37 protein-coding genes, 1 pseudogene and 1 riboswitch (1 of these 39 only partly in view) are annotated in these 57,671 nt (G+C 51.0%); of the genes and pseudogenes, 8 read left to right on the plus strand and 30 right to left on the minus strand.

All coding sequences use genetic code 11. The features are described from left to right. On the minus strand, positions 1 to 739 hold the 5' portion of the coding sequence (erm, locus tag M2277_RS15470) for a 23S ribosomal RNA methyltransferase Erm (protein ID WP_006208602.1). The gene continues 125 nt to the left of window position 1, outside the view; only the first 739 of its 864 coding nucleotides appear in the window; its start codon is at positions 737 to 739; its stop codon lies off the left edge, out of view. Between the two features lie 346 nt (positions 740 to 1,085). Here erm and M2277_RS15475 point away from each other — a divergent pair, with 346 nt between their 5' ends. Next, positions 1,086 to 1,514, plus strand: a complete 429-nt coding sequence (locus tag M2277_RS15475; RefSeq protein WP_063478781.1) for a GNAT family N-acetyltransferase — start codon at positions 1,086 to 1,088, stop codon at positions 1,512 to 1,514. A gap of 65 nt (positions 1,515 to 1,579) precedes the next feature. Here M2277_RS15475 and M2277_RS15480 read toward each other — a convergent pair. From M2277_RS15480 to rlmD, 5 genes and pseudogenes are all read right to left on the minus strand, one after another. Next, a pseudogene (locus M2277_RS15480) lies at positions 1,580 to 1,849 on the minus strand (iron chaperone); the annotation flags it as partial. Positions 1,850 to 1,862: 13 nt separating this feature from the next. Next, on the minus strand, positions 1,863 to 2,570 hold the full coding sequence (locus M2277_RS15485; RefSeq protein WP_280755109.1) for a DNA alkylation repair protein: 708 nt from the start codon (positions 2,568 to 2,570) through the stop codon (positions 1,863 to 1,865). A 193-nt stretch (positions 2,571 to 2,763) separates the two neighbouring features. Next, positions 2,764 to 3,339, minus strand: coding sequence for a 50S ribosomal protein L25 (locus tag M2277_RS15490; RefSeq protein WP_280755110.1), 576 nt, complete (start codon positions 3,337 to 3,339; stop codon positions 2,764 to 2,766). 267 nt (positions 3,340 to 3,606) lie between these two features. Beyond that, the gene (locus M2277_RS15495; protein ID WP_280755111.1) at positions 3,607 to 4,527 is read right to left on the minus strand and encodes an AAA family ATPase; all 921 of its coding nucleotides are present in this window, start codon (positions 4,525 to 4,527) and stop codon (positions 3,607 to 3,609) included. A gap of 59 nt (positions 4,528 to 4,586) precedes the next feature. Beyond that, a complete protein-coding gene (rlmD, locus tag M2277_RS15500) occupies positions 4,587 to 6,182 on the minus strand; it encodes a 23S rRNA (uracil(1939)-C(5))-methyltransferase RlmD (RefSeq protein ID WP_280755112.1) in 1,596 nt (531 codons plus the stop codon). A 232-nt stretch (positions 6,183 to 6,414) separates the two neighbouring features. Between rlmD and M2277_RS15505 the strand changes: the two genes are divergently transcribed. After that, positions 6,415 to 7,188, plus strand: a complete 774-nt coding sequence (locus M2277_RS15505) for a sporulation protein (RefSeq protein ID WP_036641162.1) — start codon at positions 6,415 to 6,417, stop codon at positions 7,186 to 7,188. Between the two features lie 82 nt (positions 7,189 to 7,270). Here M2277_RS15505 and M2277_RS15510 read toward each other — a convergent pair whose 3' ends face one another. From M2277_RS15510 to M2277_RS15575, 14 genes are all read right to left on the minus strand, one after another. Beyond that, positions 7,271 to 9,352, minus strand: a complete 2,082-nt coding sequence (locus M2277_RS15510) for an alpha-glucuronidase family glycosyl hydrolase (protein WP_280755113.1) — start codon at positions 9,350 to 9,352, stop codon at positions 7,271 to 7,273. Positions 9,353 to 9,445: 93 nt separating this feature from the next. Continuing rightward, on the minus strand, positions 9,446 to 10,120 hold the full coding sequence (locus tag M2277_RS15515) for a GntR family transcriptional regulator (RefSeq protein ID WP_006208577.1): 675 nt from the start codon (positions 10,118 to 10,120) through the stop codon (positions 9,446 to 9,448). Between the two features lie 124 nt (positions 10,121 to 10,244). Beyond that, a complete protein-coding gene (locus M2277_RS15520) occupies positions 10,245 to 11,045 on the minus strand; it encodes a Nif3-like dinuclear metal center hexameric protein (protein WP_280755114.1) in 801 nt (266 codons plus the stop codon). Between the two features lie 88 nt (positions 11,046 to 11,133). After that, entirely contained in the window at positions 11,134 to 12,759 is a 1,626-nt protein-coding gene (locus tag M2277_RS15525; protein WP_148248051.1) for an ABC transporter substrate-binding protein, read from the minus strand. A 44-nt stretch (positions 12,760 to 12,803) separates the two neighbouring features. Next, a complete protein-coding gene (locus M2277_RS15530) occupies positions 12,804 to 13,676 on the minus strand; it encodes a carbohydrate ABC transporter permease (RefSeq protein ID WP_006208574.1) in 873 nt (290 codons plus the stop codon). A 13-nt stretch (positions 13,677 to 13,689) separates the two neighbouring features. Next, the gene (locus M2277_RS15535; RefSeq protein ID WP_280755115.1) at positions 13,690 to 14,652 is read right to left on the minus strand and encodes an ABC transporter permease; all 963 of its coding nucleotides are present in this window, start codon (positions 14,650 to 14,652) and stop codon (positions 13,690 to 13,692) included. A 538-nt stretch (positions 14,653 to 15,190) separates the two neighbouring features. Continuing rightward, positions 15,191 to 16,240, minus strand: a complete 1,050-nt coding sequence (locus M2277_RS15540) for a hypothetical protein (RefSeq protein WP_280755116.1) — start codon at positions 16,238 to 16,240, stop codon at positions 15,191 to 15,193. 23 nt (positions 16,241 to 16,263) lie between these two features. After that, complete coding sequence (locus M2277_RS15545) at positions 16,264 to 16,797, minus strand: RNA polymerase sigma factor (RefSeq protein WP_280755117.1); 534 nt, start codon at positions 16,795 to 16,797, stop codon at positions 16,264 to 16,266. Between the two features lie 213 nt (positions 16,798 to 17,010). Further along, on the minus strand, positions 17,011 to 17,991 hold the full coding sequence (locus M2277_RS15550; RefSeq protein ID WP_063478774.1) for a DMT family transporter: 981 nt from the start codon (positions 17,989 to 17,991) through the stop codon (positions 17,011 to 17,013). A gap of 142 nt (positions 17,992 to 18,133) precedes the next feature. Continuing rightward, a riboswitch (FMN riboswitch) is annotated at positions 18,134 to 18,302 on the minus strand. 200 nt (positions 18,303 to 18,502) lie between these two features. After that, a complete protein-coding gene (locus tag M2277_RS15555) occupies positions 18,503 to 18,889 on the minus strand; it encodes a hypothetical protein (RefSeq protein ID WP_280755118.1) in 387 nt (128 codons plus the stop codon). 244 nt (positions 18,890 to 19,133) lie between these two features. Continuing rightward, positions 19,134 to 24,248: a choice-of-anchor I family protein gene (locus M2277_RS15560; protein WP_280755119.1), complete on the minus strand. Its 5,115-nt coding sequence runs from the start codon at positions 24,246 to 24,248 to the stop codon at positions 19,134 to 19,136. A 356-nt stretch (positions 24,249 to 24,604) separates the two neighbouring features. After that, positions 24,605 to 26,224, minus strand: coding sequence for an extracellular solute-binding protein (locus M2277_RS15565; protein WP_280755120.1), 1,620 nt, complete (start codon positions 26,222 to 26,224; stop codon positions 24,605 to 24,607). Positions 26,225 to 26,257: 33 nt separating this feature from the next. After that, positions 26,258 to 27,139, minus strand: a complete 882-nt coding sequence (locus M2277_RS15570) for a carbohydrate ABC transporter permease (protein ID WP_006208565.1) — start codon at positions 27,137 to 27,139, stop codon at positions 26,258 to 26,260. Between the two features lie 16 nt (positions 27,140 to 27,155). Further along, the gene (locus tag M2277_RS15575; protein WP_006208564.1) at positions 27,156 to 28,046 is read right to left on the minus strand and encodes an ABC transporter permease; all 891 of its coding nucleotides are present in this window, start codon (positions 28,044 to 28,046) and stop codon (positions 27,156 to 27,158) included. A gap of 365 nt (positions 28,047 to 28,411) precedes the next feature. Here M2277_RS15575 and M2277_RS15580 point away from each other — a divergent pair, with 365 nt between their 5' ends. From M2277_RS15580 to M2277_RS15595, 4 genes are all read left to right on the plus strand, one after another. After that, positions 28,412 to 30,676 (plus strand): helix-turn-helix domain-containing protein, encoded by a 2,265-nt coding sequence (locus M2277_RS15580; protein ID WP_280755121.1) that lies wholly within the window; start codon positions 28,412 to 28,414, stop codon positions 30,674 to 30,676. Between the two features lie 260 nt (positions 30,677 to 30,936). Next, the gene (locus tag M2277_RS15585) at positions 30,937 to 33,213 is read left to right on the plus strand and encodes a preprotein translocase subunit SecA (protein ID WP_280755122.1); all 2,277 of its coding nucleotides are present in this window, start codon (positions 30,937 to 30,939) and stop codon (positions 33,211 to 33,213) included. Between the two features lie 179 nt (positions 33,214 to 33,392). After that, positions 33,393 to 33,620: a YheC/YheD family protein gene (locus tag M2277_RS15590; protein ID WP_348537785.1), complete on the plus strand. Its 228-nt coding sequence runs from the start codon at positions 33,393 to 33,395 to the stop codon at positions 33,618 to 33,620. A 159-nt stretch (positions 33,621 to 33,779) separates the two neighbouring features. Continuing rightward, the gene (locus M2277_RS15595) at positions 33,780 to 34,250 is read left to right on the plus strand and encodes a GNAT family N-acetyltransferase (protein WP_006208560.1); all 471 of its coding nucleotides are present in this window, start codon (positions 33,780 to 33,782) and stop codon (positions 34,248 to 34,250) included. A 140-nt stretch (positions 34,251 to 34,390) separates the two neighbouring features. Here the strand turns inward: M2277_RS15595 and M2277_RS15600 are convergent, their stop codons facing one another. From M2277_RS15600 to M2277_RS15610, 3 genes are all read right to left on the minus strand, one after another. Continuing rightward, a complete protein-coding gene (locus M2277_RS15600; protein ID WP_280755124.1) occupies positions 34,391 to 35,065 on the minus strand; it encodes a pectate lyase in 675 nt (224 codons plus the stop codon). A gap of 347 nt (positions 35,066 to 35,412) precedes the next feature. After that, complete coding sequence (locus M2277_RS15605) at positions 35,413 to 35,922, minus strand: GyrI-like domain-containing protein (protein WP_280755125.1); 510 nt, start codon at positions 35,920 to 35,922, stop codon at positions 35,413 to 35,415. 55 nt (positions 35,923 to 35,977) lie between these two features. Continuing rightward, positions 35,978 to 36,934: a helix-turn-helix transcriptional regulator gene (locus tag M2277_RS15610; RefSeq protein WP_036641137.1), complete on the minus strand. Its 957-nt coding sequence runs from the start codon at positions 36,932 to 36,934 to the stop codon at positions 35,978 to 35,980. A 334-nt stretch (positions 36,935 to 37,268) separates the two neighbouring features. Between M2277_RS15610 and M2277_RS15615 the strand changes: the two genes are divergently transcribed. Both M2277_RS15615 and M2277_RS15620 read left to right on the plus strand, forming a co-directional pair. Continuing rightward, the gene (locus tag M2277_RS15615; protein ID WP_006208555.1) at positions 37,269 to 37,751 is read left to right on the plus strand and encodes a PH domain-containing protein; all 483 of its coding nucleotides are present in this window, start codon (positions 37,269 to 37,271) and stop codon (positions 37,749 to 37,751) included. Continuing rightward, positions 37,744 to 39,414 (plus strand): PH domain-containing protein, encoded by a 1,671-nt coding sequence (locus tag M2277_RS15620; protein WP_280755126.1) that lies wholly within the window; start codon positions 37,744 to 37,746, stop codon positions 39,412 to 39,414. Before M2277_RS15615 ends, M2277_RS15620 begins: the two co-directional genes overlap by 8 nt. Here M2277_RS15620 and M2277_RS15625 read toward each other — a convergent pair. From M2277_RS15625 to M2277_RS15655, 7 genes are all read right to left on the minus strand, one after another. Beyond that, complete coding sequence (locus tag M2277_RS15625) at positions 39,409 to 40,047, minus strand: TVP38/TMEM64 family protein (protein ID WP_280755127.1); 639 nt, start codon at positions 40,045 to 40,047, stop codon at positions 39,409 to 39,411. The two genes, M2277_RS15620 and M2277_RS15625, sit on opposite strands and share 6 nt — an antisense overlap. Before the next feature lie 121 nt (positions 40,048 to 40,168). Next, positions 40,169 to 43,732, minus strand: a complete 3,564-nt coding sequence (locus M2277_RS15630) for a family 10 glycosylhydrolase (protein WP_280755128.1) — start codon at positions 43,730 to 43,732, stop codon at positions 40,169 to 40,171. A gap of 296 nt (positions 43,733 to 44,028) precedes the next feature. Further along, entirely contained in the window at positions 44,029 to 48,087 is a 4,059-nt protein-coding gene (locus M2277_RS15635) for an S-layer homology domain-containing protein (RefSeq protein ID WP_152826867.1), read from the minus strand. 225 nt (positions 48,088 to 48,312) lie between these two features. Next, entirely contained in the window at positions 48,313 to 49,308 is a 996-nt protein-coding gene (locus M2277_RS15640) for a Gfo/Idh/MocA family protein (RefSeq protein WP_152826986.1), read from the minus strand. Between the two features lie 34 nt (positions 49,309 to 49,342). Then, the gene (locus M2277_RS15645; RefSeq protein ID WP_152826865.1) at positions 49,343 to 49,669 is read right to left on the minus strand and encodes an antibiotic biosynthesis monooxygenase family protein; all 327 of its coding nucleotides are present in this window, start codon (positions 49,667 to 49,669) and stop codon (positions 49,343 to 49,345) included. 167 nt (positions 49,670 to 49,836) lie between these two features. Continuing rightward, entirely contained in the window at positions 49,837 to 55,911 is a 6,075-nt protein-coding gene (locus tag M2277_RS15650) for a phosphodiester glycosidase family protein (RefSeq protein WP_280755129.1), read from the minus strand. A 478-nt stretch (positions 55,912 to 56,389) separates the two neighbouring features. Continuing rightward, entirely contained in the window at positions 56,390 to 57,487 is a 1,098-nt protein-coding gene (locus tag M2277_RS15655) for a CapA family protein (RefSeq protein WP_148248062.1), read from the minus strand. Positions 57,488 to 57,671: the final 184 nt, after the last annotated feature.

A 57,671-nucleotide genomic window follows, 5' to 3' on the forward strand; every position in this document is an offset into this window, starting at 1 on the left:
GAAGCTCACGATCCACTCTCAGCAACTTGACCAGCCTGGCTATCTGGGGAGGGGTGAATATCTCCGATAGCGCTGCGTATAACGGCAGCTTCGGGTCCCGTAGTCCATAGGTTGCCAGCGCCGAGAACATCTGGTGATGCTGCGGGGAAACAAGCGGCTGTTCCCTCCGGCGGATGGAGAGGATGGCTGAATCCACCTTGGGCGGCGGTGCAAAATGATCGGGCGATACCGTCCGAACGAGCCGGATCTCATACTGCATCCTCCAGTTTAAAATTCGCGGATTCCGAATGGAGTGCGATGTGAATCCTTTTGCCGCTCCCTTTTCCACCAAGATTACGGCTCTCTGCATCGGAACTGCCGGATGGAGCAGCTTCCCGAAGATCGGCGTTGTGATCGAATAAGGGATATTGGCGACTACAACAAAGGGTTTCGAGGGCAACGATGTTTCAAGGAAATCGCACTGCTTGACCTCAATATTGCCCCTTTCCCCCATTTTGTCCAACAATTTATGGATAAGTACTGAATCGATCTCAATAGCAAGCACCTTGGCCGCTTTCTCTGCCAGCGGAAAAGTCAGCGCCCCGGCACCTGCTCCGATATCAAGAACGGTTTCATGAGGATGAATCCGAGCCAAATCGATCATATCATGAATCAAACGTTTGCTGATGATCATATTTTGCGACGGGAAATTTGAAGATGTCTTCAACGGATCCCGATGATTTTTATTTTTTTTAAACACAAAAAAGCACCTCATTCATTTGTATAGTAATGAAAAAGGTACAGCACAAATAATCCTTCACATTTTCACGAGAAAATGCCTGGAATTAGCTGGTCTGTACCGTCATTAGCGAATACGCATGAATGAAATGCCACACATGTAAATGGAATCCTCCTTGCTGCTGCCAGATAAAATGTAACAACCACAGTGTAGCACAGGCAGTCATTGAGCTCACGGGGACGTTCTATTAAAAAGATTCTTTACCACCCAAGGCAGGTCATAAATATGGTAAGTTGAAGAAGACGTAATCTGAATACCGATATCGACACAGATTGGTGTTCTGGCAGAACTTGAAGGGGAGACGGATATGGGACTCTATTTCACGAACGAAACCATCGAAGCGGATAGCGGGGACAACAACTATGTAAGAAACCAAATGATTGAATTTAATCTGAACCATTTTCCGGACGACTTAAAAGGCAGGTACCAGGAAATAAACTTGTTGTTAAGGAATGCGGACGGTGAGATCTTGGGCGGGATTGTTGGGGAAATATGCTGGAACTGGCTGGAGATCCACTATCTGTTTGTGGATGAGCGATTCCGTAAATCGGGGTACGGCGCCAAACTGTTAAGCGAGGTGGAAAACATGGCGAGAGAGAAACAATGCGAATTCGTGAAATTGGACACGCTGAGCTTTCAAGCCTTGGATTTTTACATCAAGCAGGGTTATGAAATATACGGCAAGATCGAGAATGCCGGCCGGCATACGCATTACTATATGAAAAAGGATCTTTAAAAATAAAAAGAAGAAAACAGCTAAGCGCTGCCTTCCCTCTCAGCTCTCAGCCGATTTCTTCTTTTTCGATTTGCTTGCTGCCTTTTTAACTCGTCTTGAAATGCTTCAATCCCGCTGAGCGCGGGGTAAAAGCCGATATGTTTCTTAAACGCCGCAAAATGCACCAGATTCCCGTGAAAGTCGAAGGTAGGCATCTGATCGCTGATTTTTTCTCTGGCTTCTGGAGCCGACTCCCTGATTACATTCCTTAATGTCTGAAGGATGCTTTGCACCTCCGGCGTACAGCTCGTGATGTACTCGTCGGGGATGCTTTCACAATATCCGGGACTTTTCAATTACAAACAGGGGTTAACACCTTACATACTTGCGTTTGAATCCAAGCTTCCCTCTCTCAACTTCTTTTCTAATATTCTCGGAAGCATGGAGGAATTTGCTCTTCCCCTTGTCCCGATTGATTTCGACTCGGCCTATTGCCTCTGCGATCTTCACCGCCTTATCATGGAGCGGCAAATAAGATATGGCCACGGTGTAAATGAAAGTATTCATTGCAGACTTCGTTCGGTCAGGTGAATCGTGAATGGTTTTTTGCACCAGTTCGAGCATGTCCGAGATTTTGCCTTCCGGGAACTCGCGATCCGGTCTGCTGCCGAGCAGCCAGCAGTAACAGCTCCATCCTGCTGACATTCTCAGCTCTTCGCCGCTTGCGATCCATTGATCCGCGACTTCTTGAGCAATATTTGTCTCTGCCAACGTAACGGCAACCACATAATCGGACAGCATATAAAAATAAGCTGCATCCATCCAACGATCAAAATCCGCTGCCGTCATCGCTTGAGGGTCTGCAATGATGCCGGCAAAGTACATGGCGTCGTAGTTACCGGTGGCGTAGAGCTGCTCAGCCAAAGGCTGATTGATTTTGATTGTCTTGGCCATCGGCTTCATGGCGCCTGTCGCCACGCCAAAGAGCGGTTCATGCGCCCCATTGGACAGGTACATTTTCTTGAGTCGTTCCTTGCCGAGTCCTTCAAGCTCCAGCATAACGGATTCTACATTCATGGTTCGACACTCACTTCCTTCATTGGCTTAATATACGGCTGCCGGATAAGCGACCCAGCATTTCACATGTCTTGAGTGTACATGAACAATGACGGGTAAGCCTAGTCCCCCCTTGGTGGAAAATAGTTCTGGATTAAAAAACGGCAATCGCTCCCCGATTGGAATATCGGAAAACGATCGCCGGCTGTAGAAGTTATATAGCCTCCGGTTGCTCCGTTTGAACTTTCGGTGTCACCACCGACACAAGAAGTTCGTTGGCCGAAGAGATCGGCACCACGCCTCCTGGCAGCTTGAGATCCCCGACATGTAAAGAATCCCCGATCTCCAGTTCACTGATATCAATTGGAATGGCGGCGGGAATATGGTTCGGGAAGGATTCAATCTCGATGAAGGTGCTTTGGATTTGGACAACTCCTCCAGCCTTGGCTCCCTTCGCGGTGCCAATGTAATCGAGATTAACTCTCGTGCGCACAACTTCGTTTATATGGATACGTAAAATGTCGACATGAATGTATTCACGAGTTACGGGATCACGCTGAACGGACTCCAGCAATACGGGAATTGGCTCCTGATTGTCCAAACAAAGCTCAAGGATCCCTCCCTTGCCGTTCCTTGCCCATTTGCCGAACTCACTGGCTGATAGCTGAATCATCATATTATCTTCCCCTGCGCCAAATACAATCGCCGGGATTAGTCCCGATAGGCGAAGCTGCTTCAGTCCGGTTTTGTTCATAACAGCGCGCGTTTCTGCTCGTAAATTTACTCTCATCTCAACAACACTCCTCAGATTATTATGATTTGGGCCCACTCATCCATCAATCGTCCATCATGAACTACGGATTTCTCCCCCCGTAGCAGGGAAAGCGGGAGCACCATTGCATCACCTCCAAATAGACATTTAATGTAAAACGCCTTAAATACGCGAGAAGGCACCTCGTCCCAAGGGAACGAAATGCCTAATTACTTGGTACCATATCATAGAAAAGGGCAATTGTCGAACGCATCAGATTATAGAACAATCGAAATGTTCAAATTCCTACTTATCGGCAAGAAACAGCCTGTTATGTTTATTGAAAAAATCAAAGTACACTTTGGTGTTTTCCAATTCCCACCATTGCTTGATGTCGACTGGATTCGTGTCTAAATCATATATTTTGGTAAACTCCATCGCCAGTAAAAACGGGGAGTGCGTTGCAATGATAAATTGACATCCGCAATAGTGAGCCATTTGTTCTAACATCTTGACAAGTTCAAGCTGCATTTTAGGAGACAGACTGTTCTCCGGTTCATCCAAGCAATACAATGTGTCATTTTTTAATTTGGAATTGAAATAACTCAGGGCTGTCTCGCCGTTGCTGTTCAGCTTAACCTCAGTGCCGGCGACTCTGCGAATAAACTCCCTGCGTGAGACTGATTTTTTTCTTGAAAGCACCTGTAACCTCAGTGCTTCATAATCGTCCATGCTATTCATTTTCACTGTTTTGCCGTATTTCAGATTTCCGTTACGATCTCCCCATTCCAATCTGATATCTTTGGTGCTATCCGCGATTTCCTCGTTGTTTGTGCGGACTGTAAGCATATAATCAAAAACATCATCACTTGTGATGATTCTGCTTCCATTTGGAATTCGATATTTAAATCCCTCATCGTCAAATCCAAGTTCAAATTTACAATGTTCAACGTATAAATCAAACATTTCACTTGAATTGAATGGTGCAATACGGTTGAGTTCCAATCGATTTGCTATAAGGTTTAGGAGCGTGCTTTTTCCCGAGCCGTTTCCTCCATATAAAATAGTTATTTTTGAAAAACTCAATTCGGAGAACTGACTTTTCGAGAAAATGCCGCATGGGTAAGTATTATCGATATATCCAAATTTACCGCCATTTTCTACCATTCGTTGCTGTATCAACGAGGATTCTTCATCAATGGGTAATATGAATTTATCTAGATACATGTCACTCCTCCTTCATACATCGAATCTGCTCTGTCGATTCTACAAGGTGTTTAGTGCAGTTACTTCTCTACCCTGGTAAGCAATGCTACACTCTCCACATGGCTTGTCTGCGGGAACATGTCGACCGGCTGCACCCATTCGAGCTCATATCCGCCGTCCAGAAGGACCTTGCAGTCTTTCGCCAAGGTTGAAGGGTTGCAGGATACGTACACAAACCGCTTCGGCTTGGTTCGAAGCACCGTCTCCAGGAAACGCGAGTCCAGGCCGGTACGCGGCGGGTCGGCTATAATAACGTCCGGCTTCATGCCTTCCTTGACCCAGCGGGGCAGCAGCTCCTCGGCCTGACCGACGTGGAAGCTGGCGTTAGCCCGTCCGTTTCGCTGCGCATTCGCCTTGGCATCCTCCACCGCTTCGGGGATCGTCTCGATCCCGCGTACTTCCTTGGCATAGGGCGCCAGCCAGAGCCCGATCGTGCCGGTTCCGCAGTATGCGTCAATAACGGTCTCTTTCCCCGTCAGTCCCGCTGCCGCCCGGACCGACTCGTACAGCTTGACCGTCTGCTGCGGATTCAGCTGGAAGAACGCTCTCGGCGATAGCGAGAATTGCAGATCGCTCAGCGATTCCTGCATGCTCTCTGCGCCCCATAGCGAAATCGTCCGGTCACCGAAGATAAGCGAGGTTTTCTTCGGATTGATGTTGAGTGAAATTCCGCTAACCTCCGGAATGGATAGGCGCAGCATGCGGACAAGATCATCCTGCCTTGGCAGCTTGCCGCCGGCCGTGACCAGTGTCACCTGCAATTCCCCGGACTGGAATCCATGACGAACCACGATGGTCCGTACGCCGTCCTTGTTTCCATTCTCCTTGTGAAGCGGAATCCGCAATTCTTCCAGTACGGATTTAACCTTCTCCACCGCTTCGTTTACCTTCGGATGCTGAATCGGGCAGCCGCTGATGTCCACAATCGTATGGCTGTCCGCTTCATAGAGTCCCGCGATCACCTCATGACCCTTCCGTTTGAGCTGCAGCTGCGCTTTATTCCGGTAATCCCATGGGTGCTCCATGCCGAGAATCGGCTTAAACTTAACATCCTCCCGTCCCGCATACCGGCTGAACGCCTCGCGCACGATATCCGTCTTGGCCTGCAGCTGGCCCTCATAGGAGATATGCTGAATCTGGCATCCGCCGCAGATGCCGAATACCGGGCAGGGAGGTTCGATCCGGAAACGCGAACGCTTCTCCACTTCCACCAGCTGGGCCTTGATAAATTTAGGCTGTACCTCTTTCACCTCGGCTTTGACCACTTCGTTAGTGATCGCGCCGTCGATAAACACCGCCTTGCGGCGGTAATAACCGACACCTTCGCCGTTAATCCCAAGCCGCTTGATGGTAACAACAATGACATCGCCAGCCTGCAACTCATCCGCGTGCTCACGCCCGGCTGAAGGCCGCGGTCCCCGGACCTCTTGCTTATATTTATGAGAGGGTTTCGCCTTCGAATACGATGACTGATCCCGATTCTTCCCATGTCCCTGCTTAAAAGCCGGCTTGGCCCCAGCTTGATTCGCTGCAGCCCTCTCACCCGGCTTCTTCCCGTATGCTGTTGATTTATGGTTGTTTTGGGTTCCTTGTCCGGAACGTTTCTGCTCACTCATGCCTTGATTTCTCCATCCTTAATGGTATCGTGTCCAATATACCATGCCGAACCTGTGAATGCTAACAAGCAATCATCCATATTCCCGGATTACAGCTGTGCTCTTCGTCATCGGCGGGGTCACCTCGCCCCTCGGTGTAGCGCAAAAAATATTTTTTTCCAATTTGGAAACCATGAGCGAAACTTCAACGTATAATCCCATTATCATACATTCTATTATGGGGGTATCTTTTATGTCGTTTTTTAACAAAATGCTAGCGAGTGTAGGTATTGGAGCAGCCCAGATCGATACGCACCTTGAGAAATCCTCCTATTATCCCGGTGAGGAAGTACGCGGGGTCATTCACATTAAGGGAGGCAGCGTCGAGCAGACGGTGGACCGCATTTACTTGAAACTGATGACGGAATATACCAAGGAAAGCGACGACAAGAAATACATAGAGTCCTATACCATTGCAAAAGTTAACGTCTCGAGCCGTATCACATTGAAGCCCGGAGATCATCAGGAAATCCCGTTCTCCTTCCCTCTCCCGCCGGAAACGCCGCTCACCATCTCCAGACAGCCGGTATGGATCCATACCGGACTCGATATCGATAATGCCATCGATCCCAAGGACCGTGATTTTATCGAGGTTGAACCGAACCCGGCTGCTTCCATCGTGTTTGATGCCGTAGAGGATCTTGGCTTCAGCTTCAAAATGGCGACATGCGAATATCACCCTCGCCTTGGCCGGGGCGTGCCTTTCGTGCAAGAAATTGAATTTTATCCAGGCTCCCGGTATGCCGGTCATATCAAAGAGCTTGAATTGATCCTGTACCCGGAGCAGGACGGCATCTCGGTCCTGGTCGAGGTTGACCGCAGAGGCCGAGGGGTATCCGGCTGGCTCCAGCGCTCTCTTGATATGGATGAGCAGCATTCCTGGCTGACGCTGGATGAGCAGGAGCTTGAGCAAGGTCCTTCCCATGTAGCAGAGCTTATCGACCGGATCATTCGCCGATCGATTTAATTAGAAATGACCCGCAAGCTGGATCACTTCAAGCCAAGTGTCCATCCTGCGGGTCAATTTTTTTCATTGTACTCGCTTCATATTAATAAATCATCCGTTTCAGCTCATCGCCAATGCCGGATTTCCGGTAAAAATACGTATTGATGATATCCCGCCACTCTTTCGAATGTTCCGCCTGATGGCGAAGCCGCCCCATCACAGCCTCATGACGCTTCGGATCAACAAGCCCTTCCAGCAGACGCCAACGCTCTATCAGTGCCTCCACCCCATCCGCTCCTTCAAAATGCGAATCATAGATGTGCTGTATCACGGTTTTGCCGGAATGAAGCCAGTGCGTGTAAGGAACATGGTGGAAAAAGAGCAGCAGCTCATCCGGGCACGAATCAAGTGATTCATAGCGCTCGGCATTTTCCGCGAAATATTGCCCCGTGTAGCCTGTTCCGTCCTTCACCGTCCGGTTTACTCCCATGCCATGACAATCGGCAAAATGGTACGTACCCCACACCGAATACTCATAACCGTCCACGTTCGGCCCATAATGATGCCCCGGATTGACCATCCAGCCTACACCCAGCGGAGATGTATAATTCTCATAAATGCGCCAGGACTCCGCAAGCATGGTTGTCAGTTGTTCCACTACGGCAGCATGGGTGCCGAAGGTCTGCTTGATCCATTCCTCCGTAATCTCGGCCTCGGACAAATCCGGATTCCAGGCCAGCCGCCCGTAACCATACAGATTGGCCTGTGCAAGTGTATGTCCAGTCCAGTTCTCATCATCGCCTACATTGATGACTGCGGTGATTCCGCAGTGCTTGTAATCATACAGCTCACCCGATGCCACCCTCTGGATCGTGGAGCCTTCTCCCCGGGCATACGTGTCGAAATCCAGCACGTCCTTCCACTGGGGAACGAGGTAGCACAGATGTTTTTGCTGTCCCGTATATTCTTGCGTGATCTGGAATTCCAGCATCTGATTGGTTTGCGGCATGGCGCCCAGCAGAGGAGATACCGCTTCTCTCACCTGAAAATCCATCGGGCCGTTCTTGATCTGCAAAATGACGTTGTCCCTGAACTGTCCATCCAGCGGCTTAAAATGATCGTACGCCGCGCGCGCCCGGTCCGTCGTCCGGTCCCTCCAGTCCTGCATGCAGTTATATACGAAACATCGCCAGATGACAACGCCCCCGTATGGAGCCAATGCCTCTGCCAGCATGTTCGAACCATCCGCATGCGTCCGGTTATATGTAAACGGACCGGGACGGTGCTCGGAATCAGCTTTAACAACAAAGCCGCCGAAATCCGGGATATAGCGATAGATTTCCTCCGCTTTTTCCTTCCACCATTGACGGACGCCAGAGTCCAGCGGATCGGCCGTCGCAAGTCCTCCGAGCTGCATCGGGCTTGCATAATTGATACTCAGGAACAACCGTATTCCATACGCGCTGAAGATCCCGGCGACTCTGGCGACTTGAGGCAAATACTCGGCAGTAATCAGCCGTGTCTCCGCTTCATGTACGTTGACGTTATTGATGGAAATGCCATTGATTCCGATAGAAGCCATAAGCCGGGCATAATCCCGAATTCGCCCATCATCCTCTATCAAGCGCTGATCCTTGAAGAAGATCGACCTGCCTGCATATCCCCGTTCAATCGAGCCATCCATGTTGTCCCAATGGTTCATCATCCGAAGCGGATTCCGTGGATTCTCCACGAGATCGATCCGCTCCGCAGGCACCTCCATTTGCAGCAGTCTTAACAGATGGAAAGCCCCGTACAGGATCCCTTTGTCCGTCCTGCCGACAATGTAAAGGCAGCCACCGTTCTCCTTATCAGCGACATGCTTGAGAAGATAGCCCTCCTCGTTCAAATCCTGTAGAGGCAAGTCCGAATGAAGTTCATTCGGCAAAGATTCCCTAACCGTAGCGCATCTGATAAATGCGCCTTGAGCCAAGCTTTCTCCTCCAACAACGATCTCAGGTGATTGTCCGCTCATCTCGCGAATGCCGTATCGCAATTCGCGAACCGCGGCTTCTACCGTATCCGACCATTCAGAGACGAAAATTCTGGACCATACAGGCAGTCCCTGTAGAGAATCCCTTGGCTCGTATCGCAGCCAGCCGCGGTCAGCAGCCGAATATGGAAGCTGTAACTCCGTGATCTCCATGACTTAAGCCATCTCCCTCCATATGTAAGCGGCAGGTAGACACGGTCATCATGCTCTTTTAGAGCAACCCGTCGTTTACGTTCGGATCGGATATCATATAAAATAATGCGGATATTTCTCGCGCAAGATATCCTGCTCCACAACGACAAGGCGCAGATGACTCTCCATCACTTTCATGGCCTGCTCCGCTTTTTTATTGACAATCAACTGATACATTTCTTTATGCTGGGAGATGATATTCTCCCAGTTGGAATCCTTGGACAGCCGAAGGAGTCGCAGACGGTTGAAATGAATGTTCAGCTGCTGCAGCATCTTCCAGGTCCGTTCTTTTTGCACACCCTCAAACAGAATTTGGTGGAACTCTTCGTCCAGCTCAAACAGCTTATAGAAATTATGGTTGCCCGCGCATACATCCTGGAGCGCAATATTTGTCTCCAGCCGGAAACGGAACTGTTCGGGAAAAAAATCGCAGGCAAGCGCCACGATCTCCTTCTCGATCTTCTCCCTGATGAATCGGCCTTCCTCAACATGCCTGAGATTAATACGGGATACGATCGTCCCGCTTTGCGGAATGATGTCCAGCAGTTCCTCTTCAGCAAGCTTCATAAACGCTTCCCGGACCGGCGTTCTGCTGACATTCAATTCGTCCGCAATTTCTTTTTCCGAGATTTTCGTACCCGGCTCCAGCTCCAGATGCAGTATCCGATCCTTCAATAGATGATAAGAATACTCACGGGTAGAGCCTTTAATCTTTTGCTCTGTTGACATATATCGTTACCTCTTTCTCCTATGCTCTATGTTCTCTATACTTCGTTATTATCATCGGCAGTTAGCAACGCAACTCATGCGGATCATTTCTTCCGATCACTGTTGCTGTTAGGATATTCCCCCTCTATATTACCTGAATTAACGGCTCGGACGGTATAAAATGTATGGGAATATCCGGAAAAAGGTCGCGCAGCAGGCCTGCCACGCATTCCATACCCGGCTCCTCGCTGGCAGCATGGCCCAGCAGAAGCAGGGACAGAGACCGGCCCTGGGCAGCTGCATCGCCGATGTATTCAGGTGTTTCCCATTCCGGCCCTTCACCCGTGATGAGCAGATCCAGCTGCTCATTCAGGCAGAGCGGGATCGCATGCGATCCGCCTCCCCTATAACCCACGGCTATGCCGATTCTGCTGCATACACTGCTCTCATTTCCGATATATCGCAGGTAAGGAATACCCAGCTTTTTTTTTACGTTCTCCGCTATATCCTGGACAATCATCGCTTTCGGCAAAGTGACGATGGCTGCCGTCGGAAGAAACTTGATGACATCGTCTTCATAGCCCAGCGCCCTGACAAGCCCTTGCGTAATCATATCAGGAACGTACCGGTGAGGCGCATCGTGAAAACGATAGATCGTCAGCTTCCCAGATTGGATCAAGCGGAGTTTATCCTGATAAACGGGGCTTTCCGTCATTCCTTCATACTCGGCCTCATGATGGCTGTAGAACACCCCCTCATGCGAAATCAGCAGATTCGCTCCCGCCTGAAGCGTTCTCTGGATAACTGAATGCGATGCGGCAAAGGTAACGGCAATTCCGTGGACAACGGCGGCCTCGCTTCCTGCAACGACCCTGTCCACCGTGGATGCATGGGGTTCCGTCGAACCAGTTAACCGATTGATAACATCCTGAACGGTAATGCTCAATCTACAACAACCTCCTTGGATCATCGCAGCCACCGAATGAAAACAGGCCGCCCTTTCCATGACGAAACGGCAGCCTGTGATCCGTTGGTTATTTCTGCTCTTTATAGGTTTTATACGTTTTATTCGCAATTTCCAGGTATTGACCCACACCCTGGCTATCCAGCTCTGCCACGAACTTGTCGTAATCCGCGAGATCACGGTCGCCCAGAATGAACTTCAGCGTGTTTTGATCCGTGTAATCCTTGAGCGGCGTGCTGAGCAGCGTCACTCGCTCGCGTTCTTCAACCGAGTAAGGGATTGGCGGCTCCGGCTTCACCACGGTTTTGGTCTCGCTCATGCTCTTCTGGAATTGCTGCTCTTCCTCGCTGAACATGGATTGCAGCAGCTCGGTTGTACCGCCATAAGCGAACACCCCTCCGGAGAAGCCGTTCTCAATCCGCAGATCCTTTGTGCCTTTCGGATTCAGTCCGTTGTAGTTAATGTCGTCCATCAGCTTGCGAACGCCGCCTTCTTTGGTGTACGTCACCCCTTCAACGCCCCACTTCGCGAATTCCTGGCCTTGGTCGCTGTAATAGAGCCAATCGATAAACTGCAGGATCGCTTTAAAATGCTCGCTCTCTTTCACTTTAGAAGAGATCATGACCCCGTTCTCAAGACGGCTGCCGGACATCAGCTGGCCTGCGGGACCGCCGGGAACCGTGATTTTGCTAATCGCATACTTGCCTTCACCCAGCGTTTTGTCCATGTCGTTACGGTGCTGAACGACGGTCTGGGAATTACCGTTAATGATGAAGGACTTGCCGGAGACAAATTTCTGCACGGCCTGATCGTCATCCTGGGTAAAACTCTCTTTATCCAGCAAGCCTTCAGCCACCAGCTTATGGAAGTAGGTCAGCATTTCCTTATACTCTTCCGTGGCTGCCGTATAAACAAACTCATCCTTGTCTTCCAGATAAGTCAGTCCGCTGCCGAAGCCCCATCCGGCTTTCGTGCCAAAGCCCGTTGCCGCGATGTTCAGCGTGCTGTTGAATTTAAAGCGGTCGGAGAACGGCGTTACATCCGGATATTCCTGCTTGAGCTGTTTCATGGCCGTATACAGCTCATCCCAGGTCGTCGGGATGGCAATGCCATGCTTCTCGAAAATATCCTTGCGCACAATCAGCGTATAGTCCGGCCATACCGCTTCATGCAGGCCCGGAAGCACATAATATTTTTTGTCCTCCTGACGGAGTCCCTCCAGTTCGCTATCCATATCCCATTTCTCGACCTTGTCCTTGAAGTTCGGCATCAGGTCAATATAGTCACTGATCGGAAGAATCGCCCCGGAAGCCACAAACGCCGATTCTTCCCCCGGGTAAGTCTTTGGAATGACCAGCGGCGCGTCGCCGGAGCTGATCAACAGGCTGCGCTTCTGGCTGTAATCGCTCATTGGCACAATGGTCGGCTTCAGCGTCACGTTTGTCATTTCTTTTAGTTTAGCAAAAAGCATCCAGTCCTGCTTGTACGGGTAGGCAGGCTGATCGCTGTAGAGAATCGACAGGTCAAACGGCTCCGTTGCCTTGAATGCATCGCCTACCGCATAGGTTTCCATGGCGCCCTTATCCTGTACTTCGGCCTCTTTGCCGCCAGTTTTGTCATTACATGCAGCCAATACCACAACGATCAGCGATAACAGGAACGCTTTGCCCCAAAACGAACGAGGATTCTTTTTCATCTTTCCATTCCCCCTAAGGTATCCATAATGGCCGTTCAGATGTCCTATTGCTTAACAGATCCCAGCATGATGCCGGTTACAAAATAACGCTGCACAAACGGGTAAATCGTCAAGATCGGCAGGATGGTCAGCACCATGGTCACCGACTTGATGTTAGCGGATATCTGCGTCAGGTTATCGGCAGAGGTAGCACCAGCTGAAGTGACACCCGTTGCACCGGCAATCATGTTGCGTAAATAAATCGTGACCGGGAAGAGCTCCTTCTGATCCAGATACAGAAAGGCTGGAAACCAGGAGTTCCAGTGCCCGACTGCATAGAAGAGCACCATCGTAGCGATAACCGCTTTACTTAAAGGCAGCACAATTCGGAACAGCATGCCATACGTATTCAGGCCGTCAATGGCCGCGGCTTCCTCCAGCTCTTCCGGCATATTTTCAAAAAACGATTTCATAATGAGCATGTTGTAGATGCTGATGGCTCCCGGAATCACAATCGCCCAGATGGAGTTGCCGAACCCGAGGCTGTTGATGAGCACATAGTTCGGGATCAGGCCTCCGTTGAAGAACATCGTGAACACCGCAAACATCGTCAGAAACTTGCGGCCCAGCAGTCTTTTCTTCGATAAGGCGTAAGCAAAGATTGTGGTCAGGAACATGGATATCGCGGTACCTACCACACTGTACACAACGGTGTTTTTGTAATTCGTCCAGAACATGGCGTCTTTAGTTACGGTTTTGTAGGTATCGATATTGAAGCCCCTGGGAATCAGGTTGACCTTCCCGGAGTTGATGTACGACTCGCTGCTGAAGGACTGAGCGACCACGTTCAGGAAGGGATACAGCGTGATAAAGACGATAAACAGCAAAATGATGGCATTGCACACTTTGAACACCTTATAGGATCTTGACTCCTTCATGTATGCTCCCTCCTTACCATAAGCTTCGATCCGTGAGTCTTCGAGAGATCGCATTCACAGAGAATACGAGTATCAGCCCGATCACGGATTCGAACAGCCCGATCGCCGTGGCGTAACTGAAGTTGCTCGATACGAGACCGACCCGGTACAGATAAGTCGAGATCACGTCTGCCGTCTCATAGATGACCGGATTGTACAGCAGCAATATTTTCTCAAAACCTACTGCCAGGAATGCCCCCATATTGAGGATCAGCAGCGTAACAATCGTTGGCAGAATGCCTGGAATCGTGACAAACATCGTTTGCTTCCAGCGGTTGGCGCCGTCGATTCTCGCCGCTTCGTACAGGGATTCATCAATCGTTGTTAATGCCGCCAGGTACAGAATCGCGCCCCAGCCCATGCCCTGCCAAATTTCCGAAGAGATATAGATCGTTCGGAACCACTCGGCCCGCTGCATGAAATTGATTCTGTCTCCATTGAAGAATTCCACCAGAGAGTTAATGGAGCCATTGACTGAGGTCAATTGCAGGATCATTCCGGCAACGATGACGATGGACAGGAAATGCGGAAGATAAGATGCCGTCTGGACAAACTTCTTGAATCGCTTGCTCTTTACCTCATTCAGCAACAGCGCGAAGATAATCGGAACGGGAAACGTAAAGAGCAGAGACAATGCACCAAGCAGCAAGGTGTTTGTGAACACATTCCAGAACGCGGGATCATGGATGAACATTTTGAAATAATGCAGTCCTACCCATTTCTCTCCATAAATGTTGCCTCCAGGCATAAATCGTCGGAAGGCGATTATGTTGCCGATCATCGGCCCGTATTTGAAAATGAGCAGGTATACAATCGGCAGAACCAACAGGGAGTACAGCTGCCAATCCTTTCGGATCAGCGCCGCGAGGATCTTAAGCTTGGGTTTCTTGGCCGCTTTCACGGCTGGCAAGGGATGATTTGCGACTTTTGGCACCATTGACGTCATTCACTCCAATCCGTAAGGCCTTTCCTTATGCTTGTTCAATCCGAACAAGACCATCATTCTTCATCCATTTCAATGCAACAGCAAAATAAGTAATCGCTTTCAAAACTGTCGTTATCATCGTTCAACTTCGGCAAGCCTGGGTATGATCCACCCGGTGCATTGTATCCCCCCTTTTTATATTAAGCGCTTACATTGTTGATTTAAAAAATAGACTCCAATTCATGGATGTCCTTCCGGAAAAGAAAACCAGCCTGTTCTTCCTCCTATGTAGAGAGTCAATGATTGTATACTAGTATAACTAGTATGGTAGTTGGTTTCATTGTAATGGACGTTTTCTACAATTTCAATACCTTTTTTTTATCATTTATAAATTTCCGATTCTAAATTTCCAAAAAAACCGTGAGCAGATTCAGGATACGGCCTGTTGCGTCACGGTTTATCGGATTTCATTCCTACCGAGGTATTCATCATGTATAAAGGGCAGAAGTTCTCGCTTCTGCCCCTTGAGGTTTCCCTGCCACCATTTGATTTACTTCAGCTCCGTCACATTGCCGTCAATGCTGATGCTTTTAATATCCAGATCCCCCAGAAAAACGAGGTTATTCTTGCTGTCCAGATTATACAGCCACTGAAACCCGCTCTCTGTAGTACTTGTGGAACTAGCATGAAGCCTTGTTACGGAGCCGTCCACGGCAGTCACCTTAACCTCCGGCGTATATTCCGGTAGTTTATCCAGCTTACCATCCGTACGCTTGCCTTCAATGGCCACACCGATGGAAGAAACATGAATTGTGCTGAGAGACAGTGCCTCCTCACCTTCATGGATCGCCAGATTCAGATTCAACTCTCTTTCCTTGCCGGCAGAAATAGTAAATTGAACATCCCATGGCCCATCAACAGCTTGAGTAGCGTCCGCGGCCGTGATTCGATCAGCTGTGATCCGTGCCTTTAACCCTTCGAGGTCATTCATCGCATCCATCTCAAATACGCCGACCAGCTTTTTGTTATCGTCCACAAGCTGCTGTGCCACCATATAACTCACATCATGTTCCGCTTTCAGTTCAAGTCCGGGTATCGATGCACCCACGGGGAATGGCTTACCATCCTCCTTCGTGAAGCTGACTACCAAATAACCGCTGTTGCCGACATAAACGCCTTCTTCAACAATCATGCTTACCCCCGACACGGTATCCTTCCCTTGTATAGGTGATCGTTCATCTTCCGCAATGGACGCGGATGGACCGAAGAACTGCTTCAAGCTATCCATGTATTGGCTCGCAAAAGCGGTCGTGCTAAGTATCATGATCATCGCGGCAGCGATAACGATACTGGCTTTATATTTTTTCACTTTCCTGTTTTTCAACACTATTGTTTCCTCCTCTTGAATATGGTTCATCGCTCGGTTCTTGATCCGTTCCATACTGATCTGCTCCGTCAACTCGCGTTCCTCATCCTCCGTAAGGAGGAGATTATCCAGATTCTGATTGTCGATATTGGCCATAATATCTACAATTCGCCGCTTCACTTGCATCCATCCCCTTTCGTTATCGATTTGAAGCTTCACTTCTATAGACACCATCCTTCATAGAAATCCTACGGATTCTAGGTTTCATAATGAATGCGCAGTTTGTCCCTTGCCCGGCGAATCCGCGCGGTGACGGCTTTCTCCTGCATATTCAGCCTGCTTGCAATGTCGCGGATTTTCTCCAAATAGAAATACCTGCGGATGAATATTTCGCGATCAGGTTCGCCCATCCCCTGCACCATGCCGCTTATCGTTTCTTTCTCCTGCCGCAGAATAGCCAATGCCTCGGCAGAGGGACATGAAACTGCATCATCTTCCAATTCAGATTCAATGATACGCTGTCTTTTTCGCAATGCATTCAGGGTATGATTACGTGCGGCTATGGCCAGATAAGGCCTGAGACTATCCCCGCGCAGAATGATTCTGGGCCCGTCTGTCCACAGCCTGATGAGCACATCACCGGCTATTTCCTCCACATCGTAGGAATTAAACCGCCCACCTGCCACCTTAGCGACCACCGCGGCTATGTAGCGTGAATAGCGCTCAACCAAAGTTTCAAAACATTGCAGATCTTTCCTTGCAAGCCCATCCAACAATGTCCGATCCTCCATGGATCCTCCCCCTTAATCATCTCTTTTGGTGAACCCAGCCCCATAGATCAGGTGCTACTATATAAGACACCTATAATTCTAAAAACCCTACACACCTTTCGAAAAAATGATCCTTTCACAGGACGACCAACCCAATGGAATAACTTTGTCACGACAAAAAAAGCCGATCCATTTCGGATCAGCTTTTCTGCAAGCACATATGAAATTACTCCATTACTGTAATGAAGGAGAAGCCTCGGATTGTTGTCTCGATATAATAAACAGCACGATCCAGATCAACAGGAAGCCCAGGAGCTGCGGACCTGTTACAACCTGCTGGAATACGATCCAGTTGATGAGCACGCCTACCATAGGGAAACTCAATTCAGCGAGTGTCGCTACAGAGGCTTTGGTCGTAGTCAGCCCTTTATAATACACAAGCAAGCTCAGAAGACCTGGCAGCAGTGCCTGACCGATAAGATTCAAGGATACCAGGGCAAAGTCGCCTGTACCCCATGCCGGCATATTCCATGCAGCGCCCTCGCTCCACGTAATGACGGTCAGAAGGGGCAGTGCCAGCACAAAGCGCAGCGAGGTTACCGTCTCGTACTTCAGCTTGCCTACCATCAGGCGTCCCATCACCGTTGAACCGCCCCACAAGGCTGCTGCGCCTAATGACAAGAGGCTGCCTACCTGAATAAATTCATTCCAATGTCCAATGGGCAGGGTTAAACCGAAGGTCAGCAAATACGTACCTGCCAGAGCAATCACGAGTAAAATCCCGAAATGACGGGGGAGCTTCTCCTTAAGCAGCAAGCTGGCCAGTATAATGGCAAATAGCGGCTGCAGCTTCTGAAGAAGCAGGACGGCATTCAGATTGCCGCTCGACAGTCCCATCGTAAACAAGACGGTAGCCAATGCCGAGCCACCCCAAGAGATGAACAGCAGTGCACCAACATGATTCCATCCAAGCCCCTTTAACTCCATGCGGTTCTTCCATAATACAGGAATAGCTATCAACGAAATAATGACGTGTTCAAGCAACACAATCTGAGCAGAAGTCAGATTCTTCAGCAGAATGACCCGGAATAAAGGATCAACGCCCCACAGGGCGGCTCCCAAAACGACGAGCCAAAACCCTCCCTTAAAACGTCGGCTTGCGTGTGTGTCGGAATCGTAGGGTTTAACCTCGACTCCGGTATTAACATTACTCATCTTGCCCTCTCCTGTCTTGAATACGGAGGTCTTGCTAGCAGAAAGCCCCCGTATACGACATGTGTCGACATATACGGGGGCTGATCAAACAAGCCTACTGTGAAACGGATGTATTCCTATCCCGTTCCACAGCAAACTCATCTTTGATCTTCTCCCATCCGGACTTTACCGTCGGCCTTGGATTTGCACCAAGTCAGTCGCTGCATTCATATTAATACCAGAACGTAGCGAGTCGCGGGCTGAGGTTCGTTCATGTTAAGGAACGAACCATCACCGCCGGTTAGGAATTTCACCTTACCCCGAAGATCCATATTCATGTTTTATTTGGTAACGCATTAATTAACCAATAATTCCTATGAGCTTAGTCGATATATTGAAATTATAACATGAATGGTTTCATGTAAATACATCTATTTTCAAAATAAATGATTTTCGCTCCGGATTCAATGAGAAATCTCACATTCAACTAATCCTTACTGAGAATTATACAGCAAGTATCAATTAGTTACCACTATGATTTTTTGCCATTTTCCCGTGATGTCTCGAATACGGCTCCAGCTATAATCCCTGCTGCACCTGCCTGAAGGTTCAACAGATGGAGTGCCTCCTTCGTATTCAGACTCATTCCGCCCGTTTGAGGCAAAGGCGCCAAGAGATGAGATGAATCGGCGGCAGCCTCATCCTTGTACTGCTTCGTTTCGCTTAACAATATCTTGCTCCCATTCGATTGAACGATGTATTGGCGCAAATAGCCGCCTTCCCTTACCGTCACAAGCCTGCCTTTGTTCTCTTCTTCTTTCTTGTTCTTCTGAAAGATCTCTTCAAACCCTTCCTGCCCCGGCTTTGCGATCTTCAGCCGGGCAGAATTCCAGCTCGAATAGTCGGATTCGATACGCATATGGCCACATCCTTATCAGCTTATTCATTCACTGATATTATCGGTGACTTGGCGCTTCTGTTTAATTCATGGCAGCGCTGACCTTCACCGCAGGACAAGATCGCGCTTCAATACACGGACAACGTCAATAATTTCACAGCAGTAATAGACTGCTCCTGTGTTTGATGCTGTACGAAAAGACCGTCCTTAAGGCTCATAGAGAGCCTTAAGGACGGTCTTGTGGTTGCATGACTTCAGTTTGATTCTAGTCCATCCATTGGAGCTGGACCAGAGCACGGTTCAAAACCAGCGCCGCTTGAGCGCGGGTAACCGAGTCGAGGGCCCCATAGTTGCCACGGTGGTCACCCTGCACAATGCCTTGATCTGCCAAGCGACCGATATTTGCCGCCGCCCAGGCCGGTATGGAAGCTTGATCCTTGAATCTGTTAACAGCGTCCGTACCCTTGCCAGCTGGAGCAGATGGACTCACCGCCTCCATCGCACGGGTCAGCATCACGGCCATCTCGGCACGCGTCATGCTGGCGTTTGGCGAGAAGGCTCCTTCATTACCGCCTTCAATAATACCGTAGAGCGAGGCCGCACCAATCTCGCCAGCATAAGCGGCGTCATCACGGACATCCTTGAACTTCCCGCTCTCGATTACAGGACTGAGGCCCATGGCGCGTACCAGCATAGCTGTAAATTCGGCACGCGTGATCTCTCTGCCAGGCGCATACGCATTCGCATTCACTCCGTTCACGAGCAGTTTGGAGGCCATGGATTCAATCTGTTCCTTCGCCCAGTGACCATCAAGATCCGTAAACGTCTTCTTGAACTGCAGCAGCGTATAGATGCCGTTCCCGGCATGCTTCACTTCCATGGCAGGTTTACCGTTCCATGTGGTTTTTACAGCCGGAACAAATCGGAAGATCCCTGCTGCATCATCATAGATCACGGCTGTAACGGAATCTGAATTCGCTCCTGCCGGAAGCGGTAAAATCCGACTGACCATCTTCTTCCCGAAATCTTTCACTTCTTGCTCTTGCCCCTGTGCTCCAACGGCAACACCGAACTTGACGGCTGCACCGTTCACCGGAGCGGCACCCATGGAAGCTGCCTTGCGTGACATATCATTTGCCATCTCGGCGCCAATCGGACTCACAGATACTTTCACCTGAAGGCTGCTTGAACCCTGTGTCTGCTTCAATGCTCCATCCAGATTCAGCGCTGCCAGTGGAAGACGGTAAGCGCCAAGAGCGGTTTCCACAACCACGACTGCTTGCTCATTCTGTTCCACCGCTTGAATCAGCCATGCAGCCGGTATGGCCGCTTCTGCAGCGCCGGTCAGGTCGGAAGCCCGAATCACAAGCTCCTGCTGACCACTGGCTGACAATCCGGCAACGGCTTTCTTCCAGGCTGCTTCATTAACGGTAATCTGAGCCGTTGACCCACCGGAGACGTCGATCTTGAGATCATCGCCTGTCATCACGTTCGCTGCTGAATTGCCACCGGTCGAAGGAGACGTTGGCCCGGTTGTTGGCGGTGTGACAGAACCGCCGCCTCCCGATCCGCCTGATCCTGTGCCAGGCTCTGGCGACGACCCGCCATCACCAGGGTTTGCCGGTTTCTTCTGCTCGATAATCCGTCCCTCTACCTTAGGCGATACGGTTCCGCCCAACTTCGTTACATACTCCATAAAAATTTCGTAATCCGGATAGCCCAGATCCTCGTTGTATTTCCCTTCGGCAATCGCGTCGGCAAAGGATTTGTATCCATCCCCGCCCTTGGCCACAAAGCTGTTCGTAGCCATGCGGTACGTCTCCGACAGTACCAGAGGTTTGTAACTTCCGTCCTTCATAATCTGAACATCAAACACTTTGTTTCCAGCCGGTGCCGTTGAATCCCACTTGAATTTCATGCCGGCGATTTGCGGGAATTTACCCGGCAAATCCGTCAGCTTGGCACCGCTGATTCCATTCTCCAGTCCGTCCTTCAACTGCTGGCCTGTAACATCCAGTACAAACAGGGTATTTCCGAAAGGCATCACCGTACGCAGTTCGCCCATCGTGATTTCACCTTCGTCGATGGCGGCGCGGATACCACCACCGTTCATTAGAGCCACATCGGCATTTTTAAGCTCTTTGGCTTTTGCCAGCATGCCGTCAGCGATGAGATTGCCCAGATTTGTCTCCTTGGAACGGACATTCTCGCGATTCCCGTCAAGCACGACTGCTGCAATACCGACAACCTGCTTCATCAGCTCTTCCAATTCCGCTTTATAAGGATCCAGCATGTCCTTGGCTTGCGTATCTTCTGCTACCGTATTGTCAACAGGGATCAACTTGCCGCCAAGCTCGCCTTCCCCAACGAGGACAACGCCGTTGTTGTCAAATTGCAGATCTACCCGGCCCAAGAATTTGCCCCATTCATTGGCTTGCACGATAACCGTTGGTGTCTGGTGATCGTTGTCGATAACCACTTCCGGTGCATTCAGCGTTGTATGGGTATGACCGCCAACGATGAGGTCAATGCCTTCAACAGCCTTCGCAAGCTCCTGGTCCCTTGCGTAACCAAGGTGGGAAAGGGCGATGATTTTGTTAAGTCCATCCTTCTCCATAGCTTCCACCGTAGCCTGAGCGGAAGTCACCGCATCCTTGAATATAACGTCTTTACCCGGGCTGGAGGTTTCAGCCGTATCTTCGGTCGTTAATCCGAACACCCCTACCTCCTGACCGTCAACCAGCAGGGTCACATAAGGATACACCCCACTGTTGGCCGTCGTTTTCGGTTGCCGGGTGTCGATCAACGCCGGATTTTTAAGCAAGTTCGAAATGTTGATATCCCGGCTCAGGTCCACGTTAGCGCTAACCAGCGGGAATTGTGCCTTGCTCACGAAATCTGCAAGCGCCTGGGTCCCTTGGTCGAACTCATGGTTTCCGAACGTCATGGCATCATAGCCCATGTAGTTCATGAAGGCCAGATCGGCCAATCCGAACCATTTGGTGAAATACAGATCGCCCGAGAATACATCCCCTGCATCCAGCAGCAGGTTGTTTCCGCCCTCGCTGCGCACTTGCTCGACCAGCGTTGCCCGTCTGGCCACTTCACTCAGATGTGCATGGGTATCGTTGGTATGCATGACCGTCAGCTTCCATGGCTCGTCTACGTCCGAACCATCCGTAACCCGGACGGGTACTTCCGCTGCACCGTAACCGTCCTTGCTCAGGACGGTGATCACGGCTTCACCCACGGACAGTGGCGTTACCAGTCCGTTCTGATCCACGGTGGCTACCGCTTCATCGGTAGAGCTCCAGACGAGCTCTGTTGAACCGCCTTGAGTCGGTTCAACCGTCGCTTGCAGCTGCGCCTTGGCACCGCCTGCAGCCAGTGTCAACGAAGACTTATCCAGCGAGATTCTACTAACTTTGAGCTCCAGCAGAGCCACAGTTCCGCTAACCTCGTTGGCAACCAGCAGCAAGGGACGTCCTGTCGGACTGTCGAAAGCCGATATAAAGTCCAATCCCTCCGGACCGGAGTCCGAGGTAATGCCGGCTGTAAAATCGCGTGTGTTGATATAGTTCAGGAATGTCGGAGCCGACGGATCACTTACGTCATATGTCATAACTCCGCCAATACGCTCCAGTCCGACAAAGGCCAGTGTTTTCTGCCCTACCTTGCCCACCGTTACATATTCCGGCTCTGGTCCTTTCTTGGAGCTGCGGCTGTCCAGATCGATTTTGTCATTACTTGCATTAAAGTATTTCGGCAGACGCTCAGCCGTAATCTTCTCGAAATCGCTGCCGCTGTCGTAGACGGGGGACATATGGTCTGCATTCCATATGGAGAATGAACGGGCACCATACATGTACAATCCGTCATTGCCCATATCGCTGGCAACCTCAACCTTATCGTAGGTACTCCCTTTGTCCGCCAGGAATTGGGCAGCCGCCGAGGATGGATTCAGGCCGGATTTCAACTTGCCAACGTCACTTTCATTGCTTCGATCGTCCCAGCCGGTTGCGTCCCCTTCATTCGCAGACAGAATGTATTGCTGTCCGTTTACGCTGTAGGTCGCGATTCCGTCCGGCATATACATCCCGTAAAAAGGGACGTTCTCAAACTTGATTTGGCTGTCCTTCAGGAGATCCAGCTCGTTCCCCGTTTGATTGAAATCCTTGTATCCCAGTCCCCGAACCGATGTAATCGACTTGGAGGCGATATCGACTACTGCCATCGCATTGTTCTCCTGCAAAGCGACATACGCAGTCTGCTCATCCTCGGACAAGGCAATGTATTCGGGCTCCAGATCGTGGATGGCAGACGTTTTCGGTCCGCTTGTTATAATCTTGCCATCCGTTTCTACGGCTCCGCGAATGTGGACATTGTCATCGATGATCGACGGATCATCAAATTTCAGTTGGCTTACTTCGCTTGATGTTGTATCGATGATCGTGATGCTGCCTTCCGGATCTGGAGCTGTCTCTGTGCGAGGCTCACCTTCATCCGCCGTCAGGATATAGCGGCCATCCGACGTGTATTTAACCATATCCGGTTGGATGCCCGTATCGTATGACGTGATCAGGCTGCCCTCATAATCGAGGACGAGAACCTTTCCAGGCTTGGTATGATCCAGCTCCTGGACAGCAACCACAACCTTCTTGGTCTTGTTATTGATGTCTACACTGGTCAGATCGCCGTACTGGAAGCTGCCCGTTTCCGCCAGGGCCTCTACGTTAATCTGTTTATCTTTGACAAGGCTGCCATCGGCATGAAGAGATACAATCTCCAAACTTGCCGGCTGGGTAGAGCCGTTCACCAAATACAGCTTCCCATTGTCCTTGTTGTACTTCACAATCTCCGCGACACCGCCATCTTTGTTGGAGGTGCCTACAGCGTAATGTCCAATCATCTCGACAGCCAGCTTGTCTGCAACCGGCTCCGAACGTTTACCGTATACTTGCAGCGTGACCTGCGACTGCGTCGTTGCCGGTACAGATGCGCTGTCTTGCGCTGTTACATCAATTGTATATTCGCCCTTTTGTCCAGTTGCAGGTGTTCCCGTAACGATCCCTGTGTCTGCTGCCATCGACAAACCTGCCGGCAAACCTGCCGCGGTGAAGGTATACGGTGCTTGTCCGCCATACACATCAACCGTAACCGTGTAAGGCTCCTCTTCATACGCATCCGGAAAAGCTGCAGTAGAAATGCCAAAATTGGCAGCCAGTGCAGTTCCACCCTGCGCTGCTTCCACGTTGACTGGCTGAGATGCTGCCTGATTGGTATCCGCCAGCACGGTTCCCGCCGAGAATAGAGAGGCCATCGTTATTTCTGCTGCCATCCATAGCGAGACGACTTTCATGACATTACGTTTCAAGTTCATTTCCCCTCTTCTTAGACCTTATTATATTTTCAAGTGTACGTCCGAAGTGTTAACTCTCCCTCAATATTAGTCGCGGATTATGTAAAATGGCGCCTGGACGACAAGAAAACCGCCAATCAAATGACGGCGGCTTCCTTCAAAGCAGCCATTAATTAAGCCAAGCTGCCAACGCCAATTACGGTAAACACGATTCTCACGCGGCTATCCCGCCCTCCTCCAGACCCCATGTATATGCCTCTTCATTCTGCTACTGTAATACAAATCATATCATCACACTTGGAATATATAACCAATTATTCGAAGGCAAAAACGCGATGCGAAAAACCTCTCCGCACCGCGTCTATGAATCTCTCTGCTTACTCTGCCTGGTAGCGGTCATACGCCGCCTGATACACTTCCATATAGCGGTCCAGCCCCATTTTGTTGAGTGTGTTCAAGTACTCTTCCCACTGGCTGAACGAGGCCGATCCGTTTACGAATTTGGCTTCCATCTCCGTTACGTAGTCCTGAATGTCCTTGCCGACCGAGGACATGACATCCGTCTCCTCGATCGTGAAATTGAAGTTGTACAGAATCTCCTTCACCGCATACGGCTTTGCTTTTTCCGCAGCGTCCATGGCGCTTGGCAGTGTCTCCGAGCCCTTGAACCAGCTCTCCTTAACCAGCCCAGGGTAGCTGCCGCCGAGCCAAGTGAAATACTTGGCAAGCGCCTGATCCTGCGTCAGCCCATTGGAATTCTCCGTAATCTCCTTCACGTATTCCAGTTGACCGTCTCCACTCTTCGTATAGGTCTCGCCTTCCTTGCCCATGAAATAGAACTGGGCTCCTTCATCCCCGTAGAAATAATCCATCCAGCGAATCGTCGCTTCCGGGTTCGGATTCTTATCCGTAATGGCAAATGCGCCCACATGCACCATCGGGACTTTTACGTGAGAGTAGAGCTGATCTCCGTGCGGTCCCTTCAGCGCTCCAAGCCCGATGTATTCCTTGCGTCCCATAACGGTCTCCGGGTTCGGCACGATGGTGGAACCGAGCAGTCCCTCCTGCCCCTTGGCATTCAGTGCGCCGCCTTCAATCGTGAAAATCTCTTTGTCGAGCAATCCTTCCATGTAGAGCTTATTCACAAACTCCAGCATCTCCTTGTATTCCGGCAGCGCTTTGGTAAAGCGAAGTTTGCCTGTGTCCGGGTCCACATCCACGAATTTATGGCCGAGCCCGCTCGTTCCAAGCCCCCATGAACCCTTCAGATGGTCGATGATTCCCGTAATGCCTGTTGAAGAGAACGGAATTTCGTCATGCAACCCGTTGCCATTCAGATCCGTTTCTTTGACCGTTTTCAAATACGCATAGAACTCTTCCGTTGTCTGCGGCTCTTTCATGCCGAGCTGGTCCAGCCACTCCTGATTTATCCACAGCGGAGTGCCGATCAGCATAGACAACAGGGCAGGATCATAGAAGGAAGGCAGGGAATAAATCTTGCCGTCCGGCATCGTCAGTCCTTTGCGAATATCGGGATATTCTTCCATGAGTTTTTTGAAGTTCGGCGCATACTTGTCGATCAGATCGTTCAGCGGTATGAATACCCCCTGCTCGCCATAACGCGTCAATTCAGCAGAGCCCACCCTGGCCGAGTAGAACACGGCCGGGTAATCCCCCCCGGCCAGAGCCAGGTTCCTCTTCTCGGTCAATGTCTCAAACGGAATGAGATTCCATGTCACATTCACGTTCGACATCTCCTGATAGGTTTTCCATACCAGCGTTTCCTCGAATTTGCTTCCGTTTGTCGGCGATTTACCCGTGAAAAAGGTCAGATTTAGAGGCTCGTTCACAATCGGCATTCCGGTCTCGTTGAGATTAGCCTGCGGCGTTTCTCCCTTATCCGCTGCGTCTTCCCCGCTCTTGCTCCCACAACCGGCCAGCAGCCCGGCAGCCAGCACAGCTGCCAATGCAAGTGAAGTCCATCTTTTCATAACCATAAATTTCATATCCCCCTCATCAATTGTCCGTACTCAACCTTTAATCGCACCAATCATAACACCCTTCACAAAATACTTTTGCAGGAACGGGTACAGCAGCAGCATCGGCAGATTCGTAACAATGACCGCCGCATATTTGATCGCTTCCGCATCCATCAGGCTTCGCGCCAGCGAATCATCGCTGATATCAACCATCTCCTGCATCTGCCCCTGAACCAGAATCTCTCGCAGGAACAGCTGCAGCGGATAATTCGCCCGATCCGACAAATAGATCAGGGCGCTGAAATACGAATTCCAGTGGCCAACTGCATAGAACAGCACCATAACGGCCAGAATCGGGCCGGATAACGGGAGGACAATCCTCAGAAGCACCCGCATATTGGAAGCCCCGTCGATAAACGCCGCCTCCTGCATCTCCTTCGGAATCGAGCTTTGGAAGAAGGTTCGCATAATGATGATGTTCCACACCGATACCGCTGAAGGGATGATCATCGCCCAGATCGTATCCAGCATCCCAAGCTCCTTGACCAGCAAGTAATTCGGAATCATCCCCCCGCTGAAGAACATCGTGAACACAATTATCGCCGTAAAAAGCCCGCGGCCGTTAAAATCAGCCCTCGAAAGGGGATAAGCTGCCGCAATCGTCATCATCACATTCAGCGCCGTTCCCGTCGCGGTATAGAGCAGCGTGTTCAGGAATCCTCGCATGAGCTCCGAGTTGGCAAACAACCGCTCGTAACCGACAAACGACAACTCCTTGGGCCATAGCCACACTTCTCCCCGCATCACCGTTTCCGGAGCACTGATGGAAGCAATGAGAACAAAAAATAAAGGATACAGTACAAGGAGCGTAATAAAAGAGAGTATAATGTAAATACATATTCCGGCTATTCGTTCACTCCGGCTCTGCGGCATATGCCATCATTCCTCCTTACCATAGGCTGTTCTCGCTGACTCTGCGCGCAATCCGGTTTACGGCAATCAGCATGATGAAGTTGACGATGGAGTTGAACAGGCCAACCGCAGCCGAGAAGCTGTACTGGGCCCCAAGAATACCGCTCCGGTATACATTGGTCGCAATGACGTCGGACGCTTCCATGTTGAGCGAGTTTTGCATCAGGAAGATCTTCTCGAAGCCGACACCCAGAACGGAACCGATGTTCAGGATGAGCAGAATCGTCATCGTGGGCGCTATGCCCGGCAGATTAATGTGCCAGATGCGCCGGAGCCAGCCTGCGCCGTCCACCTTGGCCGCCTCATGCAGCTGCGGGTCAATCCCGGCGAGCGCTGCGAGATAGATAATGGAGCTCCAGCCCATGCCCTGCCATACGCCCGACCATACGTAGATGCTCTTGAACCAGGAAGGTTCCGTCATGAAGGAAACAGGCTCTCCGCCAAAGGAGGTAATGATGAAATTGACGAGGCCGCTGACCGGCGACAGGAACATCATAATCATGCCAACGACAACCACCGTGGATAAGAAATGGGGTGCATAAGTTACGGTCTGTACAAATCGGCGGAACCGGCCCGATCTGGCTTCATTGATCATTAAGGCCAGAATAATCGGAATCGGAAATCCGACCGCCAGCTCATATAACCCGATACCCATCGTGTTTTTGATAATCCGCCAGAAATAAAAGCTGTCAAAAAAACGTTCAAAATGCTTGAACCCGACCCATGGACTGTCCATGATGCCTTTGTTGGCCATAAAATCCTTAAATGCAATCTGGACGCCATACATGGGTACATAGTGAAACAGAATGAAGTAAAGCAGAACCGGTGCAAATAGAGCATACAGCTGCCAGTTTCTGCGTACCTGCATCATCCAGCTTCGCCAAACGCTTTTTTTGCGAATTTTTGAATGCGCTTCCACGCTGTTGAGCTGACGTTGTAAAATCGGTTATCCCCTCGCTTTCGTCTATACTGCGTCTACGTGTGTATTCAGGTTCACGCTTGCATCATAACCGACCCGAACGCAGCAGGGGTATTGACCATTTTATTGATGTCTCGCCTTTCATTGGATGGAGGGGCAGAATCACCGTTTTCCTAAAGCAATGCCTAGAATCTAAAATATTGACTATCCATTTTTTACGGAATATTAACATGAATCGGGCACCATCCTTAACACTCGTCCTATATCATGATGGGAAACCCTGGACGCCTGGATAAATATAAGGGGGGAATGCTGTGAATTGGATCAAACATAAAAGCCGCAGTTTATTTTTCAAGATTTTTTTGAGCTTCCTGGCCATCATTGTGTTATTCGGATTGTTCTATATGATGATCTTCCAGCTCTTTAAGACCAGCCTGCAAAAAGAAATCATTGATACAAGCCAGCGTGCGGTTCACGATACGGCGGAACGGTTCTCCAATCAGTTCAGCAGGCTGCAGGTGCTCATGTTTGATATATACAATCAATCCGATTTGATCGGTTTCCATAACCAGCTTCGCCACCAGACCGGAAATGAAGTGAATTATCTGAAGGCACGTGAGGTGATGCTGCAGATGCGAAGCGATATCTATAACCCGCTATTCTTTCTGGAGGATACGCTGATTTACTTGCAGGAGCATGATTTTGTGCTCAGCAAATCCGGCAGCGGCGATGCCTCCTATATGTTTAATCGCTCCTACGCCAGCCCGACGTACTCCTATTCATTCTGGAGCAGCTATGAGGATCGCCTTGAATCCTTCACACTCCTCCCTGCGGAAACCTATCGGATCAACAACGATTTATCCGAGAAAAAGCTGATGCCCTTTGTGTACAAACAACCGGATAATCGTTATGAGGTCATTGCCCTCATCGACATTGACAAGGCTGCTCAATCCTTTTTTGGCGATTCGAATGATCGGGCACTGGCGATTCTGGACGCTGATGGCAGCGTGTTATACAACTGGGGTTCCATCCGCCATGAACAGCTGCCTTTATTTCAGGCAGGGCAGGAAGCCGTGCTTCAGGATGGAACCTACTATTTTACCGAAACCGGATCTGACGGATTCACCTACGTCTCGGCTGTACCTTACAGCCATGTGTCTTCTCAGTTAAGCAGGTTAACCGGTGGCTTGCTGCTCATATTCTGTCTGTCTCTCGGAGTAGCTGTTGCCGCGTCCTATTTGTTCAGCCGCAGATTGCACAAGCCGGTGAAACAGATTTTAACGACGGTACTGAATAGAGCCCCCTTCACTTCGATGCCGGAACCTGGAAGCATCACGGAATACGATCTGATCCAGAACCGCATTCAGGAGCTGTTCCGGGAGAAGGAAGAAATTCGGGACCGCATGAACAAACACAAGTCCGTTCTAACCAGTTATTCCTATATCAGCCAGCTGAAGAGCATCAACACCGATATCAGCGAGTGGGAGGATTTCCTGTCAGATGACGGAAGTTTTATCGTGGTTCTGTACCATATCCGTTTCCGCATGAATCCGGCTTATGAGCTTCCGCTGCAAACCGATCAGGCTGTTCGTCATATGCTGGAGCATATTCATCTGATCACGGCCGAGCGCTATCCCGGCTCCCACACGTTCCAGATCGAGAAGAATGAGATCATCTCCATCTTCAAACGCGAAGAAGCCGCCCGGCTGGAGGAGCTTCTGGCCGACATCAGGGGAATGCTAAACGAGGAACGGGAACTGTTCCTTGTCACGATCGCGGTCAGTTCTCAGGTGAGCCATTCTTCCGAATTCAATCAGGCCTACCATCAGGTCAAGGGCCTGACGGCGCAGGCGCCGCTTCGCGACGAATCCCAGCTGGTAACCAAGCAGCGGGCGCTCCCGAACACCGTCAACCTGAGCCCGTCCCAGGAAAAGGGACTGCTCGACGCACTCCAATCCGGCAGCGACAGCCGCTCCTTGCAGATCATCGATCAGGCGCTGGAGACGCTGCAGCGGAAGGAAGCAGGCATCGCGCAGTTTCGCTTCTTCGCCGATTCCGTCGCTTCCAAGATTCTCAGTTATGCCGAGATGGCACAGATAGATAAATCCTCTGTTCAATCCTTGAAGCAGTGGAGCGGCAGGCTGGCCGAATGCCATTGTCTTGCCGAGTACTCGGGTGTATTCCGTCAGCTCATCGAAGCAGCATGCGCCCTCATCCGCAAGAAAAAGGATACCGGCGAAGAGCCGCTGATCGCCATGTTCATGAACATTATTCATAACCAATATGCCGACGATCTGTCTCTCGACTATTTGTCCGCCAAGCTGAACCTGTCGAGCGCTTACCTCTCCGTTTATATCAAGGAGAAGACCGGTCTCAACTTCAGCGATCATCTGCTCGGCATCCGCATGAACAAAGCGAAGGAACTGCTGGCATGCACAGACTTGACCGTGAACGAGATCAGCCAGCGCGTCGGCTATCTCAACATCACTTCCTTCAACCGGACGTTCAAGAAGGGCGTCGGCATGACGCCGGGAGCCTACCGCAGGCAGCATGTGGTACAGACCCATGCAAGCGGTTAACAACCTGCAACAGGAATAAAAAAAGAGGATGGTCCGCTTCCTTCGCGGCTCATCCTCTTTTGGCTTGTCAGCTTTATCAAAGACTGTGATAGCTTCCATAATGTAATAGATTATATTACAATAATCGATATCCAATAATAACCAGAAGGGATCCATTGTATGCTTGTTAACAACGTTCTTGAATTAAGAGCGTACTTCACGGATTTCGAAATATAGCCGTATCTGATTCCATTACAGTACTGAAGGGAGATCAAATTCCGATGAATATAGCCGCCAAGTTCATGCAAAAATTCAAAGATTACGATACCCGGCAAAAGCTGAAAGGTTATCGGGAGAAAGCGGAGCTCATCAGGAAACGGAATTTAGAACCATGGGACGAGATGCAGCTGCAAGCGGAATCTCTCCGGCTCAAAAAGGAAGCCTCATCGGGTACGCCTCTGGACGAGCTGCTTGTCGATGCTTATGCGTTAGTCTGCGAGGCGGCGAAGAGACAGCTCGGATTACAGCCTTACGATGTCCAGATCATGGCTGCCATCGCTCTGCACGAGAGATTTTTGATCGAGCAGCATACCGGCGAAGGAAAAACGCTCTCTGCTGTTATGCCTGCTTATCTGAATGCGCTGACCGGCGAGGGCGTTCATGTGCTGACATTTAACGATTATTTGGCCAATCGGGATGCGCATTGGATGGGCCCGATCTATCGTTTCCTCGGGTTAACGGTAAAATCGGTTCAAGCGGGCATGAGCTTGTCCGAGAAACAGGAAGCGTACGCCGCGGATATAACCTATGTTACGGCCAAAGAGGCGGGATTCGATTATTTGCGCGACACGATTGCACTAAACGAAGCCGATACTGTGCATCGTCCTTTCCACTACGTCATCGTCGACGAAGCGGATTCGCTGCTTCTCGACGAAGCGCGGGTGCCGCTAGTCATCGCCGGCGAGCCGGGCTTTTCCGAGAGCGACGGCACTCGTTTTGCCGAAGTGGCCAGGCAGCTCGAGCAGGATGCGCATTACGAGTTCGACGAGTTCAAGCGGAATGTTTATTTGAATGAAGCTGGCTCTGCGAAAGCGGAAGAGCTGCTGGCATGCGGGAATTTGTACGAAAGCCATAATACTTATTTGTTATCGTCGTTGAACTGCGCGCTGCATGCGGAATCGTTATTAAAAAGAGACGTTGATTACATCGTCCGTGACGGTAAAATCGAGCTGATTGACGAATATACCGGCCGCGTGGCGGAGAACAGACATTTGCCGGACCGGCTGCAAGCCGCGCTTACGGCCAAAGAAGGGCTGCAGCCCTCAGCCGGCGGAAAAATTCTCGGTACGATCACCCTCCAACACTTCCTTAGCCTGTATCCGAAGATTTGTGGAATGACGGCTACCGCTCACGTTTCCGCAATGGAATTCGAAGATATTTATGCGCTGCAGGTCGTGCAAATTCCACCCAACCGGCCAAACATACGAGTGGACCATCCGCACCGGATTTATACCCATAAAGAAGCCAAATTCAAGGCGCTTGTACACGAAATCTCGTCTGTCCACAGGGTGGGACGTCCCATTCTCATTGGTACGTCAAGCGTCGAGGAATCTGACAGGCTGGCCGAAGCGCTGGCGGTTGCCGGCGTACCTTGCCATGTTCTGAATGCGAGTAACGACGCAGAAGAAGCCGATATCATTGCCAAAGCGGGAGAAATCGGCGCCGTGACGGTGTCTACGAATATGGCAGGACGCGGCGTCGACATTCGGCTCGGCGGCGGCAACCTCGCGCAAGCAGAAATTGTGGCCAAGCTGGGCGGGTTGTACGTGATTGGTACGCATATGAACGAAAGCGTGCGGATCGACAACCAACTGCGCGGGCGTTCTGGCCGCCAAGGGGACCCTGGAGCTTCCGTATTTTTCATAAGCCTGGAGGACGAGTTGCTGCTCCGGTTCGGCATCAATCAAGCGATTCGTGCTCCCAGGCAGGATGAGGCTCTCGAGGAGCCGGTGCTCCGCAGTAAAATCGTACATATTCAGCGTGTTGTTATGGGCCAAAACTTCCATATCCGCAAGGAATTAAACGGTTATTCGGATATGGTGGAGGATCAGAGGCGCATTCTATACGAGGAGCGGCTCGGAATATTGACAGGCAAGAAGCCGATGAGCCCTTCGGAGCAGCGGGTACGGCTCTTTTATATCGACGAGTTCTGGGCTGACCATCTGGCATACGTTTCTTACCTTCGCGAAAGCATCCACTTGGAGAGCCTTGCCAGCCGCAATCCGATCGACGAATTTCATGTGCAAATCACCCAAGCATACGAGCAAATTCCGGCTAAAATAAATAGCGAGTCTGCGAATATGCTTGTAAGGCTCGGAGGTTCGAATGATCCGGCGAAGTGGGAGGAATTCGGTTTGAAGAGTCCCACTTCTACTCGGACTTATATAATTAGCGATCAATACATTCAAAATACGCGCAGCTCATGGACCGCAACGACCGTATTGGCTTATTACATTCGCAAAGTGTTTAGGCCGATATTCGGGTGGGAAAAAGCTTGATGCAGCGCAGCTTCTTCGACGGTGAGGGCAAGCGTGAGCGTATTATCGTTTGCCGCACATAATTGGCTGCAAGAAATTTACCCGCCAAGCACTTGCCGCAGGCAGCATGTGGTGCAGACCCACGCCAAGTGTTTAAACTTCATTCCAACTTGACAACAGGGCCCTCCGACGCGCTGTCGGTGGCAGCTCACATGAGCCATAGGTATCCGGCATTGAACGAGCTAGGGCTCGACCTCGCCGTGGACCAAGACCTCACCCCCTGGATCCTCGAAGTGAACACACTCCCCGACCCATGTCCATTCACCAAACTGAGGGAACAGGATACGATCCAGCGAACCGTGGCTTACGGCAGAGCATACGGAAGACGGTATCCGCTCAACTGTACCAAATCGAAGCAGGGTGAATAGAGTCCTCGAATGGAATAAGGCGATCTGAAACGAGCCAAGCACTAGGAGAGACACGATAATGAAGCAGTCAGCAAAGGGACTGCCTGCTATCCAAATAACGCCTATTCTCGTACAATGGATGGTGACTATAAATCTTATATAGAGAAAAAGGTGATACTCATGCCCTATGTAACCTGCCTAATGACCATAGACCTCGCCAAGCAAATTCTGCAGTGGAAATACGAGCCGCCATATGACCTGTACAATCAGGATGATGATGAAGAGTCGCTGCAAGAGCTGTTGGAACAGCCTTACACCGCTGTCTTGAATGAAGCCGGTCAACTGATCGGATTCTTCTGCACCGGTGTCTCCGCCCAGGTACCTGCAGGTGTCAGACTTGGTGTATACGATAAGGATCTGCTCGATCTTGGAATCGGAATGCTCCCCGAGTGGACGGGACAGGGCCGGGGGCGTGAATTCTTCACCTTCGTGCTGAAGTCCATCTCGAACCAGCATAATACCCAATCATTTCGCTTAACCGTTGCCGAGTTCAATGCGCGTGCCATCGCCCTGTACACCGCCACAGGTTTCGTTAAAAATGCGGCGTTCTCTAATGGAAGCCATACGTTCATTACGATGGAGAAGGTGTAACGCCCAATTATCTCTGGCTCTGGTGAAGAGCAGGTGGGATTCCGCTCTTGTCTGCTCACGAAAACGAACCCAACAAAGCCCGGAAGCAGCATGAACACTGCTTCCGGGCTTTTTAGCTTAGAGTCTATGCTTGTCGAATTCTAATAAGGCGTATTCCCGGACTGGGTCGTATTGCCTGACGCAAAACCCTTGAACAAGGTCGGCACACCGGAATACCTCGTATTCACGATCCGCCCTGTCGTCGTGCTGCTGTCCGTTCTCAGAATCGCATCCTTCACTTGGGAGATGTCGCTATTCTCCACATTCATGACCACTTTAAATGTGGTGCCTCCATTTTGCCGAACCAGCTTGCCGATATCGTTTACTTTGAAGTTCTTAATGTTAATTGTTCCCGCTGCATTGATCTGGAACACCTTATCGTAGGCTTTATACGCCCCGCCGCCCGTGATATTCACGGTTCCCGACGATTTCAGTGTCAGCGCATCCTCGCCTACATCTGCCCATGTCACATCGAGGATTGTGCAGTTGCCATAACAATGAACTCCGTCCGCGGCTGGTGCTCCAATTGTGAGATTCTTCAGGGTAGCTCCTGCCTCCAGCCGGAAGACCGGCTTCTGATTCTCGGCTTGACTTCCATCCCCCAGCGTGTCCGGATTGGCTACATACGTCTGGCCTTTTCCGTCAAAGGTTTGCCCGGCCTCAACGCGAATCGTCTCATTGACAACGGTGGAAGCCGCCTCCGCCGTTGATGGCGCTAAACCATACCATGACACGGCCAAACCAGCAGATAAAATCAAACTCCATATTTTTTTCATCCATCTCATCCTTTCGAATTTGAATTGGGCGGAGCCCTTTATTCCAAAGCTCTTGTCTCCTTTGCATTGTCATTGAATACACGCATCATATGAATACACAATCGATGTGCACCTCGTTATGTATTCGCCACAACGATATCAAATTAATTCCATAACAGGAATAATCTTTATATTAGATTTCATCGCTTACATATGGAGTCATATCTGAAGATTGCTCATGAACTGCCCGTCGCTGCCTTATAATGAAAAAAACTCACGCCCTACGCCTGTTGCACAGACATAGGAACGAGAGCTGTAACTTCCCATAATAGACGGCTCCTTACATGCTGGAGCCGCTTGGTGCTTGATTACGATTCAATGGCGATATACACATCCACCACAGTATTGGCGGGATCAAACTGCAGCGTATCGTATCGTTCATAGTCTCCTGTGAACGTCCTTTTCTCCTCTGCTTGCTCGAAGTAGCTCCAAATTTCATACCATACCTGCGGTACGATCTCCATTAAAGGGCCTCGCCTTGTCCGAAACACCAAATACTTGGATGCCGGGACGTGCGCTTGAAGCAGTTCATCGGACGGTTCGGCAGCTGCGCCTTCATCCATCCGGTTACCGATGACCAGGGTGTACGCCCGGGACGCATCGCTCTCGTAATCGGTATATAGAGCATAAATAGCCTGATCCTTATCGGACAATGATGCCTGCAGCCCGCTTTGGAAATATCGATCCCATAATGAGGTTATCTTGGCTAACGGTCCTGCCTCCGCTTCATTTGTCGTTCGTACACCGACACCCTGAATCGACATGGCGGGTCTGACCTCTACGAATCGCTCGATTTGCTTCTCATTGCTATTACTCATGCTGTATCCTCCTTGAAATGAATATAACTCCATTCTACAGAGGTAACGTGGACATCTATCTGTCCTGGTTATCGTAGCGCCGCATGATTAATTGCGCCCTTCGCTTCACTTCCTCGGCTGCCTCGGCGGGACGCTCGACCATCACCTGATCCCCGAAGCTTAGCACCATGCCGTAAAACCATTCATCCAATCGGTATAACACGTGCACGCGTAAAGACCCGTCCGGGTTAACGGATATCTGCTCCGGCGAAAACATATCCGCCATCCTCTGCCGCGCGTTGGAATGGAATAACAGCACTGTCTCCTCCTCCCGGGCGTTTGACCAGGAGGACTCCCATTCCAATCGCTCCAGACTCGGCAATGGTCTTGGCTTGTAAGTCTCACTCAGGATCTGAATATCCTGCATTCGTGACAACCGGAATACGCGATGATCTTCCCGCTCCAAACAAAAGGCATGCACATACCAGATATTCCCCTTCAGAATCAGTGACGCAGGTTCTATGTTTCTTTGCTCCGCAGCTCCTTTGGCATCTATATATGCCATGCTGACTCGGCGCTTTTGAAGGATTGCCTTCTTGAGCAAGCTCACGGCAGGTTTCAAACCTTGACGCTGTCCCCATGGCTGGAAATCCATAATAACCGGATCCCGGTTCCTCCGGTATTCATCTCCATGTCCCTGCTCTACCCGGTGCAGCAGCGCTTTTACCTTCTCAAGCAGCATGTCCATCTGCTGATCATCCAGCGCACTGCTGAGCCCTTTGACCGCTGTGACAAGCGTACTCATCTCCTCAGCCGATAACCAGTACTTGTCTATCATATAATGTTCCATAATCTCGAATCCGCCGGATATCCCTTGGTGGGCTGCAATCGGAATTCCAGCCCGGCATAGCGTATCCATATCGCGGTAAATGGTTTTGCTCGATACTTCAAACCGCTCGGCAAGCTCTTTGGCGCTGAGTCTCCCCCGATTAAGAAGCAGCACGGTAATGGCTAACAGTCGATCTATTTTCATGACACGCTACCCTTTCATTCTGCAATCACTTCATTATATAGGAAACTTCACGCTCAAGCCTTATGAGAGTATTTCAGAACATCTGTTTATACTGCCTTCTCGAAGGCAACACTCCTATCGGGAATGCCTGACGATTTCCTTAATTCCAGCTTAACCAATCCGGGATGTGTTCAAGTAACCGTTAGGTCAGGTTCAGAGCGTCGTTAAACTGTTATGCTACAATGAGGGCACGGCCATTCAAAGGGGAGGATGAAACGCTCCTTTCCCAAGCAACGTAGACATACATAGAATACGCAATGACTGTTCGATCTTGTTACATCAAGGAGGAACCTACATGAACAATCGACTCGACACCATGCACAGGTGTCACCCGGACTCGGTAACCATCTCTCGTATATCAGGCTTCATTACAGATGGGGTTATTCTACTTGCGGCAACCGCTTATCTCATTGTGGCTGGCATGCTGGGATGGACCTTGATTCCGGGATGGATCACGCTCGGACTGCTGGCTATCGGGGCCTGGTTTACTTGGGCTGTGCCTTCTTTCACCTACAAGCAATTCGGCTATAAGGTAAGTGAGGAAGAATTGGAGCTGCGCTCCGGCTGGATCTGGCTCAGCGATACCCTCGTCCCGATGACGCGCGTTCAGCATGTCGAGCTGGAGCGAGGACCACTCCTACGCAAATACGGCTTGGCCAAGGTAAAAGTCGTTACCGCTGCAACAACACATGTCATTCAAGCGCTTAAGCTGGAGGAAGCAGAGGAACTGAAAAAACAGATTGGCGAGCTGGCAAAAGTGGTGGATCACGATGAATGAACCGACAAGGCTTCACCGGCTGTTCATCCTGTTTCCGCTCGTTAACAGCGTAAAATCGCTCATTCCGATTGCGGCCCTGGTATCCATCAAATTCTTGAACGGAAAATCGCTGCGTGACATCCCCTGGTACTGGCTATCCGCTGTCATCGTGATCATCGCCGGGCTGCTTCTGTTATACGGATACCTGAAGTGGAAACGCTTCGTCTATACGTTAGAGGAAGACAAAATCCTCATCCGCCGAGGCGTTCTGTTCCGTGAGGAGTTATCCATCTACACCGGCCGCATTCACTCCATGAATATGGAGCAGCCTCTACTGCAGCGAATACTGGGGCTTACGCAGGTTCGCATCGAAACTCCAGGTAAAACGGAAGGCGGCGGCTTATTGCCTGCCATCACCAATAGCGAAGGTGAACGGCTCCAGCGCTGGTTGCGAGAGCGAACCCGAACCAGACAGACGGAACGTGAGGTTCAGCAGCAAACTTATGAGGGCCGCGAGCAATCTGAACACAACTTGCCCGACGAGTCGGAAGGGCTATCTGTCCAGCTGCCGGAGCCACAGACGATCCATGAATCCGTTGACCCGACAGACCTTAACATGAGTCGGCAAAACACTCCGACCATAAACGCCGATCCTAACGCTGCAGATAGAAGAAACGCGGGCGATCCATTCACGGTGGAGGAGGAACGCAGCACGCTGCTGCAGCTATCCACGGGACGACTGCTCATCGCGGCGCTGTCCTCACCCAATTTGTCACTGGCTTTAGCCTTTGTGGGCGGTATTCTGTCTTTTGCCGATGACCTGCTGCCCGATCAGATGTACCAGTCGGCGTTTCAATCGGCAGGCAAGCTCTTGCCCGGCAGCTGGATCAGCATCGCCGTATTGGCGCTTGTTGTGTCTTGGCTGCTCTCTGCCGTGCTCTACACGATTAAATATGCGGGATTTACGGTCGAGCGTATCGGCAAACAAATCTCGGTCAGCTGCGGACTGCTGGAGAAAAAAAGATTGCTCTTCTCTCCTGAGCGAGTACTCGCTATTACAGTGAAGGAGGGCGTGTTCCGGCGCTGGTTCGGTTACGCCGAGGTGAAGGTTCATGTGCTTACTTCAGAATCCGATAAGCATTTCATGCTACACCCTCTGCTGAAGACCACGGATATTCCAGAGCTCCTGGAGCGGGTTACACCCCAATTTACAGCTCAAGCCATTTCGGCTTCTCCTCCTTCCCGTGCAAAGTGGATGTACCTTCGGTGGAAGCTCGGCTTTGCCGCAGCGGCAAGCGCCGCGTGTATTTGGTATTTTGAAATGCCGGGTATGTTATCGCTTCTGCTGCTCCCGCTGGCTGTAAGCTGGGGGCTCCGCTCACACAGGGATTCCGGTTTAAATGTAACCGATAAGCAGCTTACGATCCGTAGCCGTTTCGTTGCGCTGTCCACAAGGTATATTCGCCGTCCACAGATTATTGCCTTGGAAATTTCGGGTACCCGCAGGCAGCGCAGAAGAGGTCTTCTGTCTCTTCAGGTGAAGATGATATTCAGCGAGATCAACGAAAGTTTAAGCGGGATGGATCAGCAAGAGATCGAGGCCGTACGGGCGTGGTTCCAAAAGAAAAAGGGTGAGGCCACCGTCCCGGCAGAACGGAATAACCCACCCATTGAGTTGCTATAGCCGTTCGGCCTCCGTTCTACCTGAACGGCCAAAGCCCGACCATCGGTATACGAGAAGCGTTACGGCCAGAAAGACTCCATACACACCTATAGTTATGATGATATGGGAAGGGTCGGTCATCAGATTATCTCCTACCATCGAGAACAGCAGCATCGCAGGGATTTTACCCACGGCGGACGCCATGGTGTACGATGTAAACGTCACCATGCTGAGAGCGGCATACACATTGATAATGATGGAAGGAATAAACGGAATCAACCGGGTAAAGAGGATGGTCAAAAAGACATTCCGTTCGAACATCGTTGTCACTTTTCCTAAACGGTCATAACGATGAAGCATCCGGGTGCCCCATTCCTGATAACCGTATCGAATGAACATAAACATAAGGATGGAAGCGGCGGTTGACCCGACCCAAGTGATCAGTCCGCCGATAACCGGACCCAAGGCAGCACCGATAACACCTCCGACAATCGGATACGGAATGACGGGGAACAAGGCCATGATGACCGCCATGAACATAATGAGCATCATGCTGTCCGTCGTCTGAATCCATGCAAGAATAGCATCGCCGTAAACGTAAATAAGACCGCCTATGGCAATGTACACCAATGCCATTGCTAATTTCTTGACCATGCACCACACTCCAGCTCGTAATACTTCTATTGTACCATGGAGCATGTCTACCTGATCAAAGCGGCAAAAGGGACATCCCGAGGCTTATAGCCCGGGATGTCCCTTTGTCACTCTTATCACCCTAAAGATTCAACAGATTATAGATGATCACCGCTGCCTGAGCTCGATTGGCGATTCCTTTCGGCGTGAACCGATCATTTCCGGTTCCTTGGATCACGCCTTTCTCGGCCAAGAGTGCCACTGCGTTTCTTGCATAACCTGCAATGCTGCTGCCGTCTTTAAACTTCGCCAAGGTACCATCCTCATCCTGTGCCTTCATATCGGTGAATAATGTCAATGCATTGGCGCTCATGATCGCCATTTCCTGACGGGTTATCGGCCGGTTCGGCTCGAATTTGCCGCCGCCGATGCCTTGGGCCAGCCCGGCCTCTACCGCAGATGCGATGATCGCATAGTGCCAATCGGATGGCCTTACATCGGTAAATTCAAGCTCTGCCTCCCCTGTTAGCTGGAAGGCTCGGACCAGCATGGCCAGAAATTCGGCTCGTGTCACCGATTTCAGCGGCTGGAACGAATCATGCCCCACTCCCTTTACGATGCCAAGCGCAGCCAGTTCCTCAATCGCCGCTTTCGCCCAGCCTAAGCTGTCCACATCGTTGAACACCGGAGGTTTCGGCGGAGTCGGCGGCGTTACGGGAGGTGTCACCGGCGGAGTGACCGGTGGAGTTACAGGCGGGGTCACTGGAGGCGTCACCGGTGGACTCGGATTCCCCGGCGGGTCAACCGGCGGCTCGCCGCTGTCTCCCGCTGTTATCGTTACGGATGGACTCTGACTGCTCTCGTTATGCAAACGATCGACAGCCGTCACAACATACGTGTAGGTTTGTCCCTTTGCGACAGTATGATCGATATAGGACTGCGTTATACCGGCTGTTTTCCTGAAGGTCCCTAACAAATGCGCCGGGTCCTGCATATTGCCGGCGGCTCGTCCATCAAAACGATAAACCGCGTAATATGTCTCGTCGTCAATCGAAGACCAGCTGAGCTTCACACCTTCCTGTGCTCGATTGGCCCTCGGCTGCTTGGGCGCAGAGGGTGCCGCCGAATCAATCCAAGGCATAGCCGGGATGAGTGCCGGATATCGGTACAGATCGTTCTTCAGTCTGTCTGTGAATCCGAGCTGATTCAGCGCGAACCATTTGGAGCTGAAATACATGCTGCCCCGGACTTCCTCAAAATTGCGGTTGTACTTCACCTGGTTCGGCATTTCCTCGGGATTGGACCATTCAGGTGTTGTCCCGATTCTATACACCGCCTGTCCGCTGTACAGATGCACATTCTTACCGGCAGCGACACCGCTCCACCAATCGATCAGCTTATCGTAGGCCGCTGCGGAGTACCCGATATTCCAATAAATCTGCGGCGTAATATAGTCGACCCACTCTTCTTCGACCCATTTCTTCGAATCCGCGTAAATCGCATGATAGCTCTCAAGGCCCGTCGTTTCGGAGCCGGCCTGGTCGCTGGATTTGTTTTTCCAAATACCGAACGGGCTGATGCCGAATTTCATGTAACTCTTCTCTGCCTTGATGGCTTCGTTCACGTTCTGAATAAATTCATTAACGTTATTTCTTCTCCAATCACTCTTATTTGTAAAGGAGCCCTTGTATTGATTAAAGGTATCCGTATCCGGGAAATCCACGCCGGTTACGGGATACGGGTAGAAATAATCGTCAAAATGCACGGCATCGATATCGTAATTCCGAACGACTTCCAGGACTCCATCAATGATGAACTGCTGTGCCTCCGGTACCCCTGGATTGAAATACAGCTTTCCGCCATATTCCTCAACCCATTCCGGGTGCTGTCTGGCCGGGTGATCCTCTACAAGCTGGTTGACGTCCCCTTGAAGACTGATGCGGTATGGATTGAACCAGGCGTGAAACTCCATGTTTCGCTTATGCACTTCCTCGAGCAGGAATGCCAGCGGATCATAACCCGGATTCTTGCCTTGTTCGCCTGTCAGCCACTCCGACCAAGGCCCATACTCTGACGGATAAAATGCATCCGCGGTTGGTTTGATCTGCATAATGACCGCATTCATCCCCGCATTCTCCAGCTGATCAAGCAGGCTGATAAACTGCTCCTTCTGCTGGGCCGGATCGGTGACCCCTTTGGCTGGCCAGTCAATGTTGTCAACGGTAGCGATCCATGCTGCCCTCATCTCCGTTTTCGGATGCTCCGGGGTTTCATTTACCGTAATGTAGAGCGAGCTGCTCTTTCCCTGGAATGTGGCTGTTATTCTAGCGGAGCCTACCTTCAAACCGCTTACAACCCCTTGATCCGTAACAGAAGCGACGGTTGAATTGCTGCTGGTAAACGTAACGTCTTCTTCTATAGTTACCGGCTCATTCATCCAGGAGTACGTAGCCGATACAACCGTTTCAAAAGAATCTCCTACCGTCACGGACGTAAGTCCTTGAAGTTCAATGCTCTGCAGAACAGAAACAGGATCTGTCACCGTAATGGTGTGCTGTGTTGCAGCTCCCCGATACGAGGCGGTAATGGCTGCCGTTCCTTCGGAAACCGCGGTCAATTGACCCGCTTGGTCGACCGACACAACGCCTGGCTGATCGCTTGTATAACTGATCCCTTCGGTCATCCACACAGGATCGGTCTGGTTTCCGTAGACGGAGTAAACCACGCTGGTTCTCATGTCGCCGGTAACGCTAGTCTCCATATGAAGCGGTCCGGATAACAGCAATTCATAGGGAACCGGAGTATCCTGCGTAATATGAAGCTCATATTGAGCCCTAGGCGCATCGCCGTACTCAGCCGTGATGGTCACCGTTCCCGGCTTCAAGGCCTCAATGGTGTCGTATGTAGCGCCCGTAACGGTAGCGATGGTTTCGTCACTGCTGGTCAGTTTCACGCCGGATGTCAATAAGGCTGGTTCCGTCTGACCTTCATAAGTTGCATAGACTTGCGGCATGACCGATTCTCCAGCACCCATGGGCGTCAGTCCGCCGATGTCGAGCCCGTATACCGGGGAAGCCGTATAGAATGCGGTTAGTCTGTCGAAGTATACAGTACCTTTGTTTTTATTCGTATCCTTTAATTCGGTGACGTAGATTTGATTCACTTTGAGAGGAGTCTTGATGCTCGAGGGAACGTTAAATTTGACGTATTTCCAGCCCTTCCAGCTAAAACCGGAGGTGGTGGCTGTTAAATCAACGGCATGCTTACCGCCTGCAGAATCCTGAAGCTGCGCACGGAGCCAGTGGTTGCCGCCGTCGCCGTAAACCCATAAGCCGAGTGCCTTCGGTGATCCGGGAATGCTTCTGCCTGTTGATCCATCCGGGTCTTTGAAGTTGAGATAAGCCGCCGAGGTGCCGGATTCGCTGCCTACAAAATCATAAGTTAAAGCTGCAGCGTGACGCCCGTAATAGATTCGCTCCGGCCTCTCCGCTAAATCCAACTCGGCCTTCCCCCTTACGGAAGACGCAAACAGATTCGTTACTGATTCGAAATCCTCCAGCACCACCGCTCCCGGCTCTCCGCCGCTTGCATTCGTTTCAATGGAATTGCCCCACGCGGAAACGGCCGAACTGAACATCACGGCTAACGCCAGTGTCATGGACAGGACAGACTTGCTGCTTCGATAGACACGCCTTTTGGTTATCATTCATCAATTCACTCCCTATAGTATGAGTGCTTACAATCCTAAACCTTGATCCCAATCTGTAAGTAAATCGGGCTGACACTCACCTCCGATTCCTCGCTAGAGTAGATGATCGCGATGGACCTGATCTCTCGTTCATCTCTAGCTCTATCATATTGAAATTTTATTTCAAATTTCAATAGTTTTAATAAAATAAAATTTTATATTTTAAGCAGGAATTTTCATAGTCCTTGACGTAGACGGCATAAAAAAGCCAACACGGGACAAAACTCCCGCATTGGCTTCTTCCAACTCTTCCTTTATTTCATATATTCAAGAAGTCCGATAATAAGTGTTACGGCTTCCGCCCGGGTGGCGACCTGCTGTGGAGCAAAGCGGTTATTGCCCACTCCACCTACAAGCCCTGCTTCAACTGCAGCGGCTACATAAGGCCGCGCCCAAGCCGGGATATCCTTCGTATCGTTAAAGCTCAGCTTCGTTGCAGAATCGGTACCGATCCCGCTGGCGCGAACAACCATAGCAACCAGCTCTGCTCGGGATAACCCTTGATGAGGGCCGAAGGATCCATCCTTGTAGCCGCTTATAATGCCGGCTTCTGACGCCTGGGCTACAGCATCCTTCGCCCAGGAAGGGATCTTCGCTGTATCTGTGAACGTCAGGGCAGTACCACCTGCATTCAGACCCAATGCACGTCCCAGCATAGTGATGAATTCTGCACGCGTTACATGTTGATTCGGACGGAAGGTTCCGTCGCCATAACCGTTCACGAAGCCTGCTGCCACGGCCTTATCGATGGCTGATTTGGCCCAGTGTCCCGCCGTATCCTTCAGGATGACTGGCGGATTCCCGTTGCCGGAACCCGAGCCTGGATTGGTGCCAGGCTGAGAGCCTGTGCCCGATCCATTGCCAGGATGGGTCTCATTACCGGAACCGGAGCCTGGATTGCTGCCCGAGCCCGAGTTGGTTCCTGATCCTGGATTGGATGTGCCAGGACCCGGATCCGGTGTGCCAGGATTAGGAGTCCCTGGATCCGGATTCGGCGTCTGAACATCCTTCTTCACAATTCCGAATTGATCGATAATAAATGGCTGTGCTCCATTCAGGTTCTGATCGATTTCGTACGTAACAGCCGTCAGCTTGCCGCCGTCAATCGTAATGCCGACGAAATTTTGCACCTGGCTGCGTTTTGGTCTCCGGTTATCGCTCGGGTCCGGACCGTATTTGGCAGCGTGATTTTCGTCTGCAATTTCGAAGAGATTGTAGTACGCTTCCCCCAGACTTGGGCTAGGGTTCTTATAATAGACCTTCGGACCTGCGGTTGCCGGAATCAAATAGATTGTACCGTCGGGATTTACCGAGTATTCCAGCTTCTCACCGTTTAACATCTCCGTAATTTTCACCGGTTCTGCCGCCTTGCCATCCGACTTGATCGGCTTGGTCCGTGCATAGATGTGATCATGACCCTGCAACACAAAATCAATGCCAAGCTCTGCCATTATCGGAGCTATCTTGGTACGAACACCGTTAGCCCCCATAATATCGGAGTCTGTTGCATGGTTCGACGTGGTGTACGGGCCTTTATGGATGTTAACGATCACCCACTGCGCACCGTCCTTCTTGGCTTTTTGGACATCTTGTTTAAGCCATTCTACTTGCTCTACCGAGAAGTTATCGTATTCCGCCGAGCCTTCATTCGAATTCAACACAACGAAATGTGCGTTGCTGTAATCGTACGAATAATAAGCTCCGGTCTCCGTTGCTGAATGCTCCGGCTGCTGCAGATTAAAATGCTCAATGAAAGCATAGTTCTCATCCTCATGATTTCCCGCGGAAGGGGCCAGTGTTGTATGAAGCAGGCTTTCCTGCGAGTGTCCTAACAGCCAATCCCACTGCTCTTCTTTGACGCCATTGTCCACGATATCTCCATTGTGAACGACAAATTGTGCCTCCGGAACCGTAGCAAGCGCCTTGGCAAGCGTCTCGGATGAAAGCACCGCTTCATCTTCTTCCTTCGCCTGCGTATCCGCCAGATCAATGAATGTAAACGCTCCGCTCTTCGGTGCAGTCTGGAAGGTTCCCATGTCACTCCAAACGCCGAGTGTCTCATCGCCTACGCGGAAATAGTAGGTCGTATTCGGCTTGAGTTTGGCTGCTTCTGCTTTGTGTACAAGTTCTGCTGCCGAATTCGTAGAAGGAGCCGAACGTCCGCTAAACGAATTGGCGTTTGTGAAATCCGGTGCGGCAGACGTCTTCTCCACAACTTGAAGGTCACTGCCTGTCACCTGCTGGGAAGTATACCAGGTGAAACCCTTGGATGTTGTGGCATCGCCGTGGAATGTAACGGTCACCTTGCTCACTTTCTCCTGAACAGGATCCGGCTTCGTTTCCTTCATGATTCCGAATTGATCCACGATGAAAGGCTGCGCGTTATTCTGGTTCTGATCGATCTCATACGTAACAGCCGTCAGCTTGCTACCGTCGATTGTAATCCCGACGAAATTTTGTACATGGCCTCTGGCTAAGCTGGTTGTGTCCCCGTACAGACGGGCATGATTCTCTTCCGCGCGCTCAAACAAATTGAAATACGCGTCCCCGAGCTCCGGCTTCTGGTTCTTAAAATAAACTTTGGCCCCGGCGGTCGCTGGGATCATGTAGATCGTTCCATCCGGCTTGACCGCATATTCAATGCTCTCACCGTTCAGCGTCTCGGTAATTTTGGTGACATCTTCAGCCGTTCCGTCACGCTTGATCGGCTTCGTACGCGCATAGATGTGATCATGACCCTGGAGCACCATATCGATTCCAAGTTCATTCATTAGAGGCGCGATTTTACTACGCACGCCATTCACGCCAATGATATCGCTGTCGGTTGCATGATTCGAAGTCGTGTAAGGACCCTTGTGGATGTTTACGATAATCCATTCTGCCCCTGCAGCCTTCGCTTGCTCCACATCCTGCTTCATCCAAGCTACTTGCTCCGCGGAGAAGTTCGCATATTCGGCCGAATTCTCATTGGAGTTGAGCACGATGAAATGGGCATTGCTATAGTCGTAAGAGTAATATGCGCCGGTCTCTGTTGCAGCGTTATCCGGCTCCTTCACATTGAAGTGCTCATAGAAGGCGTAATTCTTGTCCTCATGATTGCCCGCGGACGGAGCGATTGTGGTATTCAAAAGGCTGGACTGTGAATGGCCCAAGAGCCAGTTCCACTCCTGCTCCGAAGTCCCGTTCTCCACCACATCCCCATTATGGACAACGAATTTGGCATCAGGGATGGTCGCAAGCGCCTTGGACAAGGTAGCTGCGGACAGCATCGCCTCGTCTTCCTCCTTCGCCTGCGTATCCGTCAGGTCGATGAACGAGAAGGCTCCGCTTACAGGTGCCGTCTCGAAGGTACCCGCCTCGCTCCACAGATTCAGACTTTCGTCCCCAACTCTGAAATAGTAGGACGTATCCGCCGCCAGACCGGTCGCTTCCGCTTTATGAACATGTTCGCCCGGAGAGTTCGCAGAGATGGAAGTCCGTCCGTGAAACACTTGCGCTTGAGCGAAATCAGGCGTACTGCCGCGATTCTCCACAACCTGAACATCGCTCCGGGATGATCCCAGCGGAGTATACCAGGTGAATCCTTTCTCGCTTGTTGTGTCTCCATGGAAAGTTACCGTAATCTTGGAGATATCCAGCACCGGAGCCTGTTCTAACGCGATAAGCTCCATATCGAAATACAGATCCGAGCTGCTGTCGCTCTGCTGGTGAACCTCGACCGCAATTTCGTTGCTGCCGTCCTGCAGGTATGTTTTCAGCGGCTCTGTCAGGTCCACATCCGCATATACAACCGGGAGGTCCTTATTGGAAGTGGCCTTGGTGGAATACGTGATTTCACCGCCAGGCATCCCCATACGTCTGATTTCATGTCCATTGACATAGAGCACGGCGCCGTCATCAACGCCAAACGTTCCGAGAATCTGGCCGTAACCGTCGATTTGATTCTTGTTAACCTGAAGATTTGTACGGAAGTAAGTCGTGCGGTGTTTGAGTTCTTTGTCCGTACCATAGTCCATTACGGTCTGAAGCGGTCCAAATTCCGCAGTGGTTACACCACTTCCGTTATCCTTATAGCCGAATGGAGCCAGTCCATTTGCCCAAGTGGAGTCGTCATAGGTAGCGCGCCAAACGGTCGTTAAATCTTGTCCCTGATCAAAATATTTCCAATCGGCATTACGCTGCAGCAAAATATCCGGCTGACCCGGTGTTGCGGCTTCCGCCACTGCCGGGAATCCGAGACCTGCAAAAAATCCAAACACGAGTGCCGTGGATAACAGCATGGATAATAGCTTTTTGTACACGTGATTAATCATTAATTCTCTCCTTTTATTATGTAGGATGGGTCTGCAACACCGCTCTCAAACAGCTCCAGCATAACAAAGGGGAGTTAATGGCTTGTTATCTCTCCGTAAAACTTATGTAAATAATGACATCTGCGCTTAAAGAAGCTACGCTGCTCCTGGGCTATCCGTATTTAATCACAAAAAAAAGCAGTGCGGGAAGTTCCTTCCACACTGCTTCGCTGCACACGAACCAACTTATCCTTCCGAAGGGTACTTAAGCCCCCATTGGCCCCGGATCTGATCCAGCAGCCTCATGATCGCAAGGGACTCATCCAGTGACATCACGTCGCTCTCTAGCCGCCCTTCCAGCAGACACCGTCCCACTTCGTAAGCTTCGAAGTTATAACCCTTCGCCTGACGATCATCTAGGGCCCGTACCGGTTCCGCTCCATCTACATGAAGGGAAGCGGTTGTTGCGTTCAGGAAAGACGGAATATGAATATACCCGCCTGTCCCATATATATAAGCTTCATTCGTCAATCCGAGACGGATTGCCCCGTTTAACGAAGCCGTCTTGCCCGATTCATAGGATAGCACAACCGAGAACTGCTCATCCACGCCCGTTACTCCAATATGCGCAGTACTCCATATCTTCTCAGGCTGGGCGCCAAAAATCATCGATGCAAACGACACCGGATAAATTCCTGCATCCAGCAGCGCGCCTCCGCCGAGTTCAGGATTGAGCAAACGGCCTTGCGGATTCCAACCGCTCCGAAAACCAAAATCGGCCTTCACTAACCGAACGTCGCCGATAAGTCCGTCCTTCAACCATGCTTGCACCTGCCGAATGGGTGGAAGAAAACGCGTCCACATGGCCTCCATCAGGAACAGCTTCCGCTCCCGCGCAGCCGATACCAGCTCCTCCAGCTCATCCTCGTTGATCGTGAAGGGCTTCTCGCACAGCACGGATTTCCCTGCTTGAAGACACAACATGACATTGTCCCGGTGCAAGGGATGCGGAGTTGCGATATACACAACGTCGACTTCGGAATCTGACACAAGTTCCTCATAACTCCCATATGCCCGCGGAATATCATATTTAGACGCAAACTCACCTGCACTGCTGGTCGTACGGGAACCGACAGCCAGAAACTGGGCGTTCTCCACATAGGCCAGATCGGCGGCAAACTGCTCCGCAATCCAGCCTGTCCCCATGATTCCCCATCTGATCTTACCCGAATTCTGCATCATCATCCTCCTCTTCCTCTTCATGATCAGGTCTTGCCTAGAGCTTATAGAAGCTGTCCCGCTCCACCTTGCAAATTCGCAAGCCAAAGCTTTCATGCCACTCGTTCTTGCCCCGTTCCTGGGCTACCTGATGAGCCGCGTTCTCCTTCCATAAACGTATGGCCTCCAAGGAGTCCCAGTACGAAACCGTGATCCCTAGACCCTCATCCCGAGCGGATTCCACCCCCAGATAGCCGGGCTGCTGCGCAGCGAGTTCCGCCATTTTATCGGACATCGCTCCGTAACCCCGGTCGCCCTCCGTTCGTTTGGACACAAAAATGCAGGCATAATAAGGCGGCTTCGGCGTATTCGCGTATTCCGTCATCCTCTTCCCCTTTCCAGTTGCTGAATAGGTGTAACTTCGGCTTACGTTTCGTTCATTGACCCTGTATATCATTATATCGGAACTTCCGCCATACTTTAACCTGAAAAATAAACACCTCTCTCCTCTGCGATGTTCTACAGGTGGAGAGAGGCGTAATCGCCTAAGCCTTACTTTAGCTTATTCAACAGATTATAGATAACCTGCGCGCTTTCCGCACGCGTGGTTAGTCCTTCCGGTGCAAAGCGGCTCGGCGTGCGGCCCTGGATAAAACCGAGGGCATACGCAGTTTCTACCGCTTCCTGAACCCAGTCAGGAGATTCGGCGATATCCGTAAATCCGCTGCTCGCGCCCAGGTTCTCCTGCTGCTGTTTCATTGCATAGGCATAAGCGCGCACCAGCATGGCCGCCATTTCCTGACGTTTAATCGGGGCTTCCGGTGCAAAACGGTCTTGGCCGAGTCCGTTCACGATTCCGGACTCGCTCGCCGCTGCAACAGCCTCCGCGTACCATTTGCCTGAAGCTACATCCGCAAACGGTGCAGAACGTTCTGCTTGAAGGTCAAGCAGACGAACCAGCATCGCAGCAAATTCGGCTCGGGTCACTTGCTGAGCCGGTGCGAAGCGCTCCGTGCTGATGCCTTGGATAAGCTGCTTCGCGGCCAAATCACCGATGACCTTCGCAGCCCAGAACGATGAAGGCACATCCGCAAAGGTTTTCTCATAATCAAGCAAACCGTATGCACTGAAATGACGTATTCCCGCTGACATGCGACCGTCTTTGCTCACACCGCCAATGTACTCCAGCTCTCCATGGCCGGACAAATAGTACATGGAGATTCTTGAACCCTTGGCATCTGAGAATAACGGCAGTTCCAGCGTCATCGGATGATCGAACTCGGTTAGGCGGTGGACCTGACCATCCGCTGTCGTCAGAGCAAGCTGGAACTCCAGCATAGCTCCGGCTGCTGTCAGCTTCGCTCCGGAGACACGGACGGCTTGCGCGATGCGCTCCTTCATCTCCGCATCCGACAATGTGACGGCACTCAGCTTGATGGTGCCCTTCTCAAGCTGGCCGGCATCTGCAAGACCACCCAGCTGGCGGAGCACCTTGGATGGAATCGTTATGGCCAAGTTGTTCGCCTCGATTCGTATGGAGCCGTCCTTAAGAATGTCAGCCGCATTGCCCGGCAATGTGAGGTCCGTAAAGCTTCCATCCACTGACAAGGTCACTTGCCCGTTCGACAGCTTAGCTGCAAGCTCACTGGCCGACAAGGTGATACTGCCAGACGGCGGTGTCACGGGCGGCTGTACTGGTGGATTTATCGGTGGGTTCACCGGTGGGTTTACTGGCGGCTCCGTTCCCGGATCGGGATTGCCTCCGCCACGGGTGATCACCTTCAAGGCGTACTCCGACTTGAACCCTTCGTAGGTTGCCGAAATGACAGTTGCCCCTTCTGCTAAAGCCCGTACCAAGCCCTGTTCATCAATCGAGGCTATCTCCGGCTTACTGCTCCCATAAGTTACGCCTTCGATCAAGCGGATACGGCTGCCGTCGGTATAAACCGCCTCCGTAACCGTCTTATCGGTATCCCCAACCTTCAGCTCGGATTTGCCGCTTAAGGCGATCGATTCCATGCTGCCATTCGGGATTCGATCTACCGAAATATTCACGTCTGTATACACATCCGGTGCCGCCGTGCTGGTTGCTCTTACGACCGCATTCCCCAGCCCTTGAGCCGTCACAATGCCGTCTGCTGATACGCTGACGATATCATCCGACGGTTCGGAGCTGTATACGGACCATACTACGGTTCGTTCGGCCCCGCTTGGCTTCACCTCAGCCTGCAATTCACGGCTTTCGCCGACGGCAAGCTTAAGCTGGTCCGGGCTCACTATAATCTGCTCCGGAGCTGGCTTCGTTCCCGATTTCGTCAGCGTAAACTCGTCCACGACACGTCCGCCAACCGTTTTGGTTACAAAATGAAGCTCGTCTCCCTTCACTTCCACGGAGGCGTACATCTGAGTCTGTTCGTCGTCGACCACCTCATGCCATCCCCGCTCCGTATGGGAGTAGAATTTGGGACCTGACGATCCCGCTACAACGTAAGTCGTGCCCTGACCGTCCGCAGCGATTTGATTGTCCATCATCGGGTAGGAACGAATATAAATATGATCATGACCGTTTAATACAAGATCCACGCCAAATTCCTCCAGCACGGGCGCCCACAAGCTGCGCACCTCGGCGGTATCGTAAATGCTGCCGTAAGGCCCGCGGTGGAACATCGCGACGGTCCATTTCTTGTCATTGTCAGCGAGATCCTGCTGGAGCCATTGCTTCTGCTTCTCCAGCTGATACTCGCTGTTCAGCATGATGAAATGAACGTCTTTGTAATCAAATGAGAAGTTCGTTCCCTTCAGGCTGTCCAAACCATTGCCCGGCTGGTTAAAGTGAGCCAGGAAATCCCCGTTCTCCTTGGTCCCCATCACTTCATGGTTGCCGATGGTCGACACTAACGTCGTATTCAGAAAATGCTTCTGGGCCTCATCGAACCAATAGTTCCACTGTTCTTCCAGGAATCCCTTGTCCACCATATCACCGGCATGGACCATGAATTCGGCATCCGGATGCTCGGCTGCCGCTTTGTCGATTGTGTTCCCCCACAGCTCGAATTCTTTGGCGGTAGAGGCCTGAGAATCCGCAAAATACAGGAATTTCGTGGTGTCTCCCGCAAGCTCGGTCGTTTTAAACGAGCCTTGAGCACTGTAATGGCCTTGGCCGTCACCGACACGGTACACATACTCTGTGCCTGGCTCAAGGCCGGACGCTGTCGCTTTATGGACGCGGACCGTCCCAAGATCCAAGGTATGGTACAGCTCGCTGGTTCCATCGATTTTCTGGACATTCGGGACATCGAAATCCGTAAATTCGGATTTCTTGGCCAGTTCCACGATGGTCCCGTCCGTTGCCGGGTCTGTATGCCAGTTGAACATCCGCGACGTAGTCGGATCTTCGCCCATGCCTACGCTGATGTTGAACGGCGTCGGGCTTCCGGCCAGCGGCGAAACCTTGAATTCCAGTGCCGGACTGTATTGATTGCCTTTCACCGCCTGCACCGTATACGTCTTGACCTGGGAGGTCAGAGTCCCCGTCTTCAGGATACCCGCTGCATCCGTTGTTCCCACCGCTGCTGCATCAGCCATGATCTGTACACCTTCCACAGGCTGACCCTGGGCATCGCTCACTTTAAATTCGGTCTCGTATCCCTGCACCGTTCCTTCCTGATTCCAGCTCAGCGTATAATGCGTTGCGATCCTGGATTCCATCGGAAGACCGAAGAATGAAAATTCGGTATTCCCCGTATCGGTGAAAGATACAGCCCCGGACGTAAGCGATATGATGCTGCTGTCGGTTGCGTTCTTCTTCACATCATACCGGATTTGGCCGATCCAATCCGTATCCAACAGGGATGCGGTATGGATGTCCTTCCAGGTCACTTTGACCTTTCCTGTTGTAGCGTCAATGTCTGCGCTAACCTGGGCTGGACTCAGCTTGTCCCCCGGTATGAGCTCCAGATTCTCCACTTTGGTGGGATCGAATTGGAAATCGATATGACCACTGCGGATTTGGGACGTCTTCACCCCGCCGATATCCAGCGTGTAGCCGCCTCCCGCATAGACCGTGTCCGGTGTATCGTACACTACCCTGGCCGCACCTGTATTTACGGTGAAGTTCCATTCCTCAGTCGTTTGGTTACCCGAGAGATCACGGACGGTGACCTTCGCCTGATGGACACCATCGGCAAGCGGAACGTTTGGCGTGTAATGAATTCTTCCTTCCGGCGGATACAAGGTATGCTGTACCAGACTGCCGTCCAGATAAAACCGGATTTTGTCCGGATCAATCAGGGTGGTGCCCGGATGTGTCACAGGATCATAACCTGCATCCTCGGCATACACAGTAATGGTCGGTGTGTTCACCTTGATCTCCGCACCGTTAACGGGCGAGAAATTCTTCAGAACCGGCGGCTCGATATCGTCATGGACCGGACCGTATAATGCGCGAATTTCGTCCACGTAGATAGCTCCGGCGTCTTTTTTCGTTGCCTGCGTTTCCATGTAACGAACCGGCATGTCCATCACCAGTGGAAGAGTTCTTCCTTTGGGAACAGACGCTTCGAGATACTTCCATCCCTTGAAATTAACGCCGACCGTCTGATCGGTAAAATCGAGCGGGATCGCTCCTTTGCTGTCACGAATCTGGGCACGGAGCCAGTGCGCGTTGCCGTCTCCATACACCCACATGCTGATCTTCTCCGGATAGCCCGAAATTTCGATATTGTCTGCTGTACCATTTGTCTGGAGATAAGCGCCGGAGGTGCCGGTCATCCCTGTAAAATCATACTCCAGCTTCAATGCGGCATTACCGGAACGAATATAGGTCTCATCGGTTTCAATGGATACCTTGGTCGATTTGATCTGCGCGCCGGAGCTTGGTTTATAACGGCTAAGACCATTCTCAAAATCCTCAAGCATCACCGGTGGAAGTCCTACGTTTACTTCGATTGAGGTCTCAATTTGACCGTACTTCACGAAGATTTTGCCGCTGACGTCCTGCTTGTCCGTGGCGGTAAACGTTCCATTTCCGTCAATCGTCCCGATATCGCCTTCCACTCGCCACTCCAAACGGCTATTGTCGGCCTGTACCACTTGACCATTACGAAGCGCCGAGACCTTGAGCGTCTCGGTCGAGCCGGAAGAGAAGGTCTTCACCGCGTCAGAGAATTTGAGCTCGGTCAGCTCATCCACGATTTCCAAATCGGCTGTTCCGGTCAGATTGCCGGATTGTACAGATACCTCGGTCACTCCCGGTTGGTTGCCGGCCGTAAATTTACCACTGGCGTCGATGGACCCGTAGGCAGGGTCAACACTCCATATCGCGGTCTCCGTCATCTGGGACGGATGCAGATTCTGATCCACGGCTGCCGTCTTAAAGGCAGCGGAGGAACCTGTCAGCACTCGCTCCAGCGTCGGAGCCACAACAAGTTTGTTCGCAGCTCCCTCGGGTGCTGTGTTCACCAGCAGAATCCCGTTGGCTGTCTTGCGCTCCCCGCCGTCCGATGGCGAGTTGAGCACTTTGCGCGCCGTTTCCCCCGGCAGGCGGGCAACGAAGGTAGCCGAACCGCCTCCGTCCAGGTTCAATGCGTTAACCACGCCGAGCTCCTGCAGCATTTCACCGAGCTCGATGTAGTTAAGCCCTTCGCTAAAGCCCGGCTGGCGGCCATCAACCTCGAACAGCACAACAGAGCCATCGGCTTTAGTGCCAACCACCGTTCTCGGATGTACGGCCGGATCGGTATGCTGCTGGACTACGCCATCCTGCACCAGCATCACCGTTCCGCCGATTGCCATCGTGACGTCCTGCCACTCGTTATCCAGCTGAAAACTTGCGCTTAATTCATCCCCCACCTTCAGCCCGGCGAGTTTGTTCCGCTGCGAGCCCGAAGCGGACAGAACCACTTGATCCGGACCTATCGGCGAATTTCCCTGATCCTTAAGAATAGAAGCCACCTTCATAGTCAAGGTCTCGCCGCTGGCAACTCTGCCGCTCACGATATCCAGAATAACCTCGTCTCCAAGGTTATTGGTCATTGTTGTGGCATTAAATTTTTCGGTATAGAGAACAAGTGCATCCGCGCCTCTTAAACGGTTGATGGAGGATAAGCTGCTTACGGTTCCGCCAATCGTCACGTTTTTCGTTAATTTCGGACTGCCATACAGGCTGGTCCCGTCCTTCTTGATCCCAAAGGCGTTCCTCCCGCCAGGCGGGTCTGTCAGAAGCTCCCCGTCACCCATGAACAATCCGAGCGGAATGCCCGTGGACATATCGTAGAAATCTCCGTTCACCGCCGCGATGACGCGGTTGTCCTTCTGGTCTGCATCGGATGCCATTTTGCTGACACCCTGCATGCCATAAACCTTGCCGTCCGTCAGGCCAGGCTGAAGCTCCAGATTCCCTTGCGATGGATTAAACTCCACCATGTGAACCTTCTGCTCGCCGCTGCCCTTTTGCATATTCGCCCATGTATATGTAGCGCCTGGCCCGATCTCCATCTGCCGCATATCTATAACCGATGGGGCGGTGGCTGCCGGATCAGCTGCAGCAGCTTGTCCTGCGGGAAACAGCAAAGACAGAAACATCACTCCGCTCAGCAGTGACGATATTTTCTTTTTACTCCTTAACATGTACATCAATTCCTCCTTCTCTATGCTTGGACTCCTGTTCTTCCCCGGTGTATATCTGTCCGCGAACGAAAGACCTACTCGGGAGTATAACGCTGGCTTGTTAATTCCACCTCCATTCTGTATTAAGACGAAGTTAACTCTGCCGCAGGGGGCTTTACATTCAGTCATTAGCTGGAAGGGCTGCAAAAAAGTATGCTGCCAATCCGTATCCACCGCCTCCTGTGCCCAAAACAACTTGTCTTTTCTCCCTTCATCATATTGAAATTTTATTTCAAATTACAATACATTAAGTAAAACTTTATTTTATTTTTTGGAGCAGGAATTTCCGGTCGGGTGGCGTAAAAGCAGTTTTTGTCGAATACGAGGAATGAAAAAAAGCCTTGTCGCCAGTTTCCGACATTTTTTCGCGGAGGCTTTTTTGAGTGCGCATAAAAAAACAACCGCAGCTAATAGCCGCAGTTGTTTTTGAGAATCCCTATTATTTTTTGCTGACGTTGCCGTTGGCATCAATCTTCGCGTTGTAGGACAATTTATTCAGCTTCGCAATGATGTTCTTATTGTAGGTCTTGTCCATCAGGTTCGGTTGACCATTGATAATCTTCACTGGCGTGATCCGGCTCGTGATCTTGGAGCCCTGAATCTCGAAATGCACCATCATCGACAGCAGTGTCTTATCCCCGCCCCGGGTCGAGCGGTTAAACACAAAGTTTCCGAGCGAATAATAAATCGGTTTGTTCTTGTAATACTCTATGCCCATCAATGTGTGGCTGTGCGATCCAACGATGATGTCAGCACCCGCGTCGATCATCTGCTTCGCCATCGTGCGAGCGTATTCTTCCGGATAGTCGGCAAACTCCTGATTCCAGTGGATATACACAATCGTAAAATCGTTGTTTTTCGCGGACTTCTTGATGTGCGTCAGCATCGGCTCCATTGTGTAGGCGGAAGCGGCACCCGGGTGGTTCTTGCCTGCGATCCAAGAATTGCCCGAGAGTACCCGGCTCACCCCGAGCACCGCGACTTTTTTCCCGTCAATGTTCTGCACGTAAGGCTTGAAGGCCTCATCCAGATTGTGCCCGGCTCCCGTGTAGCCGATCTTCTGGCGTTTCAGATGTGTGATGGTATCAAGCATTGCCTGCTGTCCATAGTCGAGAATGTGGTTGTTGGCGAGTGTTACGCCGTCGATGCCCGCATAGGCCAGGCCTTGGAGTGTTTCCGGCTTCGAACGGAAGGCAAAGGTTTTATCCGCGGCCTTGCCCCGAATGGAGACCGGTGTCTCCAGATTGGCGAATGCCATGTCAGCCTTTTTCAATATGGGAGCCACCTTCTTGAACGGATATAAATTACCGAACCGCTCAATCTGGTTACCTACATAACCGTCTAATAGAATGTCACCTGCAAACACAAGACTGATCGGTTTGTCCTTTGATTTATTCGCTTGCGTGGTATTCCCCGATATATTCTTGGCTTCCTGTGCCTTGCTCTGACTCTCCTTCCCGTTTGCATCCGCTGCTGAAACCATGCTGACCGGGAGAATCATAACGAGAACCAGAATGAGGCAAAATAATCTTTTCATACCGTGCCGCCTTTCAATAAAAGATTCTAAGATGCTAGCAATTCACCTTCATTATCCTATCATATATTGATATAAAAGGGTAATTTTATAAAAACAACCATTTAATAGAATGTAATTGACTCCTGAATGCAGATTCATATTTTTAGTAATACTACCCAATGAATGAAAATCTATCATTTTCTAT

Origin of the sequence: Paenibacillus sp. LBL (assembly GCF_029893715.1) — a bacterium.
GTDB classification, from domain to species: Bacteria; Bacillota; Bacilli; order Paenibacillales; family Paenibacillaceae; genus Paenibacillus_AQ; species Paenibacillus_AQ glucanolyticus.

Coding starts and splice junctions, on each gene's coding strand:
- M2277_RS15475 (WP_063478781.1), top strand. CDS start 1,086: ATGGGACTCTATTTCACGAACGAAACCATCGAAGCGGATAGCGGGGAC.
- M2277_RS15485 (WP_280755109.1), bottom strand. CDS start 2,570: ATGAATGTAGAATCCGTTATGCTGGAGCTTGAAGGACTCGGCAAGGAA.
- M2277_RS15490 (WP_280755110.1), bottom strand. CDS start 3,339: ATGAGAGTAAATTTACGAGCAGAAACGCGCGCTGTTATGAACAAAACC.
- M2277_RS15495 (WP_280755111.1), bottom strand. CDS start 4,527: ATGTATCTAGATAAATTCATATTACCCATTGATGAAGAATCCTCGTTG.
- rlmD (WP_280755112.1), bottom strand. CDS start 6,182: ATGAGTGAGCAGAAACGTTCCGGACAAGGAACCCAAAACAACCATAAA.
- M2277_RS15505 (WP_036641162.1), top strand. CDS start 6,415: ATGTCGTTTTTTAACAAAATGCTAGCGAGTGTAGGTATTGGAGCAGCC.
- M2277_RS15510 (WP_280755113.1), bottom strand. CDS start 9,352: ATGGAGATCACGGAGTTACAGCTTCCATATTCGGCTGCTGACCGCGGC.
- M2277_RS15515 (WP_006208577.1), bottom strand. CDS start 10,120: ATGTCAACAGAGCAAAAGATTAAAGGCTCTACCCGTGAGTATTCTTAT.
- M2277_RS15525 (WP_148248051.1), bottom strand. CDS start 12,759: ATGAAAAAGAATCCTCGTTCGTTTTGGGGCAAAGCGTTCCTGTTATCG.
- M2277_RS15530 (WP_006208574.1), bottom strand. CDS start 13,676: ATGAAGGAGTCAAGATCCTATAAGGTGTTCAAAGTGTGCAATGCCATC.
- M2277_RS15535 (WP_280755115.1), bottom strand. CDS start 14,652: ATGGTGCCAAAAGTCGCAAATCATCCCTTGCCAGCCGTGAAAGCGGCC.
- M2277_RS15540 (WP_280755116.1), bottom strand. CDS start 16,240: ATGGTGTCTATAGAAGTGAAGCTTCAAATCGATAACGAAAGGGGATGG.
- M2277_RS15545 (WP_280755117.1), bottom strand. CDS start 16,797: ATGGAGGATCGGACATTGTTGGATGGGCTTGCAAGGAAAGATCTGCAA.
- M2277_RS15550 (WP_063478774.1), bottom strand. CDS start 17,991: ATGAGTAATGTTAATACCGGAGTCGAGGTTAAACCCTACGATTCCGAC.
- M2277_RS15555 (WP_280755118.1), bottom strand. CDS start 18,889: ATGCGTATCGAATCCGACTATTCGAGCTGGAATTCTGCCCGGCTGAAG.
- M2277_RS15560 (WP_280755119.1), bottom strand. CDS start 24,248: ATGAACTTGAAACGTAATGTCATGAAAGTCGTCTCGCTATGGATGGCA.
- M2277_RS15565 (WP_280755120.1), bottom strand. CDS start 26,224: ATGGTTATGAAAAGATGGACTTCACTTGCATTGGCAGCTGTGCTGGCT.
- M2277_RS15570 (WP_006208565.1), bottom strand. CDS start 27,139: ATGCCGCAGAGCCGGAGTGAACGAATAGCCGGAATATGTATTTACATT.
- M2277_RS15575 (WP_006208564.1), bottom strand. CDS start 28,046: ATGCAGGTACGCAGAAACTGGCAGCTGTATGCTCTATTTGCACCGGTT.
- M2277_RS15585 (WP_280755122.1), top strand. CDS start 30,937: ATGAATATAGCCGCCAAGTTCATGCAAAAATTCAAAGATTACGATACC.
- M2277_RS15595 (WP_006208560.1), top strand. CDS start 33,780: ATGCCCTATGTAACCTGCCTAATGACCATAGACCTCGCCAAGCAAATT.
- M2277_RS15600 (WP_280755124.1), bottom strand. CDS start 35,065: ATGAAAAAAATATGGAGTTTGATTTTATCTGCTGGTTTGGCCGTGTCA.
- M2277_RS15605 (WP_280755125.1), bottom strand. CDS start 35,922: ATGAGTAATAGCAATGAGAAGCAAATCGAGCGATTCGTAGAGGTCAGA.
- M2277_RS15610 (WP_036641137.1), bottom strand. CDS start 36,934: ATGAAAATAGATCGACTGTTAGCCATTACCGTGCTGCTTCTTAATCGG.
- M2277_RS15615 (WP_006208555.1), top strand. CDS start 37,269: ATGAACAATCGACTCGACACCATGCACAGGTGTCACCCGGACTCGGTA.
- M2277_RS15620 (WP_280755126.1), top strand. CDS start 37,744: ATGAATGAACCGACAAGGCTTCACCGGCTGTTCATCCTGTTTCCGCTC.
- M2277_RS15625 (WP_280755127.1), bottom strand. CDS start 40,047: ATGGTCAAGAAATTAGCAATGGCATTGGTGTACATTGCCATAGGCGGT.
- M2277_RS15630 (WP_280755128.1), bottom strand. CDS start 43,732: ATGATAACCAAAAGGCGTGTCTATCGAAGCAGCAAGTCTGTCCTGTCC.
- M2277_RS15635 (WP_152826867.1), bottom strand. CDS start 48,087: ATGATTAATCACGTGTACAAAAAGCTATTATCCATGCTGTTATCCACG.
- M2277_RS15640 (WP_152826986.1), bottom strand. CDS start 49,308: ATGATGCAGAATTCGGGTAAGATCAGATGGGGAATCATGGGGACAGGC.
- M2277_RS15645 (WP_152826865.1), bottom strand. CDS start 49,669: ATGACGGAATACGCGAATACGCCGAAGCCGCCTTATTATGCCTGCATT.
- M2277_RS15650 (WP_280755129.1), bottom strand. CDS start 55,911: ATGTTAAGGAGTAAAAAGAAAATATCGTCACTGCTGAGCGGAGTGATG.
- M2277_RS15655 (WP_148248062.1), bottom strand. CDS start 57,487: ATGAAAAGATTATTTTGCCTCATTCTGGTTCTCGTTATGATTCTCCCG.